The sequence below is a fragment of the Lacticaseibacillus sp. 30 genome, assembly GCF_053819265.1.
Genome location: NZ_JBSOQX010000023.1, coordinates 1 through 42,795 on the forward strand (window position 1 = coordinate 1; position 42,795 = coordinate 42,795).

Annotated in this window: 40 protein-coding genes and 2 pseudogenes; 26 read left to right on the forward strand and 16 right to left on the reverse strand. The window is 45.4% G+C overall.

Features of this window, described 5'->3' with window-relative positions; translation table 11 throughout:
* Positions 1-190: 190 nt before the first annotated feature.
* Complete coding sequence (locus ACWPAB_RS12670; RefSeq protein ID WP_003582900.1) at positions 191-769, reverse strand: TetR/AcrR family transcriptional regulator; 579 nt, start codon at positions 767-769, stop codon at positions 191-193.
* A gap of 158 nt (positions 770-927) precedes the next feature.
* On the opposite strand from ACWPAB_RS12670, the gene ACWPAB_RS12675 reads away from it, so the two are divergent.
* Positions 928-2,754: an MFS transporter gene (locus ACWPAB_RS12675; RefSeq protein ID WP_016382182.1), complete on the forward strand. Its 1,827-nt coding sequence runs from the start codon at positions 928-930 to the stop codon at positions 2,752-2,754.
* A 131-nt stretch (positions 2,755-2,885) separates the two neighbouring features.
* Here the strand turns inward: ACWPAB_RS12675 and ACWPAB_RS12680 are convergent, their stop codons facing one another.
* On the reverse strand, positions 2,886-4,025 hold the full coding sequence (locus ACWPAB_RS12680) for a hypothetical protein (RefSeq protein WP_016382181.1): 1,140 nt from the start codon (positions 4,023-4,025) through the stop codon (positions 2,886-2,888).
* Between the two features lie 66 nt (positions 4,026-4,091).
* On the opposite strand from ACWPAB_RS12680, the pseudogene ACWPAB_RS12685 reads away from it, so the two are divergent.
* The 6 genes and pseudogenes from ACWPAB_RS12685 to trpA all read left to right on the forward strand — a co-directional run.
* Positions 4,092-4,193 (forward strand): annotated as a pseudogene (locus tag ACWPAB_RS12685) (DUF4918 domain-containing protein); the annotation flags it as partial.
* Positions 4,194-4,768: 575 nt separating this feature from the next.
* Positions 4,769-5,794: an anthranilate phosphoribosyltransferase gene (trpD, locus tag ACWPAB_RS12690; protein WP_003582892.1), complete on the forward strand. Its 1,026-nt coding sequence runs from the start codon at positions 4,769-4,771 to the stop codon at positions 5,792-5,794.
* Positions 5,791-6,573 carry an indole-3-glycerol phosphate synthase TrpC gene (gene trpC / locus ACWPAB_RS12695; RefSeq protein ID WP_016382180.1) on the forward strand — a complete coding sequence of 261 codons (783 nt, stop codon included), beginning with the start codon at positions 5,791-5,793 and terminating at the stop codon, positions 6,571-6,573. The genes trpD and trpC overlap by 4 nt, the downstream gene beginning before the upstream one ends.
* A gap of 151 nt (positions 6,574-6,724) precedes the next feature.
* Positions 6,725-7,324 (forward strand): phosphoribosylanthranilate isomerase, encoded by a 600-nt coding sequence (locus ACWPAB_RS12700; RefSeq protein WP_003562637.1) that lies wholly within the window; start codon positions 6,725-6,727, stop codon positions 7,322-7,324.
* Positions 7,308-8,528, forward strand: coding sequence for a tryptophan synthase subunit beta (trpB, locus tag ACWPAB_RS12705; RefSeq protein ID WP_003582888.1), 1,221 nt, complete (start codon positions 7,308-7,310; stop codon positions 8,526-8,528). Before ACWPAB_RS12700 ends, trpB begins: the two co-directional genes overlap by 17 nt.
* On the forward strand, positions 8,521-9,315 hold the full coding sequence (gene trpA / locus ACWPAB_RS12710; protein ID WP_003562633.1) for a tryptophan synthase subunit alpha: 795 nt from the start codon (positions 8,521-8,523) through the stop codon (positions 9,313-9,315). The genes trpB and trpA overlap by 8 nt, the downstream gene beginning before the upstream one ends.
* 613 nt (positions 9,316-9,928) lie before the next feature.
* On the opposite strand, the gene ACWPAB_RS12715 is transcribed toward trpA, so the two are convergent.
* The 4 genes from ACWPAB_RS12715 to ACWPAB_RS12730 form a co-directional block, all read right to left on the reverse strand.
* Entirely contained in the window at positions 9,929-10,588 is a 660-nt protein-coding gene (locus ACWPAB_RS12715) for a Crp/Fnr family transcriptional regulator (RefSeq protein WP_003562610.1), read from the reverse strand.
* Between the two features lie 148 nt (positions 10,589-10,736).
* Positions 10,737-11,321 carry a ferritin family protein gene (locus tag ACWPAB_RS12720; RefSeq protein ID WP_016366853.1) on the reverse strand — a complete coding sequence of 195 codons (585 nt, stop codon included), beginning with the start codon at positions 11,319-11,321 and terminating at the stop codon, positions 10,737-10,739.
* 147 nt (positions 11,322-11,468) lie between these two features.
* The gene (locus ACWPAB_RS12725) at positions 11,469-11,696 is read right to left on the reverse strand and encodes a heavy-metal-associated domain-containing protein (protein WP_003562606.1); all 228 of its coding nucleotides are present in this window, start codon (positions 11,694-11,696) and stop codon (positions 11,469-11,471) included.
* A gap of 19 nt (positions 11,697-11,715) precedes the next feature.
* The gene (locus ACWPAB_RS12730) at positions 11,716-13,572 is read right to left on the reverse strand and encodes a heavy metal translocating P-type ATPase (protein WP_003582883.1); all 1,857 of its coding nucleotides are present in this window, start codon (positions 13,570-13,572) and stop codon (positions 11,716-11,718) included.
* Positions 13,573-13,608: 36 nt separating this feature from the next.
* Between ACWPAB_RS12730 and ACWPAB_RS12735 the strand changes: the two genes are divergently transcribed.
* From ACWPAB_RS12735 to ACWPAB_RS12790, 12 genes are all read left to right on the forward strand, one after another.
* The gene (locus tag ACWPAB_RS12735) at positions 13,609-13,794 is read left to right on the forward strand and encodes a hypothetical protein (RefSeq protein WP_003562602.1); all 186 of its coding nucleotides are present in this window, start codon (positions 13,609-13,611) and stop codon (positions 13,792-13,794) included.
* 123 nt (positions 13,795-13,917) lie between these two features.
* Entirely contained in the window at positions 13,918-14,139 is a 222-nt protein-coding gene (locus ACWPAB_RS12740; protein WP_011673963.1) for a hypothetical protein, read from the forward strand.
* Positions 14,140-14,204: 65 nt separating this feature from the next.
* Positions 14,205-14,858, forward strand: a complete 654-nt coding sequence (locus ACWPAB_RS12745; RefSeq protein WP_003577283.1) for a CPBP family intramembrane glutamic endopeptidase — start codon at positions 14,205-14,207, stop codon at positions 14,856-14,858.
* 623 nt (positions 14,859-15,481) lie between these two features.
* Positions 15,482-16,735 carry a betaine/proline/choline family ABC transporter ATP-binding protein gene (locus ACWPAB_RS12750; RefSeq protein ID WP_003582881.1) on the forward strand — a complete coding sequence of 418 codons (1,254 nt, stop codon included), beginning with the start codon at positions 15,482-15,484 and terminating at the stop codon, positions 16,733-16,735.
* 2 nt (positions 16,736-16,737) lie between these two features.
* A complete protein-coding gene (locus tag ACWPAB_RS12755; protein WP_003568628.1) occupies positions 16,738-17,367 on the forward strand; it encodes an ABC transporter permease in 630 nt (209 codons plus the stop codon).
* An 11-nt stretch (positions 17,368-17,378) separates the two neighbouring features.
* Positions 17,379-18,308, forward strand: a complete 930-nt coding sequence (locus ACWPAB_RS12760) for an osmoprotectant ABC transporter substrate-binding protein (RefSeq protein ID WP_003562594.1) — start codon at positions 17,379-17,381, stop codon at positions 18,306-18,308.
* Positions 18,308-18,970, forward strand: coding sequence for an ABC transporter permease (locus ACWPAB_RS12765; protein ID WP_003562592.1), 663 nt, complete (start codon positions 18,308-18,310; stop codon positions 18,968-18,970). The genes ACWPAB_RS12760 and ACWPAB_RS12765 overlap by 1 nt, the downstream gene beginning before the upstream one ends.
* A gap of 213 nt (positions 18,971-19,183) precedes the next feature.
* The gene (locus ACWPAB_RS12770) at positions 19,184-19,444 is read left to right on the forward strand and encodes a hypothetical protein (protein ID WP_003562589.1); all 261 of its coding nucleotides are present in this window, start codon (positions 19,184-19,186) and stop codon (positions 19,442-19,444) included.
* A gap of 249 nt (positions 19,445-19,693) precedes the next feature.
* Positions 19,694-20,296 carry a TetR/AcrR family transcriptional regulator gene (locus tag ACWPAB_RS12775; protein ID WP_003572929.1) on the forward strand — a complete coding sequence of 201 codons (603 nt, stop codon included), beginning with the start codon at positions 19,694-19,696 and terminating at the stop codon, positions 20,294-20,296.
* A complete protein-coding gene (locus tag ACWPAB_RS12780; protein WP_052915920.1) occupies positions 20,293-23,604 on the forward strand; it encodes an MMPL family transporter in 3,312 nt (1,103 codons plus the stop codon). The genes ACWPAB_RS12775 and ACWPAB_RS12780 overlap by 4 nt, the downstream gene beginning before the upstream one ends.
* Before the next feature lie 180 nt (positions 23,605-23,784).
* Positions 23,785-24,108: a hypothetical protein gene (locus ACWPAB_RS12785; RefSeq protein WP_003582875.1), complete on the forward strand. Its 324-nt coding sequence runs from the start codon at positions 23,785-23,787 to the stop codon at positions 24,106-24,108.
* A gap of 177 nt (positions 24,109-24,285) precedes the next feature.
* Positions 24,286-25,659, forward strand: a complete 1,374-nt coding sequence (locus ACWPAB_RS12790) for an MFS transporter (protein WP_003582874.1) — start codon at positions 24,286-24,288, stop codon at positions 25,657-25,659.
* A 337-nt stretch (positions 25,660-25,996) separates the two neighbouring features.
* On the opposite strand, the gene ACWPAB_RS12795 is transcribed toward ACWPAB_RS12790, so the two are convergent.
* Positions 25,997-27,589: an ATP-binding cassette domain-containing protein gene (locus ACWPAB_RS12795; protein ID WP_016368241.1), complete on the reverse strand. Its 1,593-nt coding sequence runs from the start codon at positions 27,587-27,589 to the stop codon at positions 25,997-25,999.
* A gap of 91 nt (positions 27,590-27,680) precedes the next feature.
* Between ACWPAB_RS12795 and ACWPAB_RS12800 the strand changes: the two genes are divergently transcribed.
* On the forward strand, positions 27,681-28,556 hold the full coding sequence (locus tag ACWPAB_RS12800; protein WP_016368242.1) for an Rgg/GadR/MutR family transcriptional regulator: 876 nt from the start codon (positions 27,681-27,683) through the stop codon (positions 28,554-28,556).
* A 188-nt stretch (positions 28,557-28,744) separates the two neighbouring features.
* Here ACWPAB_RS12800 and ACWPAB_RS12805 read toward each other — a convergent pair whose 3' ends face one another.
* From ACWPAB_RS12805 to ACWPAB_RS12815, 3 genes are all read right to left on the reverse strand, one after another.
* Positions 28,745-29,065, reverse strand: coding sequence for a hypothetical protein (locus ACWPAB_RS12805; protein ID WP_003572918.1), 321 nt, complete (start codon positions 29,063-29,065; stop codon positions 28,745-28,747).
* A 64-nt stretch (positions 29,066-29,129) separates the two neighbouring features.
* Entirely contained in the window at positions 29,130-29,486 is a 357-nt protein-coding gene (locus ACWPAB_RS12810) for a hypothetical protein (protein ID WP_003582860.1), read from the reverse strand.
* A gap of 276 nt (positions 29,487-29,762) precedes the next feature.
* Positions 29,763-30,455, reverse strand: coding sequence for a GntR family transcriptional regulator (locus ACWPAB_RS12815; protein WP_003582859.1), 693 nt, complete (start codon positions 30,453-30,455; stop codon positions 29,763-29,765).
* A gap of 397 nt (positions 30,456-30,852) precedes the next feature.
* Between ACWPAB_RS12815 and ACWPAB_RS12820 the strand changes: the two genes are divergently transcribed.
* The 3 genes from ACWPAB_RS12820 to ACWPAB_RS12830 all read left to right on the forward strand — a co-directional run bounded on the left by ACWPAB_RS12820 (position 30,853) and on the right by ACWPAB_RS12830 (position 33,927).
* The gene (locus ACWPAB_RS12820; RefSeq protein WP_003562571.1) at positions 30,853-31,503 is read left to right on the forward strand and encodes a bifunctional 4-hydroxy-2-oxoglutarate aldolase/2-dehydro-3-deoxy-phosphogluconate aldolase; all 651 of its coding nucleotides are present in this window, start codon (positions 30,853-30,855) and stop codon (positions 31,501-31,503) included.
* A 345-nt stretch (positions 31,504-31,848) separates the two neighbouring features.
* A complete protein-coding gene (locus ACWPAB_RS12825) occupies positions 31,849-32,724 on the forward strand; it encodes a CPBP family intramembrane glutamic endopeptidase (RefSeq protein ID WP_003562562.1) in 876 nt (291 codons plus the stop codon).
* A gap of 912 nt (positions 32,725-33,636) precedes the next feature.
* The gene (locus tag ACWPAB_RS12830; RefSeq protein ID WP_011673952.1) at positions 33,637-33,927 is read left to right on the forward strand and encodes a hypothetical protein; all 291 of its coding nucleotides are present in this window, start codon (positions 33,637-33,639) and stop codon (positions 33,925-33,927) included.
* A 237-nt stretch (positions 33,928-34,164) separates the two neighbouring features.
* Here the strand turns inward: ACWPAB_RS12830 and ACWPAB_RS12835 are convergent, their stop codons facing one another.
* Positions 34,165-34,494: an AzlD domain-containing protein gene (locus ACWPAB_RS12835; RefSeq protein ID WP_003577245.1), complete on the reverse strand. Its 330-nt coding sequence runs from the start codon at positions 34,492-34,494 to the stop codon at positions 34,165-34,167.
* Entirely contained in the window at positions 34,461-35,192 is a 732-nt protein-coding gene (locus ACWPAB_RS12840) for an AzlC family ABC transporter permease (protein WP_016381997.1), read from the reverse strand. The genes ACWPAB_RS12835 and ACWPAB_RS12840 overlap by 34 nt, the downstream gene beginning before the upstream one ends.
* Before the next feature lie 211 nt (positions 35,193-35,403).
* On the opposite strand from ACWPAB_RS12840, the gene ACWPAB_RS12845 reads away from it, so the two are divergent.
* Together ACWPAB_RS12845 and ACWPAB_RS12850 are read left to right on the forward strand one after the other, a co-directional pair.
* Positions 35,404-36,141, forward strand: a complete 738-nt coding sequence (locus ACWPAB_RS12845) for a DUF6577 family protein (protein WP_003582854.1) — start codon at positions 35,404-35,406, stop codon at positions 36,139-36,141.
* Complete coding sequence (locus ACWPAB_RS12850) at positions 36,138-37,187, forward strand: nucleotidyl transferase AbiEii/AbiGii toxin family protein (protein ID WP_016368245.1); 1,050 nt, start codon at positions 36,138-36,140, stop codon at positions 37,185-37,187. The genes ACWPAB_RS12845 and ACWPAB_RS12850 overlap by 4 nt, the downstream gene beginning before the upstream one ends.
* A gap of 502 nt (positions 37,188-37,689) precedes the next feature.
* On the opposite strand, the pseudogene ACWPAB_RS12855 reads toward ACWPAB_RS12850, so the two are convergent.
* Positions 37,690-38,163: pseudogene (locus ACWPAB_RS12855) on the reverse strand (hypothetical protein).
* A gap of 377 nt (positions 38,164-38,540) precedes the next feature.
* Here ACWPAB_RS12855 and ACWPAB_RS12860 point away from each other — a divergent pair.
* Positions 38,541-39,140: a hypothetical protein gene (locus ACWPAB_RS12860; RefSeq protein ID WP_032764510.1), complete on the forward strand. Its 600-nt coding sequence runs from the start codon at positions 38,541-38,543 to the stop codon at positions 39,138-39,140.
* 172 nt (positions 39,141-39,312) lie between these two features.
* On the opposite strand, the gene ACWPAB_RS12865 is transcribed toward ACWPAB_RS12860, so the two are convergent.
* From ACWPAB_RS12865 to ACWPAB_RS12875, 3 genes are all read right to left on the reverse strand, one after another.
* On the reverse strand, positions 39,313-39,945 hold the full coding sequence (locus tag ACWPAB_RS12865; RefSeq protein WP_003584100.1) for a membrane protein: 633 nt from the start codon (positions 39,943-39,945) through the stop codon (positions 39,313-39,315).
* Between the two features lie 194 nt (positions 39,946-40,139).
* Positions 40,140-41,582 (reverse strand): C69 family dipeptidase, encoded by a 1,443-nt coding sequence (locus tag ACWPAB_RS12870; RefSeq protein WP_003584098.1) that lies wholly within the window; start codon positions 41,580-41,582, stop codon positions 40,140-40,142.
* A gap of 141 nt (positions 41,583-41,723) precedes the next feature.
* Positions 41,724-42,596, reverse strand: coding sequence for an Rgg/GadR/MutR family transcriptional regulator (locus tag ACWPAB_RS12875; RefSeq protein WP_016381999.1), 873 nt, complete (start codon positions 42,594-42,596; stop codon positions 41,724-41,726).
* Positions 42,597-42,795: the final 199 nt, after the last annotated feature.

Here is a 42,795-nt window from a genome sequence, read left to right on the forward strand (position 1 = left end):
GTAATCTAACAACAGTGCGATACCGGCATACGGAAGTGCATTTAGAATGAGGCAAATGAGAGCTTTCATGAGTTTGTTGGACTCCTTCAACTTTGTGTGTTTTTCATATTAGCTTAATTTGTATGCCCATCATACTGTCCACAAAGACTTATACGCAATTAGTTCAGCTATTAAACTATTGGTTAAGTACTTAATTCGTCCCACCAATGCTCCGCGCCAATTGTCCAAAACCAGCCAGCGCCCCTTTTTGCACCTGTTCTGGCGATTCTGGCTCATCTTGCGCCAGCCAGACGCGCAGAATATTCGTGAAGCCACCGAGGGCAAAGGCCATGATGTAGTTCACTTCCTGATCGGTACCGGCGACATGCCAAGGCGCAGGAAACGCGCGGTAGTGAGCAACCGCGTCTTGCAGCCAAACCCCGTTCAAACGATCAAACAGACCTTGTCGAATCAATAAGCGAACAAGGTCTTTTTGCTGCCACCAGAAGTTGAAGAAATTTGCCATGGTTGTTTCAAAACTAATCGGTTCCTGATCGCGGGTGGCTTTTTGCAAACTTTCAAAATAGCCATCCGTCAATTGGGCACAGAGATAATCGATTAAGTCATCTTTTGTTTTAAATGCCCGATAAAAAGTCTTTCGTGAAAGATCTGCTGTCTGCACGATTTCCGTGATTGAGATATCAGCCACATTTTCGCGTTGCATCAACGCAATCAAGGCATCAACCAACCACTGTCTAGACTGCGCCGCCATTCGTTGTTTACCGTTCATCGCTCGCATCCCCTTATCTGACACAAATACTGCCAATTTGTAGCACTTGTCTGCAACCTATTGCCGCTTCTCCTAAGCCCCAGTATACTCAAAGTGCTCTCGAAAGTCACACATGTGTCACATAGACACAAACGTATCAGATGAAAGGACTGGATGCTATGACGCGTTTTACCAAAACACTTTGTTTCATTGGCCTGACGATCGCGATGTTCATGGGAACCCTCGACACCACGATCGTCAATATTGCGATTCCAAAAATCATGACGGATCTCAATGGCTCGCTTGCTAATACGAGTTGGGTCATGACGATTTACACCTTAGCCATGTCGGTCTTCATGATTACCGCTTCGAAAATTGCTGACCGGTTTGGCCGCAAGAAAATCATGTTACTTGGTCTCCTGCTCTTTGGCGGCTTCTCCGCTGCTTGTATGACGGCGACTTCTCTGTCCATGCTCATCACCTTCCGTTTCTTCCAAGGTCTCGGTGGCGCGATCATCACCCCAATTGTCTTGCCTATGGGAATTGAGGTCTTCGGTAAAGAGAAAATCAACCGCGTTGCTTCCGTTGTCGGAGCAGTCACGGCACTAGCAGCGGCTGGCGGCCCGCCAATTGGTGGTATCATTCTGCAAGTCGCTTCTTGGCGCTGGATTTTCGGCATCAATGTTCCTTTAGCCATCCTTGCCTTCGTGCTCATTGCCGTTTGCGCAAAAGAATCCTATGATGAATCCCTCGCTGGCGGTATCGATTTTCCGGGGCTTGTCTTTCTAACGGCCGCGCTTGGCGGTGTCACATTTGGCCTGTTGGAAGGTCGCCAATACGGCTGGACATCCTTGCTGATTCTGACCAGTTTAATTGGCGGTGTCCTCGCCCTCATTGCGTTCATCGCCACCGAAAAGCGCGTGAAGAACCCGCTGTTGGAGCTAGATCTTTTCCGTGAAAAAACGTTGAGTGCCTCTAGCATTGTTTACTTCATGACCGGCTTTGCGTTAGTAGCACCGAGTCTGATTCTGAACTATTTCCTCCAAAATGTATTAGGCGATAGTCCTTTGCATGCCGCACTCATCATCATTCCAGTTTCCCTAACGATCATGATTGCCATGCCACTTGGCACCAAACTACTCGATAAAACCGGTGCTATTCCCGTTACCTTAGCCGGCATGCTGCTCATGGCTGCCAGCCTTTTCCTGCTGTCGCTCATCAAAACAGAAACCGCAACCGCCTTAATCGTGGTGCTGCTCGTCATTAACGGTTTCGGTTTTGGCTTCGCTTCAGTCTCAATGGTCGCCTCGGTCCGTTATCTACCCAAAAATAAAAGTGGGATTGGTTCCGGGATTGTCAACGCGGCCCGGCAAATTGGTACCTGTTTAGGTATTGCGATTCTGGTCACCGTATTGGATACCAATATCGACACAGCAAAAACGCAGATTCATCATGCTGGCGACCAAATCATATCGGCAAAAACCTTGTCGCCATATGTCAAAACAGTTGCTCACCAGCAGCTCGCTGCGGTCTTTGCCGGATCATCAACCCCGACAAAGCACCAACAGAAAAAGATGAGGCAAACCATCTCAGAAGCAGCCAAAGTTAAAACTAATCTACCAAAGCCCGCTGCTGGCAGTGATCTTCGCAAGTTGTATGATGCCAGTGCAGGCTTACAACAAGGCAGTAACAAGTTGGCAAACGGCTCGGAAGCACTGGCAAAAGCGGCTCAACAAACCCGTTCACCGCTTGCCACCAGTATCGTGCAACTAAGCGCGGGTGCTGCGACCATGGCGCAAGGACAAGCTGCCTTTTTGACCGGCATCAAACAAGTCGCCCAGAAACAAGCCTTGCAAACCGCTTTTCACGACATTACCCAACGTAAAAATACCCGCTTAGCTCAGGCTTTTAGTCACACGTACCTGATTGGCGCTTTGATTGTCCTATGTCTATCACCAGTGGCTTTTTGGACGGATCGGCGGCTTGGCATGAATAATTCCCTTTGACTATTTCTCATCGCTTAGGAGAAATCAAAAAACATCAGCAATGCAGTTGCCCCAACCACTGCCTGCTGATGTTCTTTGAGTATGGACCAATTTTTATTTTTGACTGGGGCGAGTAAAGTTGTGAGTCATGCTCAATTGTGATTTAAGTCTGGTCCAACACTAATTTTGCCATCCTGAATCGACACTGATTCTGCTCCCGTTGCGCCGCCTTCATAATTTACCGTTGCATAGTTGATGCTACGAGTCAGTGCCACAGAATAAGTGTCAGTCCCGTGCGGTAATAAATAAGCTGCGACTTCGTCTGTATGGCGCTGGTCTAATAACCGAAAAACCTCAAAAACTTGATCAGGAATCTGGCTTTGCGCTGCCTTTTTCGTAAAAATGGTCACACCGTTAGTATTCACACGCGCCATCTTTGTCTTTGATAGGAATAGATACATATTGTCATACAAGTCACCTGCTACCAACGATTGCTGGGTCAACTTAGCATCTTGCTTGACCAATTGTGTCTGTCGCAGGGAGTACGCCGTGTTTCGATATAACTTTTCTCCTTGCAAGTGACTTAGATTTTCAACTTTGCCGCGAACATACGACTTGTTCTGAATGGTCACCAATTGATCATCTCGCACGGTAGCTTGATCGCCTGCAGTACTTTGCCAAGTGCCGGCTACATCATTGAAAGTCAGCTGTTTAGTTGTCCCATACTTGATTTTCCGCGAGTAAACATTGCCGCGATTGACGGTACTAGCATTACCCCCTGTCGTGTAAGCCATGATCACTTCATACAAATGATCGCCTTCAATGAGATAGCCATCATTACTAGGAAAAGTGTGACCATCCGCTTGTTGTGTATAGACCAAATCCGTTAATGCTTTAATCTGTTTGGTTGCCCCCATCGCTTTAAGCGTCGCATTCACTTGCTTCACTGTGACGAAGCGGAGTGTCTTAGGCTGTGCTTCATTTTTCTGAATAGCCTTTTTGATCGTGGCATAATCGCTCTGTTTGAAAGTAGCGACACTGTAAAATTTACCGGCATTCGTGATAGCAGGTGACAACTTGTTGTCCGGTTTTACTTGCTCGTTTTTCAAACTCCCCTGACTCGTTACCGTGGCAGAAACCGCCTCAGTTTCGCGCCACACTTGATCCTTTTGGTTTAAAACGGTCACTGTATGCTGCTTAACCTTGCTCACAACGTTACCCGGCTGACAAGCAGTCAGTAAACTCAAACATCCGAGCGCCAACACTGCCACGCTCAACTTTTTGTTCATCATCATTTCTCCTTCTCCACGTCTAGGTGCTGTTGCTATTGTTACTGAGTCTAAGCTTCTATTATTCTTGAAACAATCGTGCCTCCTCGTTTTATCACACAGTATCATCCTAAAGATCAAACCAAGTATCTAGAGAAATATCTCACCGCTTTAAATCACGTGTCATGTTAGTTGTCTGCTGTTCATGCTCTTTCATTTTTTTACGAATACGCACATTAAAATTGTTGACATTTTCTGGAGAAGCTTCTAATATTCAAATCAACCATTAATAATTCATCCATGAAACCGATGATGTGGAGATCAAGATCATTGTGCGCGCAAAGAGAGTTGCCGGTGCTGAGAGTGCAATCGAACGCAGATGATTAAATGGACCACGGAGGGTTCTCCCGAAAGACTTCAAGTACGGAGAAACGTAAAGGCATACGTCAGTTGTCGGAGAGATGTTGGTCTCTCGCTAAGCGTGATTAAATGGGGATTTTTAGACAAATCAGATGCTATTATTTGTTGAAGTCTCGAATTAATCGAACTAAGGTGGCACCGCGGAAAATCCGTCCTTAACTTTTCAAAGTTATGGGCGGATTTTTTTGTGAGCGTGAGCCGGTTTCCGGGCTGGTGAGCGCGTTATCGAAGGAGGTCTTGGGTATGAATCAGACAAACGAGATTAAACGATGGCGATTTTTATATAGCTTTCAATCACTTAAAACTCACAACAATCCCTGTCAAAACACAATTTGGAGGCATTCATCATGATTAAACAAGCCATTGAAAAAGTCGTGAACCACGAAAACCTAACGTTTGAAGAAAGCGAAGCCGTTTTGGATGAAATCATGAACGGTGAAGCATCTGAGGTGCAAACTGCCAGCTTACTGACCGCGTTAACCGCCAAGAATCCAACGATTGATGAAATCGCCGGTGCAGCTGCTTCTATGAGAAGCCACGCGCTTGCTTTCCCCGAAACCAAGGATGTGCTTGAAATTGTTGGTACTGGTGGTGATCATGCCAACACGTTCAACATTTCCACAACCAGCGCGATTGTCGTCGCGGCAACTGGTACCCGAGTGGCTAAACATGGTAATCGCGCCGCTTCATCGAAAAGCGGGGCCGCTGATGTTCTTGAGGCTTTAGGGTTGGACATCAATGAAACACCCGCTGTCAGTTATGAAAGCCTGCAAGAAAACAATTTGGCCTTTCTATTCGCACAGGAATATCACAAATCAATGAAGTACGTTGCCCCTGTTAGAAAGCAACTTGGCTTCCGCACCATTTTCAACATCCTCGGGCCACTGGCAAATCCGGCACACCCAACTCACCAACTACTTGGGGTTTACGATGAAACCTTGCTTGAGCCATTAGCCAATGTCTTGAAAAAGCTCGGCGTCACCAACGCGATGGTCGTTCACGGCCGCGATGGTCTTGATGAGATGACCACCGCCGATGAAACCGCGGTGGTTGAATTGCAGGATGATCACTTAACGAAATACACAGTGACACCTGAGCAATTTGGGTTGAAACGCAGTCAGCGGGCTGATCTGGTTGGCGGCACACCTGAGGCCAATGCCAACATTACCCGGCGCATTTTAGCTGGCGATCACGGACCGCAACGCGACATCGTATTGCTGAATGCCGGTGCAGCGCTTCACGTGGCTCATCCCGACTTATCCATTCAAGCAGGGATTGATTTAGCCGCTAAAACGATCGACGATGGCAAAGCCTTTGAAGAACTCAATCGCCTACTGGCTTTCTCCGACAAGCGTAAGGACGTGGTGGCATGATCTTAGATGATCTGGTGGCTGTGACCAAAATTCGTTTAGCGCGTCACCAACGCCAACAGTCACTTGCTGATTTAAAACAAACCGTGGCCAAAATGCCGCGCAATCACAAGCCGGATTTTCTAATACGCTTAAAACAACCTGGCCTACACGTGATCGCTGAGGTCAAAAAGGCCTCGCCATCAAAGGGGACAATTGTCACAGATTTTCCCTACTTGGCGATCGCCAAAGCGTACGATCAAGCCGGTGCCGATGCTATCTCGGTCTTGACCGAACCCGATTATTTCAACGGCCACCTTCATTATCTAAAGGAGATCAGCCAACAAGTGTCGGTGCCAACGCTTCGAAAAGATTTTACGATTGATCCTTATATGATCTACGAGGCTAAGGCAAACGGGGCTGTCATTATTTTACTGATTGTTGCGATCCTAACCGATCAGCAATTGCGCGATTATCGCCAACTGGCTGAAAAACTCGGTATGCACGCAATTGTCGAGGCCTATACAGCCGCTGAGGTCACACGGGCACTACAGTCAGGTGCAAAGATAATCGGCATTAACAACCGGAATCTCAAAGACTTTCGAGTTGATTTCACCAATAGTTTGAAATTAAGAGCCATGGTGCCTGATAACATCCCCGTCGTTGCGGAAAGCGGCATTAAGACGCAGGAAGACGTTGAAAAACTGGCAGCAGCTGGCTTCAATGCCATTCTCATCGGTGAAACACTCATGCGATCCAACCAGAAAAAACAATTAATAGCGGCGTTCAAGGAAAGAGCGTGAACTGGCGCGGTTAGAAACCGGAGCATAAGCGGCCTTGGACGTGATGACCGCATTTTGGTCATTGCGACCAAGGTCCTTATGTGGAGGTTTCTGCGGCAGTGATCGCGTTTAAGAAAGAGCGTGAACTGGCGCGGTTAAGGAGGTTCCCAAAATGGTACTCGTTAAAATCTGTGGTCTCATGCATTCGGAAGATATTTTGGCAGTCAATACTGCTGGGGCTGACTTTGCCGGCTTTGTCTTTGCTCCCGGGCGGCATCAAGTATCACTTGAGCAAGCGTTGGCCTTAAACCAGTTGCTTCATTCCAAGATCAAGACCGTTGGTGTTTTCGTCAACGAGCCAGTCGCCGAAATTCTGGCTATCTATCAAGCAGGTGCCATTGATGTTGCACAGCTTCATGGGAAAAGCACCCCAGCCGAAATCACGCAACTTCAACAAGCCGGTTTAAAAGTGATCCAGGTCTTTGAACGCCAGGCCATTGATCTAACCTCAATGGCTGATTATTTAATGGTCGATAGCGGCAAAGGCAGCGGGCAACTACTTAACTTAAAAGCTATCCCCCACATCAGCCGACCCCTCATTTTGGCTGGCGGTCTAACGCCACTGAATGTGCGCCAAGCGGTTCAACTCGTTCAGCCCACGATGGTCGACGTCTCCAGCGGGGTTGAAACCAACGGCCATAAAGATGCTGATAAAATCACCCAATTCATTCAACAAGCAAAAGAGGACATCATCTATGAAGACATTAAATGAAACAACCCAACAGTCAACACGCGCCGGTCGTTATGGAAAAGACTTTGGCGGCCAGTATATTCCTGAAACCCTCATGACCGAGCTTGAAAAAGTAACTAAGGCTTTCAATGACTTAAAAGATAATCCTGAATTTAAAGCAGAATTAAATGATCTATTGGTTAATTACGCCAATCGCCCCTCGTTGCTTTATTATGCCAAGAACATGACCGAAGACCTTGGTGGCGCCAAAATCTACTTAAAACGGGAAGATTTAAATCATACCGGTGCACATAAGATCAATAATGTCATCGGTCAGGCCTTGCTCGCCAAACATTTAGGCAAAAAGCGCCTGATTGCTGAAACCGGTGCCGGTCAACATGGTGTCGCTACCGCCACCATTGCCGCACTCATGGGGATGGACTGTGAAATTTTCATGGGTAAAGAAGACACTGACCGTCAAAAGTTAAACGTTTATCGCATGGAACTTCTCGGCGCAAAGGTTCATCCAGTCACAAGCGGATCAATGGTTTTAAAAGACGCGGTTAACGCCACACTGCAAGAATGGGCGAGTCGCAGTGATGACACTTTCTACGTGCTAGGTTCCGCAGTCGGCCCGGCGCCGTTCCCCGAAATGGTAAAACATTTTCAAAGTGTTATTTCAACGGAATCAAAACAGCAACTTCAGGCCAAAGAAGCTCAGCTGCCAGACATGGTCGTTGCCTGTGTAGGTGGTGGCAGTAACGCCATTGGAAGTTTTGCTGCTTATATTGATGATCCTTCTGTTCAATTAGTCGGCGTTGAAGCAGCCGGTAAAGGCGCTGATACCGACAGAACCGCCGCAACTATCGAACGCGGCTCCGTTGGCATTTTCCACGGCATGAAGTCCTTATTCATGCAAAATGAAGATGGCCAGATTGATCCGGTCTATTCCATTTCTGCTGGCCTTGATTACCCCGGCGTTGGCCCCGAGCATGCCGCTCTCGCTCAGGAAGGCCGGGCGCAATACGTTGGCATTACCGACGACGAAGCAGTTGAAGCCTTTACCTACATTGCGAAACAAGAAGGCATTGTTGCCGCCATTGAAAGCTGTCACGCCATCGCCTACGTTGAAAAGATTGCCCCACAGATGGCAAAAGATCAAATCATTATCTGTACCTTGTCCGGACGTGGCGATAAGGACGTCGCAAGCATTGCCAAATACAAAGGAGTCGATGTTGATGAGTAAGTTAGCAGATGTTTTTAAAAATCATAAAGTCTTTATCCCCTTCATCGTCGCTGATGATCCCGATTTTGAAACCACCGTCAAAAACGTGGTCGCACTTGCCAAAGGTGGCGCCGATATTGTGGAGTTAGGCATCCCTTTTTCCGATCCAGTCGCCGACGGTCCCGTGATTCAAGCCGCCGACCTAAGAGCATTCGCCGCCAACGTTCGCACCAAAACGGTCTTTGACATTGTGGAGGCTGCGCGCAAAGAAACCGCGGTGCCAATCGTCTTCCTAACCTACTTAAACATTGTCTTCAAATACGGCTACGACGCCTTCTTAAAACGCTGTGCGGATTTAAATGTCGCCGGCTTGGTGATCCCAGATCTGCCGTATGAAAGTCGCGATGAAATTGTGCCAATTGCCGAAAAGTACGGTATCGATATTATTCCGTTAATCACGCCAACTTCCGGTCATCGAATTGAGAAAATTGCCAAAAGTGCCTCAGGATTTATCTATGTCGTTTCATCAATGGGCATTACTGGCGAACGCGATGAATTCTTTGCTGGCTTAAAGGCATTAGTCGCAGAAATTAAGCAGTATACCAACGTTCCAACCGCTATCGGTTTCGGCATTCACACGCCTGAACAAGCACAAACAATGGCAGGCATCGCCGATGGTGTCATCATCGGCAGCGCCATCGTTGATCTTGTCGCGAAGGAAAAACAACAGGCACCGGCTGCGATTGAAAAATTTACTAAGCAGATCCGAGTGGCCGTTGATGCTAAAAAGCAAATTTCGGTGAAATAATCGTGTGACCAAGATCAGCATTGTTCACATATAACTTCATTAAAGTAAGTATGTTGACGCCTTGTTAGCATCTTGTGTATAATTAAGTCGTTGAAAAGAGGCCACCGGGCGGTACCCCGATGACCTCAACGCGGTTCAGATGACAATTGGGTAAAAGCTAATCCTTGCGGTTAGCTTTTTTGATTATCGCATACGCTTTGGCGATACTGGTAACCAGTATGCTTAGCGCGATGATAATCGACGCCACATCCAGCGCGGCGAACCCCTTTCGTCTCCTAGTTTTGGCATGGCTCTCACCTCCGCGTCTCAAAAATGTTGAGGGGTGTGTGCCATCCAATCCGCTAGACGAAGAAAACAGGGTAATTAGTCCTTTCTCTAAGCCTAAGGTCAGTCTATAGATTTAAATGTATGTGGTCAATAAGTATTCTTTGATTGAAGGTTGCGGTTGCTGGCTTTCTTAAAAAACGAAAAATTGTTTTGGTTAAATTTTGTTCAGTGCCGATTTATTTATATGTCGCTTCTTGCAAAACAAAGAAAAAGCCACGAATCGTGCAATTAGTTTAGATTGCATGATTCGTGGCTTTTTGTATTTAAAAAACATCACTCGGCAACCTCACCAAGCAAAATCTTCCATATCCTCGGCATTCAGAATTCTTACCTGCTTACCTGAACGTTCAATGAGTTTTTCCTCGGCGAGTCGTTTCAAAGTGCGCGAGACCGTTTCCGGCGTTGTTCCGAGATAATCGGCCAATTGTGTCCATGCCATCGGAACTGTGACGGTGTCCTGGCCCGCCGCGGTACGCAAGTCCAGTAGGTAGTGGGTGAGCCGAACGTTGATCGAATCGTTACCCAAATAGCCGGCCTGTTTTTCCAGCGCCTGCATTTTACGGGCGTTTTCAGTCAGGAGTTGGAGACTGATTTGCGGCTGCTTGAGAAGCAATTGTTGAAAGTCAGTGGCACTGATGGTGCAGACAGTTGCCGCCGTCAGGGTTTCGGTATAGACATTCGGATTAGCGATATTGAGTAAGCCGGCTTCACCTTCATAATCACCAACACCATCAACCCGTAGCAGCTGTTCCTTGCCATTGGTGGCCAACTGGTAAGTTTTGAGTTTGCCGTGCGCAACCACCAACAAATGGGCCGCCGTATCAGGGCTGATCAAAACGGTTCCTTTTTCAACCTGGCGTTCGTGCGTCAACGCGTCAATGGCGGCACGCGCCTCATCATTTAAATTTTTGAATAACGGCACTACCGCCGTACAACTATGCGCCATGTTGCCACCTCCTAAACGCGTTCGCAGGCGCAGAAACCTGCACATAAGGACCTTGAACCTAAATGGCCAAAGCCCAGCCATTTAGGTTCAAGGCCGCTTATGCTCCGGTTTCTAAACGCGCCTGCTCACGCTCTGTCAACAAGCTTGATCAATCGTCATCTTCATCCTCGTCAAGCAATGCCCGCCCCGCCGTCACTTGGCGGCCAAGCCGAGTTTGCAAGCGCAGAATGCTTTGTTCATGCCAGCGCTGCAATTGTAACATATCTGCTGCCAACACAGCTTTGTTCTCCTTGTTGGCCAGCGGAATCGCCCGACTGACAAACAACTGGCAGGTATCGATATCATTGACAACGGCGTCCAATTTCATATCATTCGTCCAAAAACGAAACGCCGGGTCTTCCTTGAGCATCGTGTATTCACCGAACTCCGCTGTCGTTGTCGGAAAATCTTCGCCTTGGGCAGCTAAATCAGCCACAAGGTCGTCAAAATGGTCTTGTGCTTGTTGCATTAGCTGATCTAACAGTTGCCGATCGATTTCACTGGCCACACCTCGTAAGGTCACCCGAAACTGCGTCAGCTTGCGGATCAGCACCTGCAAGTTCGCCAACACGTGGCCACTCATCGCGCCAGCAGTTGGCACATGATGGTCATGGTCAGCCTGTTTAGCAGCGGCTGCTTGTTGTTCTTTAACTTGATCAGCGGTAATACTTTTCATTCCTGTCATTACACTCATGTTCTTCTCCTCTTAACCGCGCTTGTTTATTTTTAAAAGCGTTCTATAGCATCGAAACCTCCTCCATAAGGACCTTGGGGGTAATTGGCTCAGCCACCACACCCAAGGCTGCTTATGCTCCGGTTTCTAACCGCGCCAGTTCTCGCTCTATGCTTCTTGACTGCGCACGTTCACAACGGTATAACCCAAGTCCGTGATCGTCTTTTTCAAAGCATCGGCATTGGTCACGCTTGGATCAATTTGAGCCTTGACCTTACTGCTGTTAAACAAGGCTTTCACAGTTTTGACACCGGCTTGCTGGCCTAATGCGCCTTCAATTTTCTGCAAACAACTTGGGCAAGTTAAACCATCCAGTTGATAAACTAATTTTGTCATGTTAAAAATCCTTTCTTGTTTATTTACCTTCATTATTAACGGTTTGTGCTGCGGCGTCCTTGATCGTCGTCAAGTTTTGTAACTTTCTAGGGGTGTGGCGCAATCGTAAGGCATTCGCGATGACCAACAGAATCGAAATTTCGTGGAACAGCATCCCGCTGGCCATATCAACTAACCCAATGAGCAAGCCGCTTAACAATAAGGCAACGGTTCCGATCGCAATGACAAGATTCTGTTTAATATTGTTGTCCATGCGTTTAGCCAGATCGAAAAGAACGCCGAGATTCGTCAGGCGACTGCTGGTTAAAATGACATCAGCAGTATCAATGGCCACATCCATCCCTGAGCCCATGGCCACCCCGACATCTGCTTGCGCCAGTGCAGGCCCGTCGTTGATCCCGTCACCGACAAACATCACCTTTTCACCGCGCGCTTGCGCCGTTTTGATCGCCGTGACCTTGTCGACTGGCAATAAGCCGCCGTGGGTCTGGCTCAGTGGCAAATCCGCCATCATGTGTTCAACCGCCGCCTGCGAGTCGCCTGAAAGCACAACCGTCTTTTTACCGTTATCTTGAAGAGTCGCCAACATGTCTGGGGTGTCGGTCCGCAACTGATCGCGTAGGCCGTAGACTGCAGCAAGTTTGCCGTCAATTGTCGCCACGACCAACGAAGCACCGCTTTTAATCACGTTTTGAATAGCAGCTTGCTGAGCGGTGGTCAGTGGCTGCGTCAGACTCTTTTGGTTCCCAATACTAACGGTATGGCCAGCCACTTGTGCCTGCACGCCAATGCCCCGCGTGACTTTCACGTCGGTCACAGCCGGTGTTGTTTGCGGCTTTAGGTAGGCGACCAATGCCTGCCCCAACGGATGCGCCGTTGCTTGCTCGACTGCCGCCACCAGCTCGGCAACTTTGGCGTCATCGTTCGCCCAATATTGTGCGGTTGCAACGCTGATTTTGCCTTGGGTTAAGGTGCCGGTTTTATCAAACATCACCGTGTCAATCTGATCCAATTTGGTGGCCACATCCCCGCCTTTGATCAAAATGCCGTGCTTCGCGCCAAAGCCTAAGCCGACAACATTGCTGACGGGGGCGCCAATCACCAATGCACCAGGGCAGCCTAATACCAAAATCGTAATGGCTAGTCGGACATTTTGGCTGATCAAACCAACGAGCAAAGCAATGATCAATACCAGCGGCGTATACCACCGCGCAAACTTCTGGATAAAAGTGGCGACTGGTGACTGTGCGTCCTGAGCATCTTCAATCAAATCAATGATCTGTTGATAAACCGTGTTGTAGCCGGTTTTCTCAACTTCAATAGCCACCGTACCATCACTCACCTGCGTGCCGGAATAAACCGTTGCGTCGGCCTGCTTGCTTTTTGCATCCGGCTCACCAGTGATCGCGGCTTCAACAACATTCGCCTGCCCACTGATCACTTTGCCATCAGCTGGTACCGTTTCGCCGGCCAGTACACGGACTTGATCACCAACCGCCAAGTCACCAACCGGAATCATGGTGCCATCCAGTCGCCGCGCGGTTTTCGGTGCCGCAGCCGCCAAGCCTTGAATCGCCGAACGCGTCTTCGCCAAACTGCGCTGCTCTAACCAGTCACCGAATAAAAATAGAAAACTGACCACAGCACTTTCAACCGGCTCACCAATCAACACCGCGCCAACCAGGGCAATCGTCACCAGCAACTCAATACTAATCTGCTTATACCGCAGCGCCGCCAATGCATTGATCGCAATCGGCAAGCCCGCCACCAAACTCGCCAACACTAGCACCCATGCCTGACTAAAAATCAGACCGCCTGCTGTCAGCACACCGCCAGCAATCATCGCTTCTTGTTTATGCGTCTGAATAAAATGCATCGCTAATCCCTCCATTTGAGACCAGTGTACCGAGGTATGAAGAAAGCTGCCTTGACGGTGATCAACTTTAGGGATTTGCCACACGATTATTCTGGAACTGACATGTTTATGACGAAAAAAGATGAAAACACGACGTTTATTTTTAAACTGATGAAGCATCATCAGTTTCAGTTACAATTAATTTGCTTAGTCTTGAAGGTATCTTGGTTGTTGGGGGCTTAATTGCTGTCTTATCGAATTTCCTGTAAGATTTCATTCGTATACATAACAGATATTTGAGTAGTGGTCTTCTAGTATGACCAATCCTCAGCCATGATGATGCGTTAATTGGGAGATGATACTAAAATGAATCGCGATAAAAAAGTTTGGGGTGCATTGCTGATAGTGCTCTTTAACCGTAGCATCTTCAGATATATCGAAGCTCTCTGGACGAACAATATGATATTCGGGAATGTGCTCAAGGGGTTAAGCGCTATCGTAACCTGCGTGGCAATCTATGTATTAATAAGATGTTTGCATGAAAAGTATGCGTCTAATCCAAAGCTTCATGCCCGTAAGCATCAGTAGCGACAAGATTATCAACAGCGCATGATGCTACCTGTTTCTTAAGCTTCTACAAATTGGAGAAATGTTTGAATAAACTAAAACAGCTGGTTATCGGGATCATTCTATTTATACCATTCTTATTCCTTGCCTCTGGAGTCTCCCTAGTTGACTGCTTTTTTGAAGGTGTCTTATTAAACTGGCTATTTATTGTTATTGCGGCCAGTATCTCAATACCATCACTGCTATTCATTGATCGTCATATAAAGCCTTCTTCAACGCAACAACTTAATCAGCCACTCAAAGCACGTTATTTTTATATAGCGGTCATTTGGACCATTTTCATTGTTGTTTTAACAATAACACTCAATAATCTGCCATTTCTCCCGGCTCCAACTGACAATGTGTTGCAGTCGTCAACTGCAAAAGTATTAACTGGCCCATCGCGCTGGCCAATGATTATCTCTCTGTGTTTCTTAACCCCGATATGTGAGGAACTCGGATTTAGAGGCGTTATCCAAGATTATTTGGCAAGTATTTTTGGCTATTGGCCATCAGTCCTCATAACCTCGCTCATTTTTGTTTTTCTCCACGGATTGGAGATTGTTGCTTCATTGTGCCTACTTCTTGCTGCAATTGGTTTTAGTCTTCTCAATCGAGCTTCTGGAACAATAAAAACAAGCATTGTATCACACATGACTTATAACATTATCGTGACAATACTAGTCATGCTGCGATTGTGAATCTCGGGAAAGTAAAAAGACACTTCCGTCGCAGATACACTTGAAGTCAGTCTCTTGGGAACGCCGGTTGCTTACGGGAACGCGGTTGGGCCATAATTCACAGCTATCAAATGAAAGGACAAACAATTTCTGCAGGAATTCTATTAAGTGCGGAAATTGTTTGTCTTTTCATTTGGGTAGTCTATTGGAATTTTTAAAAATACCAGTGCCAAGGCGGAGCAATCGTAGGCCAGATGGGGCTCAGCCGTGCAAACAACACAGCGACGGGCTGTGGAGCTGATGTTGTTAGGCGACTTCGAGACCGCGGGCTTTGCGGGCTCGAAGCGCCGTCACAGCGTTCCAGCCCCAGCTGGCCGGAGATTGCGGAGTTTGGCACGGCAAGAGAATTTTAGCCCAGCACCTTCCTACGATTATTCGTCATTTAATGAATCACAAGTCCTACGAGGGAATGATGGCCCACACTTTTCGAGAAGCAGATTTTTTAGTTCCACCGAACTCTCTGATCACTTTAAATGAAATAGCTAACAAAGGCGTTTCTGCAAACACCTGTTCTCAAATATATTAAAATCTGATTAACCCCATGTGGTAATATAGAAGTATTCAAATAAAGGAGGACGCGTCAGATGCCAGAAGAACAACCAATGGTCCTATTTAAGGACGTTGAGAAAGTTTATCGAGGCGGAAATGTCGCGGTCGAACATATCAACCTTGAGATCCATAAGGGGGATTTTGTCTGTCTCATCGGGACGTCTGGTTCCGGGAAGACAACGACCATGCGGATGATCAACCGAATGCTGGAGCCCAGCGGCGGCCAGATCCTGTTTAACGGCAAAGACATTCATAAAATCGATGCCGTTAAACTACGTCGGCAAATCGGTTATGTCATCCAGAATATCGGCCTCATGCCACACATGACGATCTATGAAAATATCACCATCGTGCCAAAGCTGTTAAAGTGGCCCGAAGAAAAACGCCGGGAAAAAGCCAAGGAACTGCTCGATTTAGTTGAACTTCCAGAAGACTATCTTGATCGCTATCCTTCCGAACTTTCTGGCGGCCAACAACAGCGTATCGGAGTTATCCGTGCGCTAGCAGCCAATCAGGATCTGATTCTGATGGACGAACCATATGGCGCCTTGGACCCCATCACTCGTGAAGCTTTGCAGGAACTGATTAAGAACTTGCAAGAAAAACTCGGTAAAACCGTGGTTTTTGTGACCCATGACATGGACGAAGCTTTGAAACTCGCAACTAAAATCGTGGTCATGGATCATGGGCATATTATTCAAAACTCGACACCGACAGAACTCTTAACCCATCCGGCCAACAAATTCGTCGAAAATCTCGTCGGGCAAGACCGACTTGTTCAAGCGCGGGCCGATGTCACCACCGTTGAACAAATCATGCTTAAAAACCCAGCCGCCATCACACCAGGCAAATCTTTGGCTGAAGCGATTCTGCTGATGCGCAAACGCCGCGTTGATACGCTGCTGGTCACAGATGACGAGAATCATCTTAAAGGTTTCATTGATCTTGAATCTCTTGAGACGCGTTATCAAAGTGCCACTAGTGTTGGCGATATCATTAAAACCAGTATTTTCTACGTGAATAAAGACTCACTTTTGCGTGATACCGCTGATCGCATTCTCAAACGCGGGCTTAAATATGTCCCTGTTGTCGATCATGATAAGAAACTTGTCGGCATTGTCACCCGAGCGGCCTTGGTCGATGTTGTTTACGACACTATCTGGGGCGACAACGATGACAAATCTGACGATATCGACAGTGACCAAGCTGATAGCGATACCGAAAATACCGCTTCAGCAACTGCTGCTTCGGAAGCGCCTGCTAACAGTGACACGCCTAAGGAGGTGTGACCATGTTCGCATTTCTAAACGCACATGGCAGCGAGCTAATCACCAAGACTTGGGAGCAGCTCTACATTTCCGCCATCGCACTGGGTCTTGGCGTGCTGGTAGCCGTGCCGCTGGGCATTGTGCTGACACGTTTTCCTAAAACGGCGAAAGTTGTCATCGGTCTAGCCAGCATGTTACAAACGGTGCCATCGCTGGCGTTGTTGGCCTTAATGATTCCAATTTTTGGGATCGGCAAGTTACCGGCCATTGTGGCGCTGTTCATCTACTCGCTGCTACCGATTCTGCGTAATACTTATATTGGCATGGAAGATGTCGATCCGGTTTTGATTGATGCTGCTAAAGGCATGGGCATGACGGCCTTGCAATCAATTCGGCAAGTCGAAGTGCCGCTGGCGATGCCGGTCATCATGGCCGGTGTGCGCCTATCCGCCATTTATGTCATCGCTTGGGCAACCCTCGCATCGTACATCGGTGCTGGCGGCCTTGGGGATCTCATTTTCAACGGCTTGAACCTCTTCCAGCCGGACTTAATCATTGGCGGGACGATTCCGGTTACCATCTTGGCACTCTTGGTTGATTGGCTGCTGGGCCGGCTAGAACATCGGCTAACCCCAGTAAGCGAACAGGCCTAGGAGGTGGCGAGATGAAGACATTCAGAAAAATGCTCCTATCGCTGTTCCTCATCCCCGTCTTGCTATTAGGCGGCTGCGGCTTTCCCGGACTGGGCGGCTCTGGTAATGACGGTACTGTGCGGATCGCTTCGCAAACCAGTACTGAATCGCAGATCATGGCAAATATCATTGCCGAACTCATTAATCATGAACTCGGCTACAAAACGACTTTGGTCAACAACCTGGGTTCTGGTACCGTGGTGCATCAAGCGATGATTCGTAACGATGCTGACATTAGTGCTACCCGTTACACTGGGACCGACATTACCGGTACCTTAGGCATGAATCCCGTCAAGGATCCTGCCGAAGCTACGGCGATTGTTAAGCGCGAATTCAAAAAGCGTTACGACCAGACTTGGTACCCGTCTTATGGTTTTTCCGACACTTATGCTTTCATGGTGACCCAACAGGAAGCCAAAAAGGACGGTTTGAGCACCATTTCCGATTTGAAGAAAGTCGCTTCGCGTTACAACGCGGGCGTAGATTCCAGTTGGATGAACCGCAAAGGCGACGGTTATAGCGACTTCACCAAAATGTATGGGTTCGATTTCAAACGAGTCTACCCGATGCAGATCGGACTGGTTTACGACGCGGTCGAAGCCAACAAGATGCAGACGGTCTTAGGTTACTCAACAGACGGCCGCATTCGCAGTTACAACTTGAAAGTGCTGAAGGATGACAAAAAGTTCTTCCCACCTTATCAATGTTCGCTCGTCGTCAACAACAGCTTTTTGAAAAAATACCCGAAACTCAAGCCGCTGTTACATCGGTTAGATGGCAAAATCAACCTGAAGACGATGCAAGAGCTGAATTATCAAGTCGATGATCAACTGCTTGAACCGAACGTGGTCGCGCAAAAGTTTCTTGCCAAACACAACTATTTCAAAGGAAGTGACGACTAATGGCCAACATGGATACCTGGCAGCAATTCTGGTACTATCTTGCCAATAATGGCTCGTATGTGCTGAGTCAGTTTGCTCGCCATTTTCTGATCTCAATTTATGGGGTGTTAATCGCCGCCATCATCGGGATTCCGATCGGGCTGGCAATTGCGCGGCACCGGACATTAAGTAGCACGGTGATTGGCATCGCTAACGTCATTCAGACAATTCCTAGTCTGGCGATGTTATCGATCATCATGCTTGGCCTCGGGCTGGGTGTGAATACCGTCATCGTGACTGTTTTCCTCTACTCGCTGCTGCCGATCATCAAGAATACTTACACAGGCATGCAAAATGTCGACAAGAACTTGATGGATGCGGCTAAGGGTATGGGCATGACCCGTTGGCAATCGCTGTACATGGTTGAAATTCCTTTGAGCATGTCTGTCATTATGGCCGGCATTCGCAACGCGCTGGTCGTGGCCATTGGGATCACCGCCATTGGTGCCTTCGTCGGTGCCGGTGGTCTGGGCGACATCATTGTTCGCGGCACCAACGCAACCAACGGCGGCGCCATCATCCTTGCCGGCGCATTGCCAACCGCGTTAATGGCGATCATCTCTGATTTGGTACTGGGCTTCTTGGAACGCCGCTTGGAACCAAAAGGCAAAGCAGAATCTTAAAATCGTCATGAACCTTATTTAACCCTAAAGACGGCCATTGCTGGTCGTCTTTTTTTACGGCCCTTAAAGGTTCCTTTAGCAAAAAGCCATGTTTTCATCGTCCTTTTTCAACAAAACCGCCACTGAGTCGGTACGAATCCGTCTCATCCCTTCGGTAAGCTTTTACTATTGGCTGTTATGAAAGCAGTCAAATGATCGAAGGGAGTCTTACTTATGAGTATCACTTTTTTGGCCATCGCCGCCAGCCTCTTAACAGTCGGGAATCCGCAACCGGCCAAACCGTCGACGTCTGCCGTTCCCATCTCGACCAGTCAGGTCCAACCGCTGGCAGCTCCAACCCCTGATTCTTGGCAGGCGGCCATCACGCCACATCATGCCACCCCAGTGCACGAGGAACCTGCCAGCTTACCGGAACAAAATCTGGATCAGAAAGTCAAAACTTCACGGGTAAAACCGAGCCGTTATTCAAAGTGAGTCTCGTTAAGAACACCGTGACAGTCTGTTGTACAAATTAACCTAGTTACCCTTCCTTCCACTATCAAGATTTTGATGGTGGTTTTTTTTGAAAATGATAGCCATATGCCACCTTTGTATTGCTTCTTTTATAGACATTGTGCCAGTTACAACATCGTAGACGCTCCCTGTTAATTTCAATATGCTCTTGACAAGAATATTCACAACTTCTAATATATGCGAATGAACGTTCATTCCGGAGGAGAAAAAATGAAACCCATCGCCACCCCAGATCCAATCATCGCCCAAGCAGTCAAGCTGTTTGCCGAACGCGGCTACGCGGAAACCAATTTACCGTCAATCGCCAAAGCTGCCAATGTAGCGGTTGGCACAATTTATCGTCACTTTAAGGGTAAAGAGGATATCCTTAACACCGCGTTTACTGACATCATGGATTATTTTCACGACTCACTGGCTGACGCTGCCAATTGCAACGTCAGTGATCCCGAATCAACTTTCAGCCACCTCTTTGATGCCGCTGCACTGACCATGCAACATTACCCAACTGAACTGCATTTTATTGAACAAAATGTGTTTAATGAAGCGCTACGCCCAGAGAGTCGTGCTGCTCGCGACCGTGTTACCACATTGATTAGCAATATGCTGATGGAAGGTCAGGAACACGGTGTCATTGTGAAAGCAGATGTTCGCACCCAATTAGCTATTTTATACGGCAGCATCGTCAGCATGATTGACATCGTTTGGGTCCAACAACAACTTCAAGGCCATGTGCCCGATCAAGATCAGTTAGCCCTTGAGCTAAAAAATCAGATCTGGAACGGCTTAACCTGTGAAAGGAGTATCTTTCAATGAAAAATCTTCGTCATCGTCACATACCGGCCCTTATTTTCTGGCTAATCGTCATCATCATGACCTTAATCACCATGCCAGATGTTTCCGGCATCGTCCGAGACAAAGGCGCCTTATCGCTGCCGAAAAACGAAGAGAGTCAAATTGCCGCAAACATTGAAAAGAAAGCCAACAATAATCAGAAGGTTCGCTCTTATGCACTGGTTTTCAACAATGGTGACAAAAAACTGACTGCCTCGCAAAAACAAGCCATTCATCAAACTCTCAAGAACCTTAAGAGTACCGGTGCTGTCAAAATTATCAACGTCACACAAGCATCTGACAACGCCGAAACTAAGAAACAGCTAGACGCCAAAGACGGTACGACTCAGATGGCGTTGGTCGATGTGAAAGCCCAAGGGCAAGTCGGGCCGCAAACGCGCAATTTAGAAAAACAAATCAAAACTAGCAACGTCAAAACCTATGTAACTGGCAGTGATGTCTTGAACGACGACTTTGCGACCGTCACTGAAAAAGGGATTCAGAAAACAGAAATCATTGCGGCAATCTTCATTTTCATTGTGCTCATCATTGTCTTCCGTTCCCCGATCGTCCCGCTCGTGTCGCTGCTCACCGTTGCCATTTCCTTCATGACTTCCTTGAACATCATCATGAATTTGGCGGACAAGTTTAACTTTCCAATCTCAAACTTTACTCAAGTCTTCCTAGTGGTTGTCCTTTTCGGAATTGGAACCGATTATAATATTTTGCTATACGACGACTTCAAGGCCGCCCTTTCACAGGGCATTCCACGAACGAAAGCTGCCGGAGTTGCCAGACGTTTTGGTGGGCGAACGATCCTGTACTCTGGCCTCTCAGTTCTAATCGGCTTCTCCGTGCTCGGCCTTGCCAATTTCAAGTTCTATCGTTCCGCAGTTGGCGTGGCCATTGGTGTTCTGATCCTCTTGACCGTGCTGCTCACGCTCAACATGTTCTTCATGGCCACTTTAGGCGAAAAGCTCTTTTGGCCAAGTAAGAATCTCAACGGTCATAGCACCAGCCGACTGTGGCACGGCCTGTCCAAAATGGGCATCGCTCGACCGCTCATCACCCTCGGGATCATTGGCATCATCGCAGTGCCGTTTTTGCTGAATGCCAACCAAACCTTGAATTTCAACAACGCGGATGAACTGCCGGAAACGTTGCAATCCAAGGTCGGTTATAAGCTGATTCAGGATCATTATTCAAAAGGTATGGCCTCACCAACAACCATCTATATTCAAAGTAAGCAACCGTTGAATACACAAACGGTTCTTGGTACGATTGATGACCTCACAACCTACCTGCAAAAGGAGAACGGCGTTAAGACAGTTGCCTCTGTGACACAACCAGGCGGCAGTCAGATTAAGTCGCTCTATCTCGACAATCAACTCCAAACGATTAATGCGGGCCTGACAGACAGCGTGAAAGGGTTGAAGCAGGTGCAAGCAGGCCTTAGTTCAGCCAATACGCAAATTACAAATGCTGATGTCGCCGGCAGCACGCAACAAGTGCAGACCCTTGCTAATGGCACCAACACCCTTTCATCCGGCGCCTCCAGTCTTAACAGCGGAATCGGCCAGTATACTTCCGGCGTTGCATCGTTAAACACCGGGATTGGCCAATTAAGCAGCCAGCTGCCGGCCCTGAGTTCAGGGGTGAACACCTTAAGTACGAGTTCGACCCAGCTAGCTAAGGGCATGGATCAGCTTAGCGGGAATAGTACGGTACTCGCCAGCGGGATGAATCAACTTAGCGACAAATCTGGTGAGTTGACTAGCGGGATGAACAAGCTCGCCAGCCAAGTTCAGAACTTGACCGGCAGTGCTCAGCAAATCGTTACCTTAATTAACCAACTTCCCAATGGCAGTCAACTGACACAGTCAATTCTAGAAGAAATCGCCAAGTTTTCAGGTGGTGTGCAACAGCTGACGAACGGTACCAGTTCGCTTGGCGATGGCATCAAAACGCTGAACAATGGTACGACAGCCTTAAACAGCGGCATCAGTACGCTCACCAGTGGCACCCACCAACTGAGTAGTGGGATTGGTTCCTTAAACAGCCAAGTACCGAGTCTTGTTTCCGGTGTCAACCAACTCAACACGGGGTCCTCACAGCTCGCAGCACAAAATGGCACCCTTAATAGTTGCGCGGCGCAAGTTGCCAGTGGCGCCGATCAGGTCAATACCGGTGTCCAAACCCTGAACACAAAAGTGAAGGCAATCTCCGAACAAGTCACCACCATGCAAAGCGGCTTAACCTCGGCAGACAAAGCCCTCGGCACGATTGCAGACGGCAGCACCAGCATGAAACAATACCTGACCGAGTTGCAAAAGTCGTATCTGGGGAAGAAGTTCTATATCCCTAACGCCACTTTAAAGAGTAAAACCTTCAAGCCTGCGTTAACGACCTACATGTCTGATGGCAACAAGATTACCAAATTGACCGTTGTTCTAAAGGGCGATCCCAGCACAGATGCTGCCGCCAAACAGATCGAAGCGATTAAAACTGACATGACGGCCAAATTAAAGCACACGCCGCTAGCCGACGCAACCGTCGCAGTTGGTGGCCAAACTTCACAAACCGCCGACCTGCAAAAACTGGCTAATGGCGACTTTGAACGAACTGCTGCGATCATGATTATTGGCATCGGCATCGCCCTCATTTTCGTCACCCGGTCCTTGATTCAACCTATCAGCATTATCTCAACGTTGCTGTTGGCCTACGTCACCTCGTTAGGCCTCACCAAACTGTTCTCAACTTACGTGCTTGGTCGCGACATGCTGACGTGGAACACACCGTTCTTCACCTTCATCATGCTCGTTGCCCTCGGCGTTGACTACAGTATCTTCCTCATGGTGCGCTACCGTGATAACGCCCTCGAAGGCGGCACCATGACGCATCGGATTGCCAAAGCCGCTAGCGTCATCGGTGCGGTTGTCATCTCCGCTGCCATCATCCTAAGTGGTACCTTTGCCGCGATGATCCCATCCGGCATTACAACCCTGATTCAGGTCGCGCTGGCCGTCATCATCGGCCTGATCCTCCTCGTCTTCCTGCTCCCACTGGTCATGTCCAGTGTCATCAGCCTGACTGACAAGCAGATGAACAAAAATAATCATCCGCAAGGCCCCGGCCCACATGACGACAATGATCATACGTCACCAAAAAGCCCTAAAACACCAACGCTAAATGGCCCAAACTCAAGCCATTCAGCACCACCGGCGGAACCGCGCACGTCACAGAAACCGCGTGTTCATTTAGCGGCTGTCCCACCTGATTCAAAAAAATAAACGGGTTGCACGCACACTCTCTCCGTTGAGACCTAACACCTGTAGTTTCCAAGACTGCAGGTGTTTTTGTATCTGTTTAGAAAGCTATATGAATCGGTTGTTGCCATGAATCTGATGCTGTTATAAGTTGAAGCCATCTCGGCAGTGGTTTAATAAAGATAACACTAGGGGATGTCGATCATGCGCTCAAACAAATCAGGCAAACTACTATCATTAACCATACTTTTCATTTTTGCCTTTTTTCTGCTTTCTGTTGTGTGGACCTTGCGCTCAGATACAAAGATAGCAAGAATTGTCCCTCTCATCCTCGTCCTCATTTTGACTATCTTAAGCTTCTTACACTACGCACCCGCTCCAAAAACAAAACAGCAACCGTTGTTCGTCCCAAAAAAGTTTGGCATTGGCATTAGTGTTAACCCCAATAATCCAACAGGCCGGTTATTCTGGTATCTCGTTTTCGCAGTTATGACGATCCTGATCATAGTGGTGGCTTTCAGTAACTAACGGAACCATTCCTTAGCATCCAAATTGTTTATTAAGCAGCTATATGTAGACTGTGCTTCGCTTTAAATGAAACCGCTTGCCTTTGCATCATTTTTTTGAATCTGCTATCGTCAGCAGTGACCTGTTGCTACATGATCCATGTGTATCAGGTTAAATGATAGAAATGAAGGCACTCCCATGACAACTTCACCAGTTTCACATCGCACGCAATTGGCTATTTTATCAGCAGGATTACTGACGTTTGTCGGTATTCTGGTTGAGACTTCCATGAACGTTACCTTTCCAACGCTTATCAAAACGCTGCATGTTTCATTGTCGACAGTGCAATGGCTCACATCAGGTTATTTGCTGATGGTTACCTTGGTCATGAGCACAACCGCTTTTTTATTGCGACGATTTGATACACGGCGCTTGTTTCGAACTGCCATTCTTTGCAGCCTGGCCGGAACCTTATTGTGTATCTGGGCACCGAGTTTTCCAATTTTGTTTGCTGGCCGTTTGTTGCAGGCCCTGGCAACTGGGGTCTCGACCCCGTTGATGTTTCATTTGATTCTGACCATGATCCCGCAAGTCCATCTTGGGATTTACGTGGGGATGGCCAGTGTTGTGACGTCACTGGCCCCTGCGCTTGGGCCAACTTATGGCGGTTTACTGACATATTATGCCTCATGGCGGATGATTTTTTGGCTGGTACTGCCAGTTATCCTGCTCGTCTGGTCCTTGGGCGAAGCCACGATTCGCGTTAAAGCGCAGACGACAACTGATCGTTTTGACTTTCTAGGTTTGCTGCTGCTTGGACTTGGCCTTTTCTCACTCATCGAAGTGCTGGATCAATTCACGGCATCTGGGCTGACTGCTGGCTTTTGGGGCTATGTCGCGGCTTTGGCTGTCGCCATTGCTGGGATGAGCTATCACCTAAAACATACAGCCACGCCGCTGCTTAACTTTTCGCTTTTCAAACAGGCTGGTATTCGAGCACGCGCCATTAACTTCTTTATTTTGCAATTCAGCAATATTGGCATTGCTTTCGTTATTCCAATTTTCGCCGAAAACGTCCTGCATACCAATGCTTCTGTGGCCGGACTGATTTTGCTGCCCGGTTCATTGATCGGCGCGGCGGTTTCACCCATTGGCGGCGCCTTGTATGATCGGTTCGGCGCACGCCACCTGCTCCTGACAAGTAATACCGCCATGTTCGTAGGCGCAATCTTGCTCGGCATCTTCACCCACCAGCTGAGCATCCCCTTGATTGTCGGCTTTTATATCATTTTCCGCATGGGCTTCAACCTCGGCTTCGGCAACACCATGTCAGACGCCAGCACCATGGTAACCGGCCCGACCAAAGCGGACATCAACGCCTTGTTCAACACCATTCAGCAATACGCCGGCTCACTAGGCACCGCCAGCTTATCAGCCATCATCACCTTGCAACACCGCCTCTCTCCGGTGGGTGCCGACGCGACAGGGAGTCAGATCGACTTCATCGTGCTCGCGGTACTTGCTGTGTTGACCTTTGTTGTGCAATGGCGGTTGCGGGCGGATCAGCAGTAAGCAGCGTCTAAAAGAGCGTCTAGGATGTTCGCGCCGTTATGATGCCATAAAGACCCTACTTGTAAGAAACTGTCTGACAATTTTTCATTCAGCGAAACAGAAAAGGTTCTTTGGTATGACGTCTTTTCATTCAAACAATTAGGAAACTACGGTTGGGTCGCAAGCGAATAATCTACAGTCTTAGTTCCCTTGTTAAAGAGTGAAAACCAAATAGCAACAGAAATTCCCGAGAAATCGGGAATTTTTTTGGTGCAAAACAAAAACTCGGGACACTGAAAGAATCTGTTCCGAGTATTTTTTGAAATGTTTGTTCGATCAAGTCTGGCAACATGCCAAGTCATGCGCCTAAATTGATCACTTGATCGTATGCCCCCTTCAACTGCGCATCAAGGTGATGACTCACCTCAATCAAGGTCATATCAGGGTCATTCAAAAATTGCTTGGTAACTTGTCTAGCAGTTTCTGCGTCTAACGCAGATGTGCCTTCGTCAACAAATGCAATTGGTTTTGGTGAGTAGAAAAATCTTGCTAATGCTAAGCGTTGTTTTTGACCGCCAGACAAATTTTGGCCGTTCTCTTCAATCATTTGATCTGATGACTTAACGAAATCTACCTTTGCCTTTAATAGTGCCTGTTGCAAACTGTCCCCAGATTTTTGCTTGTTTGCCCAAAGCGACGTGTTGTTCGCCACTGAATCATTGAATAAATAGACATTTTGATCAACGTATTGAGAAATTTTTGTTAATGCTGTCATTGTCATCGTCCGCAAATCTTGGTCGTCAATATAAACATGTCCAGTATAATCCGTGATTTGACCATCTAAAATTTTCAATAAGGTACTCTTCCCGACACCGCTTCGACCAACGATCGCATATTTTCCTCCTCGTTCAAATGTGAGGTTCAAGTGATCAAGTATCTTGCTCCCATTAATCGAATAGCTAAGATCAACCACCTTTAAAGCGTGCTGAAATGCTGGTTCTTGGGTGCTTTCGTGTGCCATTGCCGACTTAGAAGATCCTTGAATGACTTTATCAAATAATGGGTGCGTTGCTTTAATCTGCACGGCATCGTTGCTAAGGCTAGACAAAGAATTAAAAATACTAGCAGCAATACTGCCGGTTGAACTAATTGCCCCAAGTGGAATAGCACCAAGGATGGCCAAAATACTGGTCATAATATCGACCATGACCTGACAGAAGATACTCAAAGCTGCTATTGAATTAGAAATGCGAGCGTTGGTTTTAGTGTATGAAACTTTCACTTCCGCATATCTTTTGGCAGCCGTTTTTACCAGTTCTTGAAGTTTGCTTAATTTATTTGCATTTAATAAAACATCAAATCCGTTAAGAACATTGGTCACTTGATTCGAGAACGCCGCATTCCCGTTTGACATTTCTGTCGTCGCCACGGTCATTGGCTTACCTAGACGAGAAGGAATTTTCAGCATCAATATCGATAAGAAAAGAATCATTGGGATGAATAGTAAGTGATAAGCAGCAAGTGCTATGGTTGCGAAGACAACGGTAGTCCCATCAGACAGCAACGAGAATAAGTTCTTAATGGCGTTACTTTCAATGTTGCCAACATCATTAACATATTCAGAAAGATACTCTCCGGTTGTTTGTTTGTGATACTGTGCATAAGAACTTCCGACAATCATTCTCGAAATGGTATCACGCACATCAATCATAATCCGCTGCGTGAGTTTTTCTTGAAAAACCGCCTGAAAATAATTGCTAATCAAAAAAGTTCCCCAAACTGAAAGATTAATGGCGGACCACAGTAAGAGTGCCTTCATATCCCTCGAAAAAATGGCATTCGTTGTAAAAGTTAAGAGAACTGATGTGCCTGTGTACAAAAGGACGTTCACAATAATCCAAACAATGTTGATCCCTGTGCGGCCTCGCTGATGTCTTAAATATGTTTTCATGATTAAGCACTCCTCCGACCTTTATTGATACTTCATACGATAACCGCTAAACTGAGTTTCAATAGTTATGTTTCGAAAACGAAACGAGGAGATGCTCATCATCGAAAATTTTGGCGCAACATTTAAGTACTTGAGAGAGTCGCGAGGCATAAGCCTTAGCGCCTTAGCAGACGATGTTGTCTCAAAGGGTATGATTTCGAAATTTGAGAATGGCACATCAGACCTATCAACCAAAAGATTCTTTCATTTGCTTAAGGAAATCTATGTCACTCCCTTTGAATTTACAATCGTCATGAACCACTTTGAGCCTTTATATGATAACAAGTTATCAACCGAATTAACGCAACTTGCTCTAAGTAATAATGTTCAAGGACTTAATCACTTAGTCGACACCGAATATGCGCGTTGCCAAAACTCGCATTTGATTTTTGATCAGCTGAACTGGATTATGGCTGAATGTGTTCGCGCAGAGGTAGAAAAGAAACCCCTACCTAGCCATGTTCCCTTGAATGTACTAACGGATTATTTATTTCAGTGTGAGGACTGGGGAAACTTTGAACTCGTCCTCTACGGCAATACAATGACCCAGCTTCCCATTGAAACTATCACCGTATTTTCACAAACCCTATTAGACAAATGCGCTATTTACATTGGTCTACCCAATACTTACGAGACGTGTATGAATGTCTTGCTAAACACAGTTGCTCTGCTGATTCGGTACGGACAAATCCAGCATGCTTTAAAAACGCTAGCCGTTCTTGAGCAAAAAGATTTACCGGAATCTTTTCTATTAGAGCGCGTGCTATTGAATTACTATAAGGGAATATTGCTATTTAGGACGGGGAAAGAAGCTGAAGGCAGACAACTAGTTAGTGCTGCTTTGTCTGCTTTAAAGGCGGGAAACTGTGTGGACTTCGTTGACGCTTTAAAAAAAGATTTGCCAGAATTTGGCTTGTATCATATTTGAAACGAAAAGCCGGCCTCCCCGATTGCGTGAATAATAGCAGCGGCAATTACCCAATGGATTGCTTATAGGTCTCCGCTTGAAAAAAAGTTTTAGGAAAGAAAAAGAATCTGAGATTCCAAGTGTTTAGGAATTTCAGATTCTTTTGTTTTGTCTTGAAGCCAGCTTATCAATATACAAAAAATGACCAGCTAGGCATTCCCTTGAATCTGATACTGCTTCAAAAACTTTTTCTTCGAAACAACTCGATGATTCGTGACATCTAGATAATCACCTAGATACCCAAGCGCATACATGTTATAGCCAGCAAAACCGCCGCCGATCGTACCAACCGCGGCGGTTTTTAAGTTTGCACCGAGCGAAGGGTTCAGTCCACTCATTAAAATGCGCAGGTGATTGTCTAACCAACATAGATAGTTCTCTTCAAAAGCGGCTTTAACCCACGCCGGTCGTTCATTGGTTTGACTAATCTCCCAAACGTCAGCTGGACGGCCTTTATAGACAGCTTTCATAATATCCTCGCTTTCTAATCCTTCTCCATTTACAAGCAACTTTCTGAATAGCAAAGCAACCTTGTCATGGCGCTGCTATATAAAAAATATACAGATAGACGAAAACGCCACAAATCAGGACTGTTCTCCCAAGTCTCGTCAGCCATTGTCCCTTGGAAATCCGCATGACAGCGAGCGTTCTGGTTTGAATATGCTGATAAACGTATATCTCAAAATTGAAGCAAAAGAATAGCCACAATAAGCTGCCTGAAAGAAGCCCCCACCACGACCAGTTTGGTCCTAGGGAACTGACGAAAACACCGTAAGGCAGCGCCATCAGCGTGGCTTTTAATCCGCAATACAAATGATAAGGCATCCCCAGTTCTTGATTGACACGAAAGCCATTTCGATACCGCGTTCTCAAGATTGATTTGGCTGACATATAGTGCTCCATCTCGGCATTATGCAAAAAGTTGATTCTTCTTTTAAGTGTAATCGTGCACGGCAATTTTGTGTTCCTCAAAAAATAAACGTTGGGTTTTCGCCGATTAACGTCAATGAGCTGGCTTGTCGTTATTTTTGATCGCCGAAGTTTCAGCACCCACGATGCACAGAACTTAGCTGACCGTACACAAAAACGCCTGAAAACAGGATTGTTAAAAATCTACGTTTTCAGACGTCATTGATTAACTGAATCATTCCGCGAGCAAGAACACAGTCAGGTTAACTGAGGCTCGTTCGATTCATGACTTTGAAAATAATCAGGATAAGTGGTTAAAACTGATTTGACATCTTTACCAACTGCTAACAAGTGATCGGTGGCCATCTGACTTGCCAACCTTGTATCCTTTGCCTTAACTGCATCCACAATTGCCTGATGTTCTGCAATAATGTGATGCCAGTGCATGCCGTTTATTTCTAATTGTAGATAGCGATAACGAATAAACTGCAGATTCATTTGTTGTACCCACGTCCATACAAATTGTTTGTGATCTGCAATGTAAAAGAGTTCATGGAAATCATGATCTAATTTGAAAAAGTGCCCATAGTCTTGATTATGTTCATAGACACCCTGAAGAGCAATTTGCTGTTCTAATTCGTCAACTTGATCCGCTGTCATACGCTCAGCAGCGCTAGCAATAATAGTTTTTTCCAATTCGACTCTAGCAAATCGGCCTTGATTCATTTCATCCACATTAATTTTTGATACATAAGTGCCGCTTTGTGGAATGACATCAAATAAGCCCTCCCGACGCAGGCGAATAATTGCCTCCCGAATCGGGGTCACGCCGATATTTAACTGCGTGCTCAATTCATATTTATCGACCTTTTCCCCGGGAGTCAGCTGCATGCTGAGAATCATTTGCTTGATGGCAGTATAGGCCTCATCTTGATAATTCGAAATCTGCATGTACGTCACGCTTCCTTTTTTATCCATTTTATTGTATAACACTTTTATTTTTTTTAGAAAGATGTTGCTTCGCTCCCAAAATTATAGAGACTTCTAGCAAACATTGACAGCGCTTTTAGTAAACGCTATCATTTTCGTGGAGAGATGCTCTGTTATATCAGTTTTGGCTTTTAAAACTTGTTGAACACGCACAATGTGATGCTTGCGTTGCGTTCAGAATGACCTTTCAACTGGGATCAACTAAATAAGTACCTTATATACGATGTGGTCTCAGTTTAACAAGTTCATACAGCAGGATGCGAATTTTAGTATCAAGTATCTGTGCCTTAGATGAATTACGATCAGCATAGTCCATCCGCTTCTGCTTAATCGAACACATTTAAGGAGATATAAAAAAATGCAAAAATATGATTATCTCAATCGGTTAATCAAGACAAACTGTGTTGTTGTTGTTCGCGGCAACGATGCTGCCGAAGCAGTTAAAACGGTTGATGCTGTCATCGCTGGTGGCATTACTGGGATTGAATTGACCTTCACCGTACCTCATGCTGATCGTGTATTAGACCAACTCAGTGAAAAGTACGGTGATCGTGCAGATGTTCTCATCGGAGCCGGCACTGTGCTTGACCCGGCAACTGCCCGTCTGGCAATCATTGCTGGCGCCAAATTCATCGTCAGCCCCAGCTTCAACGCTGACGTTGCCAAAATCTGTAATCTCTATGCCATTCCATATACTCCAGGCTGCCTCACCCCAACCGAAATTCAAACCGCACTCGAAGCCGGCGTGGATCTCGTCAAAATCTTCCCCGGCAGCGTTGCTGGTCCGGCCATGATCAAAGCACTCCACGGCCCATTCCCACAACTAGCCGTCATGCCAACCGGCGGTGTATCACTGAATAACCTCGAAACTTGGTTTGATGCTGGCGTGACCCTAGTCGGCGCCGGCAACAACCTCACCGCAGCTGCCAAGACCGGTGACTATGCCGGTGTCACAGCAACAGCAAAGAAGTATCGGGCAAAGCTTGATGCGATTATGGTTAGCAAGTAAGCTCTGCACATGAACTTAAAAAACTTGTTTGAACGAAAAAACACGACTTATCAAGGCAACTTTTGATAGCCGTGTTTTTTTGTTTGATTTATTATTTTATTAAAAAAGTTTCAATTAAGACACTCTAAGTGCTCATAAGCCTTATCCCAGCGCAATTTTTGATATACCGCTTTCTAGAGAAAGTAATCCATTATCTAGTGTATCTTTCGTTAATAAAGCGCTACCGACTTTGTTTTTAAATGTAATCCAGACTAAAAAGGCCTAGACAAATTAATGACTTTAGTCGTATTCTAATGAAAGTCCAGCGCGGTTTAAAATACTATTTGATGGGATATGATTTATTTTATGAATAGATATTTCGGAAAAATTATCAATATAAGAAAAGTGAAAAGGTTTCTGCTGCCTTTCTTTATTGCTTTCGGATGGTTCATGCTTACGGCATTCCCAATACTTGCTATCCTTTTGTTTGATAGAAAGTTTAACTTCAATTCAACATCTGGCAATTTATTAACGCTTTGGACCAGTCTATTTGGTATTATTCTGCTCGTCATTCGCTACAAAGGCGATCCTTACTACTTACCATTCGCAAAGAAACGAATGCTTCACCGCTATGCCAAAGGATTCTTATTTGGCCTTCTTCTCTTTGCAATAAACTGGCTATTTATTTTTGGCCTACAAGGCTTTCACGTCCGTTTAGCCTTTTCTTTCTCCGGCATACCTATTCTAGGACTGTTTTTAGTCGGCTTCATTTTCCAATCCATGTTTGAGGAGTTAGTCTGCCGCGGCTACATCATGGGTTACTGGTTAAAGCGGCAAAAGTTGTTAACCGCTTGTCTGGCGAATACGATCTTTTTCACCCTAATGAACGGCTTCAATTCTGAGTTTAGTGTTTCAGCTTTCTTGGGCATTTTTCTTTTCGGCATGCTCTTGTCAGAAATCCGATTAATTACCGGCAACATTTGGTTCTGTGGCGCCTTCCACGCCGCTTGGAACTTCGCGGAAAGCAGGTTGTTTGGTGTGACTGTCCCCGGATTATCTGATTCAGGCATGATCTTGAAGTCAACGAATACCGGTTTGAGCCCATTCATTACTGGCGGCACTTTTGGCGTCGAAGCCAGTTGGCTAACTATCGGGTTATACTTGGCCCTAAGCTTCTGGGTTCTAAGTCTGTTACAGAAACAGAAGGGGAAGTTATACGGTACGACTATCGCCGGTTTTTAAATTCGGCTGTTAAGTTTGATCATCACCAGAAAACAGGCACCGCTATCAAGAACTCTTTCAGTTCGTGATGACGCTGCCTGTTTATTTGTGATGACTGACAACGCCATTCAACTTAAGTGCATCATCTGCCGCTACCCAGCACTAGCACGACGGTACGTCAGACACAAACTTATTTTGTGCCATCCCCTCCATATTAAAAGGAGCAGTACGTTGTTCTAGCGTGAGTTGATACTGGTGGTCTCGCATCTGATCTCTACTGAAGAGACTGCGAGTTGATTCGTGGTAAAATCGTGCCCATAAGATTATTTCGACTTATCGCTAGATGGCTATATGGAGCGATTCATCATGACAAATATTGAAAAATATGGTTAATCATATTGTTGATCGTTACATTTGTTGTGCCTATTTTCGGGCTGATCCCTGCCGTTTATCTTTTCACGAAAAGGCGTTCAACCTTGGATTTCATCGCGCTTAATGGATGGATACCCGGTGCAATCGTTCTGCAGATTTTCTATCTCATTTCCGTCATTGTCATAGGCTGGATTGTTTCTCTACATTAAAAATCGCTAAAAGACCACGCAAACACTCAGTCATACGATTGATTCTAGCGTCTTCCATGTGTGCCTACCAAGCAATGATCTTGTATTTAATTGCTGACACTCAGCTATTGCGATCATAAAAAGCACCCGCCCCAAAAAACTAAATTGATCCTTGCCTATGTCAATTTGACGAGTATACCGATTCCATCTTCATGCTTAAAATTGCTTTTAGGTGGGAGATTATCCAGAAAGCCCAATTGTTGACCTAATCAATTATCCCAGCTTATAATAAAATTGGTTGTAGGCTCACTGCAACGTCTCAAATTGTGCATCTCTGCATTTGTCGTGCTTAACCAAAAACGAGGCGATTTGAATGAATGAAAAAGGGACTGCCTTGTTCAAGAAGCGCTATCAACATGTCCTCAGATTTCAAACGTTCTGGATCGGTTTCTATGTAATTTTCATGCCCTATCTACTCCCTAAAAGATCGCCTGTTCTAGAGATGATATGGGTTTTTGTCATCCCGTTCTCTCTCATCACTTACCTCATCTACGAATATTTTAGACTTAAAGCTGCCAAGGTAGGGTCGCTCGTCTTTTTGATCGCGCTACTTGGCATGCTAGTACTCGTATGTTTGCAGATTCTAAGGGTGATTTCATTGTAAACGGTTTGATAAACGGCTTGCGTCATGACATGTCCGCCCCAATCGACAAGAACAGTGTATCCTTTTTCCTTTGGATATACTGTTCTTTATTTTATGAACAGTAAAAAGACCGCAAAATTGTGATTAGCAAACACAATCGGGCGATCTTACCCTAGCGCACCAGACTAGCGATTTTTAGTCAACGTTAAAACGCTTGAAGGACTTATAGCCTATTGCCTTCGTCTTATCGTTCCAGTCCTACGCCCAGCCCAGCAGCCGCAAAATTGCCATCGAAGCAACGCCTGCGACCACAACGGCGAAGAGGCTCTTCGTGATAATGGCAACCGCAATGGCCGGAAGTGATGCCAATAGGTTCGACCAGTTGACGCCTGGCCACTGACCAGGATGAATCACCAGCAGGCTTTCAACAAAGATGGCCGAAAGAATCGCCACCGGCACAAAACTGAGAAAATGGAGCAGCCATTTGGGGATCGTCATCCGTTTGACCAAGACAATCGGCACGACCCGCAACAGCCAAGTCGCCAAACCGCAACTCAGGATTGCCGCAAAGGTTTCAGGATTCTGCATGGCGTTCCACCCCCCATTCCAAACAAACAACCGATCACTGTCGCCACGATAATCGCTGTCGTCCCTGGCAAATACCGCACCAACACCACCATCGCCGCGGCCACCACCCCAGCGACGCTCAGATGCCGCAAAAAAGGCTTGGACCGATCCGTGATCATTTGTAAATATAACAGCCCGATAAACATGGCAACAACGGCGAAATCCAACCCAAAACTGTCTGGATTAGGAATCAGCCCACCAATCAACGCGCCTAGTAAACTGGCCACAAACCAAACTAAATAAGCACCAACGTTCACACTATGAAACCACGGGGCATTTAAATGATGATCGGTGTAATTGAGTTTGTTCATCGACAACGCAAAACTTTCATCGGTTAACAAGGTTCCAATCAGCACATTCTGCGTCATTGATTCGTCTTTTAAGTACGGCGCCACCGTCATTGACATCAAACTCATCCGCGCATTGATCAACACCGTCGAAATAACCATTGCCCCAATCGGACTACCTGTCGCCAACATGCTCACCAACACAAATTGAGCTGATCCCGCATACACGATCAGGGACATCAACCCGATCATGAGCAGGGATAAATGCCCGGTTTTCGCGACAATCCCGTAAGCCATCCCAACCGTAATATACCCAAACACCGTTGGCATAACATCGTGAATGCCACTTCGAATCGTCAGCTCATCATTCATCTTGGTCCCTCCGTCATTAGTATATTAATGTTAGTGTACTATTTACTAAGCGGGTTGCAACTGAAATCTAATGAGAATGAAAGTTTGATCAAGCTCATAAAACCAAATATTTGGGTCTCAATTTGAATTAGACCCAAATATTTGGTAAAATTAAGCAAATATTCGGGTGGAATATTCATTTAGACCCAATAATTTGGTTGGGAGGACTATTATGGCTAGTAACTTACATCAGAATGACTTGATCTCATTCTTAACCAATAGACCACCTGCTTCTACTAAAGAACTTTTGACCTTTTATCGCCAATTCACCCCCGATTTACCCGTGAACACATTGCGATGGCGTATCTATGAGCTGAAACGGCAAGGGATCATCTACAGTCCCAAGATAGGTCTCTATACACTCAATGACAAGAAAACATTTGCACCATTGCCTGATGAAAGGATGTTGAATGTAGCCAATCTTTTACAGAGTAAGTTTCCTTATGTGGACTTTAGCATGTATCCTACCGAATGGATTGGAAAGTTATCCAATCACGTCTATCAATCAAACAATCTAATTATCGAAATTGATGCAGATGTGTTAAGCGCTGCCTTTCACTTTTTGAAAGAACAGTTTCCTGATACTTTTGTTTCCCCAAGCCAAAAATTGTATGACTATTATATTCAACCCTCAAAAGAGAATATCATTGTGAATAGGTTGTACGTAGATTCACCTCTGAATAGAATTAACAAAAGCTTTTATATTCCTAAGATAGAAAAATTAATTGTTGATTTATTGGCGAACAATCCAATTGTTTTTCCAGTCGATCCAGCAGAAGTCCAAGTAATTATTACGACTGCACTCACCACTTACAACATTAATTATTCAACACTTACCCGATATGCAAAAAAGCGGAATCAATATCACAGGCTAAAAGAAATAATGTCTATTATAGGAGAAATAAGATGATTCAGGAATCTAGTTTTACTACGAACTGGTACACCTCCTTGGAAAAAAATTATCGAAACTTAGACCACAATCTTTTAGATAAAGTAACCCACGCTTTATACTTGCTGGAGAACATCACAGATACTCACCTAAAATTTGTTTTCAAAGGCGGAACCTGTTTACTTCTTTTACTGAGAGAAATCAAACGATTCTCCATTGATATCGACATCATTATTACTAACGAAATTTCAAAGGATGATCTATCCAGTACGTTTCAAACAATTATTGACCAATCTCTTTTCACCCATTTTGAAGAACAATTACGATATCGATCAGGGATTCCAAAAGCTCACTTTAAATTTTTCTATCCATCACCATTAGATGGTACAGAATCCTATGTACTACTTGACGTTTTATTTGAGAAATCCCCATACAATCGCTTAATAGAGTTATCGATTGATGGTCCATTTATCGAAACTTTACCGCCAAATAACACTGTTCTTGTCCCTGACGTTGAAAGCGTTCTGGGTGATAAACTAACCGCATTTGCCCCAAACACTAGTGGAATTCCTTATAGTAAAGGAAAAGAAATGGAGATCATCAAACAGTTATTTGATATTGAAAGTTTATTTGATCAGGCAAATGACTTAGCTGAAATTAAATCCGCTTTCAATAAATGCGCTGCACAAGAACTTACTTATCGTGGGTTACACGCTCTGGATTCTGCTGATGTTTTGGAAGATATTCTAAAAACAGCTTGTATAATTGGGGGACGAGGTAGTAGCGCCAAGGAAACGTTCTTAAAATTGGAAGACGGCATCCGCAGAATCAAATCTCACATCATTGATCGAAACTACATCGTAGAAGAAGCTGTGGTCAGTGCTTCTAAAGCCGCGTATTTAGCCTGCTTGTTAAAATTCAATCAAACGACTATTGACCATTATAATTCTTCTGAACAATTGCCCGAACTAACTGGTACGCCACTATTTAAAAAAATGGCAAAAATCAAAAAATTTAGTCCAGAGGCATATTACTACTTTGTCAAAGCTCAAGAACTTAGTAAATGAAGATATAAATGCCTCGTCAATTTTAGTTTCAAGAAAAAGAATTAGACAGCTCGGCAAAAATCAAACACCATCCTCTAGAACGGGGGTTCGAATGCTTCTGTTGAAGGTAAATATACGCTAACATTAGAAACTTACATTCATCAAAATTTGATTCCAAAGAATGACTATAACCCCGTTTATCAACCCATTTCCGAACCGAATCCTGTCTTCGTGGTTGATCTCGAAAAAGTTGCAACTTATACCGTCCTCGGACTTTTGACCATTGCGTCAATCTATGCTCTTGTTCAATCCGGTGGCATGGCAACCCCCTGGAATAACAGCCCTCTTCTCACTGCTTTCAAAGGGATTGTTCAGCACTGCGTCTCCAGAATAATCACAAACCAATTACCATTAGCTTATTGAGATCAGACCAATGTCGCATCATTGGCCTGATTTTTTAGTAAAAGAGAACTGCAGCAGCATAGATGTGTAATTGAAATGTGCCTTACACTTTTATAGCAAACTATGCTCTCAAGTAAGAAATCAAAAATATTAATGCAGTGCCAAAGTCTCGAAAAATTAAAATTAGCGCTTTCGCTACAAAGGTATGTTCCGGCAACCCGCTATTCATTTTTCTTCTTATCTGTTGTGTATAATAGGATGCACCAAAGTTAAAAAAGCAAAAAAGAAGAAGAAAATTGTATCAATTAGGTAGATAACTGGAGCACTTGAAAAATTGGTCGTTATCGCACCTAATGAGAATACAACGATGAAAAAGTACCAAACAATAACAATGTTGTAAAAATGATTAAAGAGATGGTTTGACTCATTTGTGGTAAATCTTTGCATTTGCTTCCTAGTTTCTAAATAACTTTCACTTGTATATTTTCCTTCTCGCAGCAAGGCACTTTTTTGTTTTTTCCCTACTAATTGAAACAATTGCAGACGATAGTAGCCAGATAAAAACCATTCCAATGAAGGGCATATAGACATCCATATATTGTAATTCCTTTCTCCAGCCGTTTTCTATACATGAGCTAAAGACACGGTGGCATCCCGTTGCCATTCGGCCTATTCACAATTAAATATTGGGTACATTAAACAAAAGAGCTTCTATTTTGTTGAGTGATACTTTAGATGCCTCTTAATCTCATACTGACATCACGTAATACTTGCTTAACGGTATACTAAAACTTCAAAAAATCCATATGGTACTTATCACAATTCACGCTTAATTAAGTTATGTTACGCAATCTTATCGGTACCAAACATTTCACAAAAGAAATGTGTTCGTATTTTCTTGAATTAAGTTATCTAAGATAATGCCCAAAATCAATCTCAGAAAGGATTCCTCATGTTGCGTCTACTAGTCATATAGTCATATTAGTCATCTTGGCAGTCTTCTTTGTGCCAGCACGAATCATTCGAGTCGAAGATGAGAAAGCCATTTCCTTTCAGCAGGAAAGACTTTCGCAGATGACTCGAGAACAAATCTACCATGCGCGTGTTTTTTATAAGAAAACAATTTACGCACGGCATCTGCTACTCAGAATATTGCGAATTATTTCGCACATCTTCTTGATCATAACGGCGATACTTTTTGTCGGTGCACTAAGTATTCAGTTTGGACTGCTTTTCAATCTCGTTCCCGTTGGCATGACTCGCCTCTGGGCCTTAAGCCAATCTGATGGCTCGCGGAATTTGCTGCTGATTTTGGCAAGCATTGTGGGGTCCTTTGGTGTCATGACGTGGTGGTATCAATATTCCCGCTTACTGGCGCTCATTGAAGATGACAGCCATCGACCCGAAGACTTACTATGGACTTCGCCAACCATCTTGCAGCGACAAAAAGAATGCTACTTGTTTATGCTAGTTATGTTCCTGATGGTGGTGTATGGTTTCACCTTCCTAGCCGTCACCAACGGCATCCCAAGTTCAGTAACGCCGTATTATTTACCCAAGATTTTCTTTTAATCGACTGGTTTACAGTCATCAGCACGAAAATCACGGTAAGTTTAAATTCGATCAACCATGTACTAAAAGAAGGTTCCGCAGACAATCAAGTCAGTTGCGGAGCCTTTTTTGTGCAAAACGTTTATAGCTTTATTTGCATCCCAAGGAACGATTATTGAGGAAAATAGGCATATCATTTCGCTTCGCTAGGCTTCACCTTAAAGTTATGTACCAACCGCGGCCAAACATGCTCGTCTGCCCATGCAATGATGATGCCGTTGCCGAGAAATGAGAACAATGTCGCGATATTGATGCCTAAGAGCTTACCTGTCGCGATCCACGCAACTACGATCACGATGATTGGGGGGATAAAATCAGTAATCTGGGAAGCAGTGGCGTTGCCTTTAAAATAGAGAAATCGCAGGATATTGGTGGTGTCATCGTTTGGATGCATGATGATGTTGGCGCGTTGATAGAGTGAAATCGCCACACAAAAACAGAAGACCCCGAAGCAGGAGACGAAAATGCGCGCCACCATTGGCCAGTTGCCAAGTCCAAGCCATGTGAATAGCCAAGTAAAGACATTGACAAAATAGCTGAAGAACAGTGTATAAATTACTTCGCCAATCAACCGCGGCCAATCCCAGCGCCGAATTAACAACAGATTCGATAGCGCGTTCAGCACCCCAAAGGTAAACAGTACCGCGCCAATATTCCACCCTTGCCAGTCATTCAAGTTAATGGCGGCCGCCGTCCATAAGCCACTACCCATAGCCCCAACAATACAAAGGCCATTTCCGGCAGCGTTCAGAACTAAGCCAACCATCAAACCGATCCAGCGTTCCGTTTTCGTATTTTTAATGCGATGACCTTCTTTCTGTCAATATACTTGTCAAAAGCATATTGCCTATTATAAACGCCCAGCCCCGCTGATGAAAATCCGTCAGTAGGACTGAGCGTTTATTTTTTTGACATACTGCTTCTTTTACCGGTCGCACCTGCGCTAAGTTCGCAGTCCGATTAAAGCTCCCCGCCTTTTTCAAAGCTTGGTGTCATTTTCTCCGCGCGGATGCAAACCAGCTGGTGTAAGAGGTATTGTAGGTCATTCGTGATCGTCGCTGCCGTTTCGGCGTTCAACGCATCATGCCACGCTGGCAGATCTTCTGGTTTGACATCGGCAAAAGCCGCATCCCCTTTGGCCACAGCGGCACGGCCGGCAGCGAAACCAAACTTGCGACTTTCAGATACGGCGAACTCGGCATCCCAGTCATGTTCCGCAAACAACGGATCAGCCACCATAGCGATTAGCTTGTTGAGCCAATAGAAGCTATCGGTTGAACTTTTATCAATCGGCGTGTACTGGAAATTCTCCGGTGTCGTCGTGCAATTGGCGAAAAATGGTACCGGGCTGTTGAAAATATTAACGCCTTCCGCAAGCCAGTGAATGGCAGCATGACTCTTCGGCATATTTGGCCGAATTTGTAGAATATGCATTTCTTGATTGCGATTCATGCCAATCGGACGATAGCGCCGCCGCGTCTCAGGCGTGCCGGTCTGCCCGTAAGGATCAAAGTCGGTGGCTTGGTAATGACTGCTCAATACCATCGCTACATCTTCGACTGAAATCAAGTGACTCGGGACACGACTAAACGGCATCGTTCGGCTTTCAGGATCTTGATCAATTTCAGGATTCAGCATTTTCTGGGCATACCAAACCCGCGGCGTATTGTAATAATGATCGGCCTGCGTATCTTCACCGAAAATGTCTCGAAAATTGAACCCTTCCTTTGCCTTATTCAAATGATACTTAGCTGCAAAGTCTTTGAGATCAGCACTGTACTTGTAATGTTCCGGTGCCTGAAAATCAATCTCCTGAATACCAGTTTGATTCGGAGCCAGCACATAACGATCATCAGGAATCCGTTCCGCCGCCCAGTGATGGCCGCCAACTGTTTCAAAATACCAGATTTCGTTAGCATCAGAAAAGGCGATCCCATTACTTTCGCAGGTACCATACTTGGTGACCAACTCGCCCAGGCGTTCGACACCTTCGCGAGCGTTGTGAATATAAGGCAATACCACCGTCAACATGGCCTCTTCACCAATACCGTCCGGCTCAAGCGGGTCCAATCCCAGCATTGTGGTGTTTGTGAACTCAGTTTCAGTTGCACTCATCGCCACATTCTCGCTGTTGATACCAGCTTCACCCCAAGTCCCATGACTTTGATCAGCAACCGGCGTGCAAGTATACTGCAACGGTGTTTGCGGTAAATCCAACTGAAACCCATTGAATGTCGATACGTATCGTTGCGGCTGATCAGCCGGCTGCACAACAATGAAACGCTTCGGATTAATCCCACCGCTAGCATCCTCATTTCGCGCAATCATCGTCGATCCATCAACCGACGCCTTCTTACCAACAAGCAACGCTGTACAACTCAAGTGATTCACAAACTGATCCATAGCCACGCTTCCTTTCAGATGACTTTATGATAGCACTGGTGCAGCACCGATTATTAATAAGTTAGTTAGACGATGTGGGCAAATAGCTAAACTAAGGTGCTACAGACAGCATTTAAAACTTCTCATCTTTGGGAATTGTTCTCAAAATCGATCACTGGCTTCTAAGACATATGTTAACCAAGTATTTTCTCCCAAAAATTGAAGCGTTTGCTTCAAAGCTGTCAGATCTTTTTGACTTTGTTCACCTTTGCGGCATTTATGGAGGGTCTCAAAAATCTTAACAACCAAGCTTGCCTTTGTATTAGCATATATCTTTGCCACTTTCTTAAGCTCTTTCATAAAAATAGCAAAGTTTTCCATGCAGTTACGATCAAACGACAACTGGGTACCATTGATTAAAAACTTAAGCAAATCGGTCGAATAGTTTGAACTGTCTACAAACTGACGCATATAGACAATAGCTTCTCGGTATTGAAACCGAATATACTCGTCACTAAACAAAAAGAGACAATTAGCAAATAACGTCAGCTCAAACCGTCCCCATGTGTATATTGATTCCAAATATCGCTCAATATTAAGCCTGATCAGATATACTTCTGAGCCTTCAGCGCCATCACTCATGGTACTAAGCGAAGAGGTTTTGAAATGCTTCTTTATCAGATAGTACTGCGCATACAGACTATAGAAGAAAAAGTCATGTGTTTCTAAGTATTGAAATTTTAGGTCAGCCACGAGTTCAGGATCAAAATTCTTCTTGAAAGAACGTGAAACACGGGTTGCAAACTCCCTTTTTGAATCAACTTTGCCACCATTATAAAGAAATTCATATTCTTCCAAGGTGATATTCATACGTTGGCAGTATTGAAACAAATTTTGAAAGGAACTATTCGATTTTCGGATTTCAAGAGAAGACAAGGTGTTTCTACTTGTAATACCGTCCGATAACGCTTCCTGTGACAAGTTTCTTTCAAGACGCAACTTTTTTATTAATTCACCATGAGTCAGACTCGTCATCTCCTTTAAGTAAAAGCACTGTAAACTTTTGACGCAATACTTGTCAAATATCATTTTTTTAATTCGATTGAATATACTTTATTGTATCGAACCCGCCAGCCACTGCTTAGGAGACGAAAGGTGTAAATTCCAATGTTATTAGTCCTAGGAATTCTTTACCTCGGCGTTATCTTTTTCCCAACCACGAAAATTTTTAAAC

What these genes read in the sequence shown, in the direction of transcription:
- ACWPAB_RS12730 (WP_003582883.1), bottom strand. Translation starts at nt 13,572, where the DNA reads ATGCATTTTATTCAGACGCATAAACAAGAAGCGATGATTGCTGGCGGT.
- ACWPAB_RS12725 (WP_003562606.1), bottom strand. Translation starts at nt 11,696, where the DNA reads ATGACAAAATTAGTTTATCAACTGGATGGTTTAACTTGCCCAAGTTGT.
- ACWPAB_RS12810 (WP_003582860.1), bottom strand. Translation starts at nt 29,486, where the DNA reads ATGTCAGCCAAATCAATCTTGAGAACGCGGTATCGAAATGGCTTTCGT.
- ACWPAB_RS12680 (WP_016382181.1), bottom strand. Translation starts at nt 4,025, where the DNA reads ATGATGAACAAAAAGTTGAGCGTGGCAGTGTTGGCGCTCGGATGTTTG.
- ACWPAB_RS12830 (WP_011673952.1), top strand. Translation starts at nt 33,637, where the DNA reads ATGAATGAAAAAGGGACTGCCTTGTTCAAGAAGCGCTATCAACATGTC.
- ACWPAB_RS12775 (WP_003572929.1), top strand. Translation starts at nt 19,694, where the DNA reads ATGAAACCCATCGCCACCCCAGATCCAATCATCGCCCAAGCAGTCAAG.
- ACWPAB_RS12670 (WP_003582900.1), bottom strand. Translation starts at nt 769, where the DNA reads ATGAACGGTAAACAACGAATGGCGGCGCAGTCTAGACAGTGGTTGGTT.
- ACWPAB_RS12835 (WP_003577245.1), bottom strand. Translation starts at nt 34,494, where the DNA reads ATGCAGAATCCTGAAACCTTTGCGGCAATCCTGAGTTGCGGTTTGGCG.
- ACWPAB_RS12715 (WP_003562610.1), bottom strand. Translation starts at nt 10,588, where the DNA reads ATGGCGCATAGTTGTACGGCGGTAGTGCCGTTATTCAAAAATTTAAAT.
- ACWPAB_RS12760 (WP_003562594.1), top strand. Translation starts at nt 17,379, where the DNA reads ATGAAGACATTCAGAAAAATGCTCCTATCGCTGTTCCTCATCCCCGTC.
- ACWPAB_RS12825 (WP_003562562.1), top strand. Translation starts at nt 31,849, where the DNA reads ATGAATAGATATTTCGGAAAAATTATCAATATAAGAAAAGTGAAAAGG.
- ACWPAB_RS12815 (WP_003582859.1), bottom strand. Translation starts at nt 30,455, where the DNA reads ATGCAGATTTCGAATTATCAAGATGAGGCCTATACTGCCATCAAGCAA.
- ACWPAB_RS12750 (WP_003582881.1), top strand. Translation starts at nt 15,482, where the DNA reads ATGCCAGAAGAACAACCAATGGTCCTATTTAAGGACGTTGAGAAAGTT.
- trpC (WP_016382180.1), top strand. Translation starts at nt 5,791, where the DNA reads ATGATCTTAGATGATCTGGTGGCTGTGACCAAAATTCGTTTAGCGCGT.
- ACWPAB_RS12820 (WP_003562571.1), top strand. Translation starts at nt 30,853, where the DNA reads ATGCAAAAATATGATTATCTCAATCGGTTAATCAAGACAAACTGTGTT.
- ACWPAB_RS12840 (WP_016381997.1), bottom strand. Translation starts at nt 35,192, where the DNA reads ATGAATGATGAGCTGACGATTCGAAGTGGCATTCACGATGTTATGCCA.
- ACWPAB_RS12740 (WP_011673963.1), top strand. Translation starts at nt 13,918, where the DNA reads ATGAATCGCGATAAAAAAGTTTGGGGTGCATTGCTGATAGTGCTCTTT.
- ACWPAB_RS12875 (WP_016381999.1), bottom strand. Translation starts at nt 42,596, where the DNA reads ATGACGAGTCTGACTCATGGTGAATTAATAAAAAAGTTGCGTCTTGAA.
- ACWPAB_RS12785 (WP_003582875.1), top strand. Translation starts at nt 23,785, where the DNA reads ATGCGCTCAAACAAATCAGGCAAACTACTATCATTAACCATACTTTTC.
- ACWPAB_RS12780 (WP_052915920.1), top strand. Translation starts at nt 20,293, where the DNA reads ATGAAAAATCTTCGTCATCGTCACATACCGGCCCTTATTTTCTGGCTA.
- ACWPAB_RS12805 (WP_003572918.1), bottom strand. Translation starts at nt 29,065, where the DNA reads ATGAAAGCTGTCTATAAAGGCCGTCCAGCTGACGTTTGGGAGATTAGT.
- trpB (WP_003582888.1), top strand. Translation starts at nt 7,308, where the DNA reads ATGAAGACATTAAATGAAACAACCCAACAGTCAACACGCGCCGGTCGT.
- ACWPAB_RS12800 (WP_016368242.1), top strand. Translation starts at nt 27,681, where the DNA reads ATGCTCATCATCGAAAATTTTGGCGCAACATTTAAGTACTTGAGAGAG.
- ACWPAB_RS12795 (WP_016368241.1), bottom strand. Translation starts at nt 27,589, where the DNA reads ATGAAAACATATTTAAGACATCAGCGAGGCCGCACAGGGATCAACATT.
- ACWPAB_RS12770 (WP_003562589.1), top strand. Translation starts at nt 19,184, where the DNA reads ATGAGTATCACTTTTTTGGCCATCGCCGCCAGCCTCTTAACAGTCGGG.
- ACWPAB_RS12755 (WP_003568628.1), top strand. Translation starts at nt 16,738, where the DNA reads ATGTTCGCATTTCTAAACGCACATGGCAGCGAGCTAATCACCAAGACT.
- ACWPAB_RS12790 (WP_003582874.1), top strand. Translation starts at nt 24,286, where the DNA reads ATGACAACTTCACCAGTTTCACATCGCACGCAATTGGCTATTTTATCA.
- ACWPAB_RS12845 (WP_003582854.1), top strand. Translation starts at nt 35,404, where the DNA reads ATGGCTAGTAACTTACATCAGAATGACTTGATCTCATTCTTAACCAAT.
- ACWPAB_RS12850 (WP_016368245.1), top strand. Translation starts at nt 36,138, where the DNA reads ATGATTCAGGAATCTAGTTTTACTACGAACTGGTACACCTCCTTGGAA.
- ACWPAB_RS12870 (WP_003584098.1), bottom strand. Translation starts at nt 41,582, where the DNA reads ATGGATCAGTTTGTGAATCACTTGAGTTGTACAGCGTTGCTTGTTGGT.
- ACWPAB_RS12765 (WP_003562592.1), top strand. Translation starts at nt 18,308, where the DNA reads ATGGCCAACATGGATACCTGGCAGCAATTCTGGTACTATCTTGCCAAT.
- trpA (WP_003562633.1), top strand. Translation starts at nt 8,521, where the DNA reads ATGAGTAAGTTAGCAGATGTTTTTAAAAATCATAAAGTCTTTATCCCC.
- trpD (WP_003582892.1), top strand. Translation starts at nt 4,769, where the DNA reads ATGATTAAACAAGCCATTGAAAAAGTCGTGAACCACGAAAACCTAACG.
- ACWPAB_RS12675 (WP_016382182.1), top strand. Translation starts at nt 928, where the DNA reads ATGACGCGTTTTACCAAAACACTTTGTTTCATTGGCCTGACGATCGCG.
- ACWPAB_RS12735 (WP_003562602.1), top strand. Translation starts at nt 13,609, where the DNA reads ATGAAGAAAGCTGCCTTGACGGTGATCAACTTTAGGGATTTGCCACAC.
- ACWPAB_RS12700 (WP_003562637.1), top strand. Translation starts at nt 6,725, where the DNA reads ATGGTACTCGTTAAAATCTGTGGTCTCATGCATTCGGAAGATATTTTG.
- ACWPAB_RS12720 (WP_016366853.1), bottom strand. Translation starts at nt 11,321, where the DNA reads ATGAGTGTAATGACAGGAATGAAAAGTATTACCGCTGATCAAGTTAAA.
- ACWPAB_RS12865 (WP_003584100.1), bottom strand. Translation starts at nt 39,945, where the DNA reads ATGGTTGGCTTAGTTCTGAACGCTGCCGGAAATGGCCTTTGTATTGTT.